Origin of the sequence: Nocardia sp. NPDC051030, from assembly GCF_040683015.1 — a bacterium.
Classification (GTDB): domain Bacteria; phylum Actinomycetota; class Actinomycetes; order Mycobacteriales; family Mycobacteriaceae; genus Nocardia.
This window is the reverse complement of the sequence record NZ_JBFBCD010000004.1, coordinates 467,025-523,712: the sequence shown is the minus strand read 5'-3', so window position 1 is coordinate 523,712 and position 56,688 is coordinate 467,025. Positions and strand designations below refer to the sequence as shown.

Annotated in this window: 54 protein-coding genes, 1 tRNA gene and 1 pseudogene (1 of these 56 cut by a window edge); 29 read left to right on the top strand and 27 right to left on the bottom strand. The window is 65.0% G+C overall.

Features of this window, described 5'->3' with window-relative positions; translation table 11 throughout:
* Window positions 1-946 precede the first annotated feature (946 nt).
* On the top strand, window positions 947-2,062 hold the full coding sequence (locus tag AB0N05_RS16040) for an esterase-like activity of phytase family protein (RefSeq protein ID WP_364693640.1): 1,116 nt from the start codon (window positions 947-949) through the stop codon (window positions 2,060-2,062).
* Window positions 2,063-2,082: 20 nt separating this feature from the next.
* Here the strand turns inward: AB0N05_RS16040 and AB0N05_RS16035 are convergent, their stop codons facing one another.
* Complete coding sequence (locus AB0N05_RS16035; protein WP_364693637.1) at window positions 2,083-2,433, bottom strand: ribosomal subunit interface protein; 351 nt, start codon at window positions 2,431-2,433, stop codon at window positions 2,083-2,085.
* A 150-nt stretch (window positions 2,434-2,583) separates the two neighbouring features.
* Window positions 2,584-3,792, bottom strand: a complete 1,209-nt coding sequence (locus tag AB0N05_RS16030; RefSeq protein WP_364693634.1) for a UDP-N-acetylglucosamine--N-acetylmuramyl-(pentapeptide) pyrophosphoryl-undecaprenol N-acetylglucosamine transferase — start codon at window positions 3,790-3,792, stop codon at window positions 2,584-2,586.
* Between the two features lie 546 nt (window positions 3,793-4,338).
* On the opposite strand from AB0N05_RS16030, the gene AB0N05_RS16025 reads away from it, so the two are divergent.
* The 3 genes from AB0N05_RS16025 (at window position 4,339) to AB0N05_RS16015 (ending at window position 6,874) form a co-directional block, all read left to right on the top strand.
* Window positions 4,339-5,418 carry a polyprenyl synthetase family protein gene (locus AB0N05_RS16025; RefSeq protein WP_364693631.1) on the top strand — a complete coding sequence of 360 codons (1,080 nt, stop codon included), beginning with the start codon at window positions 4,339-4,341 and terminating at the stop codon, window positions 5,416-5,418.
* 197 nt (window positions 5,419-5,615) lie between these two features.
* A complete protein-coding gene (locus AB0N05_RS16020; RefSeq protein WP_364693628.1) occupies window positions 5,616-6,437 on the top strand; it encodes a hypothetical protein in 822 nt (273 codons plus the stop codon).
* Between the two features lie 32 nt (window positions 6,438-6,469).
* Window positions 6,470-6,874 carry a hypothetical protein gene (locus tag AB0N05_RS16015; protein WP_364693626.1) on the top strand — a complete coding sequence of 135 codons (405 nt, stop codon included), beginning with the start codon at window positions 6,470-6,472 and terminating at the stop codon, window positions 6,872-6,874.
* 15 nt (window positions 6,875-6,889) lie between these two features.
* Here the strand turns inward: AB0N05_RS16015 and AB0N05_RS16010 are convergent, their stop codons facing one another.
* Entirely contained in the window at window positions 6,890-7,702 is an 813-nt protein-coding gene (locus tag AB0N05_RS16010) for an SAM-dependent methyltransferase (protein WP_364693623.1), read from the bottom strand.
* A gap of 113 nt (window positions 7,703-7,815) precedes the next feature.
* Between AB0N05_RS16010 and AB0N05_RS16005 the strand changes: the two genes are divergently transcribed.
* The 3 genes from AB0N05_RS16005 to AB0N05_RS15995 all read left to right on the top strand — a co-directional run bounded on the left by AB0N05_RS16005 (window position 7,816) and on the right by AB0N05_RS15995 (window position 11,817).
* Window positions 7,816-8,994, top strand: coding sequence for a cytochrome P450 (locus AB0N05_RS16005; RefSeq protein ID WP_364693620.1), 1,179 nt, complete (start codon window positions 7,816-7,818; stop codon window positions 8,992-8,994).
* Between the two features lie 230 nt (window positions 8,995-9,224).
* Window positions 9,225-10,718, top strand: a complete 1,494-nt coding sequence (locus AB0N05_RS16000; protein ID WP_364693618.1) for a condensation domain-containing protein — start codon at window positions 9,225-9,227, stop codon at window positions 10,716-10,718.
* 460 nt (window positions 10,719-11,178) lie between these two features.
* On the top strand, window positions 11,179-11,817 hold the full coding sequence (locus AB0N05_RS15995) for a phosphatase PAP2 family protein (RefSeq protein ID WP_364693615.1): 639 nt from the start codon (window positions 11,179-11,181) through the stop codon (window positions 11,815-11,817).
* Window positions 11,818-11,821: 4 nt separating this feature from the next.
* Here the strand turns inward: AB0N05_RS15995 and AB0N05_RS15990 are convergent, their stop codons facing one another.
* The 4 genes from AB0N05_RS15990 to AB0N05_RS15975 form a co-directional block, all read right to left on the bottom strand.
* Window positions 11,822-12,904, bottom strand: coding sequence for an amidohydrolase family protein (locus AB0N05_RS15990; protein WP_364693612.1), 1,083 nt, complete (start codon window positions 12,902-12,904; stop codon window positions 11,822-11,824).
* A gap of 63 nt (window positions 12,905-12,967) precedes the next feature.
* Entirely contained in the window at window positions 12,968-14,413 is a 1,446-nt protein-coding gene (locus tag AB0N05_RS15985) for an FtsW/RodA/SpoVE family cell cycle protein (protein WP_364693609.1), read from the bottom strand.
* Window positions 14,414-14,652: 239 nt separating this feature from the next.
* A complete protein-coding gene (locus AB0N05_RS15980) occupies window positions 14,653-16,119 on the bottom strand; it encodes an MFS transporter (RefSeq protein ID WP_364693606.1) in 1,467 nt (488 codons plus the stop codon).
* Window positions 16,120-16,164: 45 nt separating this feature from the next.
* A complete protein-coding gene (locus tag AB0N05_RS15975) occupies window positions 16,165-17,289 on the bottom strand; it encodes a hypothetical protein (protein ID WP_364693603.1) in 1,125 nt (374 codons plus the stop codon).
* 123 nt (window positions 17,290-17,412) lie between these two features.
* Between AB0N05_RS15975 and AB0N05_RS15970 the strand changes: the two genes are divergently transcribed.
* Window positions 17,413-18,354, top strand: a complete 942-nt coding sequence (locus AB0N05_RS15970; RefSeq protein WP_364693600.1) for a Rieske (2Fe-2S) protein — start codon at window positions 17,413-17,415, stop codon at window positions 18,352-18,354.
* A 130-nt stretch (window positions 18,355-18,484) separates the two neighbouring features.
* Here the strand turns inward: AB0N05_RS15970 and AB0N05_RS15965 are convergent, their stop codons facing one another.
* From AB0N05_RS15965 to AB0N05_RS15950, 4 genes are read right to left on the bottom strand one after another with little or no spacing between them, the layout of a single operon-like run.
* Window positions 18,485-20,704, bottom strand: a complete 2,220-nt coding sequence (locus AB0N05_RS15965) for a hypothetical protein (protein WP_364693597.1) — start codon at window positions 20,702-20,704, stop codon at window positions 18,485-18,487.
* The gene (locus tag AB0N05_RS15960) at window positions 20,701-21,918 is read right to left on the bottom strand and encodes a hypothetical protein (RefSeq protein WP_364693594.1); all 1,218 of its coding nucleotides are present in this window, start codon (window positions 21,916-21,918) and stop codon (window positions 20,701-20,703) included. The genes AB0N05_RS15965 and AB0N05_RS15960 overlap by 4 nt, the downstream gene beginning before the upstream one ends.
* Window positions 21,919-21,940: 22 nt before the next feature.
* A complete protein-coding gene (locus AB0N05_RS15955; protein WP_364693591.1) occupies window positions 21,941-22,087 on the bottom strand; it encodes a hypothetical protein in 147 nt (48 codons plus the stop codon).
* Window positions 22,088-22,096: 9 nt separating this feature from the next.
* On the bottom strand, window positions 22,097-23,197 hold the full coding sequence (locus AB0N05_RS15950; protein ID WP_364693588.1) for a serine/threonine-protein kinase: 1,101 nt from the start codon (window positions 23,195-23,197) through the stop codon (window positions 22,097-22,099).
* Window positions 23,198-23,609: 412 nt separating this feature from the next.
* Here AB0N05_RS15950 and AB0N05_RS15945 point away from each other — a divergent pair.
* Window positions 23,610-23,685 (top strand) — tRNA-Ala (locus AB0N05_RS15945).
* A 449-nt stretch (window positions 23,686-24,134) separates the two neighbouring features.
* On the opposite strand, the gene AB0N05_RS15940 is transcribed toward AB0N05_RS15945, so the two are convergent.
* From AB0N05_RS15940 to AB0N05_RS15930, 3 genes are all read right to left on the bottom strand, one after another.
* Window positions 24,135-24,404 carry a hypothetical protein gene (locus tag AB0N05_RS15940; RefSeq protein ID WP_364693585.1) on the bottom strand — a complete coding sequence of 90 codons (270 nt, stop codon included), beginning with the start codon at window positions 24,402-24,404 and terminating at the stop codon, window positions 24,135-24,137.
* A 161-nt stretch (window positions 24,405-24,565) separates the two neighbouring features.
* Entirely contained in the window at window positions 24,566-25,006 is a 441-nt protein-coding gene (locus tag AB0N05_RS15935) for a prevent-host-death protein (protein ID WP_364693582.1), read from the bottom strand.
* Between the two features lie 244 nt (window positions 25,007-25,250).
* Entirely contained in the window at window positions 25,251-25,730 is a 480-nt protein-coding gene (locus AB0N05_RS15930; protein ID WP_364693580.1) for a hypothetical protein, read from the bottom strand.
* A 163-nt stretch (window positions 25,731-25,893) separates the two neighbouring features.
* Here AB0N05_RS15930 and AB0N05_RS15925 point away from each other — a divergent pair, with 163 nt between their 5' ends.
* Entirely contained in the window at window positions 25,894-26,496 is a 603-nt protein-coding gene (locus AB0N05_RS15925) for a hypothetical protein (RefSeq protein WP_364693577.1), read from the top strand.
* Window positions 26,497-26,550: 54 nt separating this feature from the next.
* Here the strand turns inward: AB0N05_RS15925 and AB0N05_RS15920 are convergent, their stop codons facing one another.
* Together AB0N05_RS15920 and AB0N05_RS15915 are read right to left on the bottom strand one after the other, a co-directional pair.
* Window positions 26,551-26,811, bottom strand: coding sequence for a hypothetical protein (locus AB0N05_RS15920; protein ID WP_364693574.1), 261 nt, complete (start codon window positions 26,809-26,811; stop codon window positions 26,551-26,553).
* A 65-nt stretch (window positions 26,812-26,876) separates the two neighbouring features.
* On the bottom strand, window positions 26,877-27,026 hold the full coding sequence (locus tag AB0N05_RS15915; RefSeq protein ID WP_364693571.1) for a hypothetical protein: 150 nt from the start codon (window positions 27,024-27,026) through the stop codon (window positions 26,877-26,879).
* 848 nt (window positions 27,027-27,874) lie between these two features.
* Here AB0N05_RS15915 and AB0N05_RS15910 point away from each other — a divergent pair.
* Together AB0N05_RS15910 and AB0N05_RS15905 are read left to right on the top strand one after the other, a co-directional pair.
* Window positions 27,875-28,765: a LysR family transcriptional regulator gene (locus tag AB0N05_RS15910; RefSeq protein WP_364694616.1), complete on the top strand. Its 891-nt coding sequence runs from the start codon at window positions 27,875-27,877 to the stop codon at window positions 28,763-28,765.
* A 115-nt stretch (window positions 28,766-28,880) separates the two neighbouring features.
* Window positions 28,881-29,762 (top strand): hypothetical protein, encoded by an 882-nt coding sequence (locus AB0N05_RS15905; RefSeq protein WP_364693568.1) that lies wholly within the window; start codon window positions 28,881-28,883, stop codon window positions 29,760-29,762.
* 21 nt (window positions 29,763-29,783) lie between these two features.
* Here the strand turns inward: AB0N05_RS15905 and AB0N05_RS15900 are convergent, their stop codons facing one another.
* From AB0N05_RS15900 to AB0N05_RS15890, 3 genes are read right to left on the bottom strand one after another with little or no spacing between them, the layout of a single operon-like run.
* Window positions 29,784-30,197, bottom strand: coding sequence for a hypothetical protein (locus AB0N05_RS15900; RefSeq protein WP_364693565.1), 414 nt, complete (start codon window positions 30,195-30,197; stop codon window positions 29,784-29,786).
* Entirely contained in the window at window positions 30,194-30,451 is a 258-nt protein-coding gene (locus AB0N05_RS15895; protein ID WP_364693562.1) for a hypothetical protein, read from the bottom strand. The genes AB0N05_RS15900 and AB0N05_RS15895 overlap by 4 nt, the downstream gene beginning before the upstream one ends.
* A 58-nt stretch (window positions 30,452-30,509) precedes the next feature.
* Window positions 30,510-30,731, bottom strand: a complete 222-nt coding sequence (locus tag AB0N05_RS15890) for a hypothetical protein (protein WP_364693559.1) — start codon at window positions 30,729-30,731, stop codon at window positions 30,510-30,512.
* Between the two features lie 205 nt (window positions 30,732-30,936).
* On the opposite strand from AB0N05_RS15890, the gene AB0N05_RS15885 reads away from it, so the two are divergent.
* On the top strand, window positions 30,937-31,839 hold the full coding sequence (locus AB0N05_RS15885; protein WP_364693556.1) for a DUF5753 domain-containing protein: 903 nt from the start codon (window positions 30,937-30,939) through the stop codon (window positions 31,837-31,839).
* A complete protein-coding gene (locus AB0N05_RS15880; protein WP_364693553.1) occupies window positions 31,836-32,027 on the top strand; it encodes a DUF397 domain-containing protein in 192 nt (63 codons plus the stop codon). The genes AB0N05_RS15885 and AB0N05_RS15880 overlap by 4 nt, the downstream gene beginning before the upstream one ends.
* A gap of 78 nt (window positions 32,028-32,105) precedes the next feature.
* Here the strand turns inward: AB0N05_RS15880 and AB0N05_RS15875 are convergent, their stop codons facing one another.
* On the bottom strand, window positions 32,106-32,222 hold the full coding sequence (locus AB0N05_RS15875) for an NUDIX domain-containing protein (RefSeq protein WP_364694613.1): 117 nt from the start codon (window positions 32,220-32,222) through the stop codon (window positions 32,106-32,108).
* Window positions 32,223-32,300: 78 nt separating this feature from the next.
* Between AB0N05_RS15875 and AB0N05_RS15870 the strand changes: the two genes are divergently transcribed.
* The 3 genes from AB0N05_RS15870 (at window position 32,301) to AB0N05_RS15860 (ending at window position 34,577) form a co-directional block, all read left to right on the top strand.
* Entirely contained in the window at window positions 32,301-32,546 is a 246-nt protein-coding gene (locus AB0N05_RS15870) for a hypothetical protein (protein WP_364693550.1), read from the top strand.
* Window positions 32,547-32,619: 73 nt separating this feature from the next.
* Window positions 32,620-32,940, top strand: a complete 321-nt coding sequence (locus AB0N05_RS15865) for a hypothetical protein (protein WP_364693547.1) — start codon at window positions 32,620-32,622, stop codon at window positions 32,938-32,940.
* Between the two features lie 242 nt (window positions 32,941-33,182).
* On the top strand, window positions 33,183-34,577 hold the full coding sequence (locus AB0N05_RS15860; RefSeq protein WP_364693544.1) for an ammonium transporter: 1,395 nt from the start codon (window positions 33,183-33,185) through the stop codon (window positions 34,575-34,577).
* 19 nt (window positions 34,578-34,596) lie between these two features.
* Here AB0N05_RS15860 and AB0N05_RS15855 read toward each other — a convergent pair whose 3' ends face one another.
* Window positions 34,597-34,953, bottom strand: coding sequence for a hypothetical protein (locus tag AB0N05_RS15855; protein WP_364693540.1), 357 nt, complete (start codon window positions 34,951-34,953; stop codon window positions 34,597-34,599).
* A 94-nt stretch (window positions 34,954-35,047) separates the two neighbouring features.
* Entirely contained in the window at window positions 35,048-36,637 is a 1,590-nt protein-coding gene (locus tag AB0N05_RS15850) for a glycosyltransferase family 39 protein (protein ID WP_364693537.1), read from the bottom strand.
* Between the two features lie 766 nt (window positions 36,638-37,403).
* Between AB0N05_RS15850 and AB0N05_RS15845 the strand changes: the two are divergent.
* The 5 genes and pseudogenes from AB0N05_RS15845 to AB0N05_RS15825 form a co-directional block, all read left to right on the top strand.
* Window positions 37,404-39,563, top strand: a pseudogene (locus AB0N05_RS15845) (MMPL family transporter); the annotation flags it as partial.
* Between the two features lie 218 nt (window positions 39,564-39,781).
* Complete coding sequence (locus AB0N05_RS15840) at window positions 39,782-41,020, top strand: acyltransferase (RefSeq protein WP_364693534.1); 1,239 nt, start codon at window positions 39,782-39,784, stop codon at window positions 41,018-41,020.
* Window positions 41,021-41,175: 155 nt separating this feature from the next.
* Complete coding sequence (locus AB0N05_RS15835) at window positions 41,176-41,655, top strand: PPOX class F420-dependent oxidoreductase (RefSeq protein WP_364693531.1); 480 nt, start codon at window positions 41,176-41,178, stop codon at window positions 41,653-41,655.
* Between the two features lie 175 nt (window positions 41,656-41,830).
* Window positions 41,831-42,163, top strand: coding sequence for a hypothetical protein (locus AB0N05_RS15830; protein WP_364693528.1), 333 nt, complete (start codon window positions 41,831-41,833; stop codon window positions 42,161-42,163).
* A 104-nt stretch (window positions 42,164-42,267) separates the two neighbouring features.
* Window positions 42,268-43,029 (top strand): MIP/aquaporin family protein, encoded by a 762-nt coding sequence (locus AB0N05_RS15825; protein WP_364693525.1) that lies wholly within the window; start codon window positions 42,268-42,270, stop codon window positions 43,027-43,029.
* 133 nt (window positions 43,030-43,162) lie between these two features.
* Here AB0N05_RS15825 and AB0N05_RS15820 read toward each other — a convergent pair whose 3' ends face one another.
* Window positions 43,163-43,450 (bottom strand): hypothetical protein, encoded by a 288-nt coding sequence (locus AB0N05_RS15820; RefSeq protein ID WP_364693522.1) that lies wholly within the window; start codon window positions 43,448-43,450, stop codon window positions 43,163-43,165.
* Window positions 43,451-43,599: 149 nt separating this feature from the next.
* The gene (locus AB0N05_RS15815; RefSeq protein ID WP_364693519.1) at window positions 43,600-44,037 is read right to left on the bottom strand and encodes a DUF6463 family protein; all 438 of its coding nucleotides are present in this window, start codon (window positions 44,035-44,037) and stop codon (window positions 43,600-43,602) included.
* Here AB0N05_RS15815 and AB0N05_RS15810 point away from each other — a divergent pair.
* Together AB0N05_RS15810 and AB0N05_RS15805 are read left to right on the top strand one after the other, a co-directional pair.
* Window positions 44,036-45,400 carry a histidine kinase gene (locus tag AB0N05_RS15810; RefSeq protein WP_364693516.1) on the top strand — a complete coding sequence of 455 codons (1,365 nt, stop codon included), beginning with the start codon at window positions 44,036-44,038 and terminating at the stop codon, window positions 45,398-45,400. The genes AB0N05_RS15815 and AB0N05_RS15810 overlap by 2 nt on opposite strands.
* Window positions 45,385-46,047: a response regulator transcription factor gene (locus AB0N05_RS15805; protein WP_364693513.1), complete on the top strand. Its 663-nt coding sequence runs from the start codon at window positions 45,385-45,387 to the stop codon at window positions 46,045-46,047. Before AB0N05_RS15810 ends, AB0N05_RS15805 begins: the two co-directional genes overlap by 16 nt.
* An 18-nt stretch (window positions 46,048-46,065) precedes the next feature.
* Here the strand turns inward: AB0N05_RS15805 and AB0N05_RS15800 are convergent, their stop codons facing one another.
* Genes AB0N05_RS15800 through AB0N05_RS15790 form a run of 3 tightly spaced genes read right to left on the bottom strand, consistent with a single transcriptional unit; the run spans window position 46,066 to window position 49,007 of the window.
* Window positions 46,066-46,932: a PaaX family transcriptional regulator C-terminal domain-containing protein gene (locus tag AB0N05_RS15800; RefSeq protein WP_364693510.1), complete on the bottom strand. Its 867-nt coding sequence runs from the start codon at window positions 46,930-46,932 to the stop codon at window positions 46,066-46,068.
* Entirely contained in the window at window positions 46,913-48,148 is a 1,236-nt protein-coding gene (locus tag AB0N05_RS15795; protein WP_364693507.1) for an aminotransferase class V-fold PLP-dependent enzyme, read from the bottom strand. Before AB0N05_RS15795 ends, AB0N05_RS15800 begins: the two co-directional genes overlap by 20 nt.
* 4 nt (window positions 48,149-48,152) lie before the next feature.
* Window positions 48,153-49,007, bottom strand: coding sequence for a tryptophan 2,3-dioxygenase family protein (locus AB0N05_RS15790; protein ID WP_364693504.1), 855 nt, complete (start codon window positions 49,005-49,007; stop codon window positions 48,153-48,155).
* A gap of 140 nt (window positions 49,008-49,147) precedes the next feature.
* Between AB0N05_RS15790 and AB0N05_RS15785 the strand changes: the two genes are divergently transcribed.
* The 5 genes from AB0N05_RS15785 to AB0N05_RS15765 form a co-directional block, all read left to right on the top strand.
* Complete coding sequence (locus AB0N05_RS15785) at window positions 49,148-51,451, top strand: molybdopterin guanine dinucleotide-containing S/N-oxide reductase (protein ID WP_364693501.1); 2,304 nt, start codon at window positions 49,148-49,150, stop codon at window positions 51,449-51,451.
* Window positions 51,452-51,531: 80 nt separating this feature from the next.
* Window positions 51,532-52,503, top strand: a complete 972-nt coding sequence (locus AB0N05_RS15780) for a hypothetical protein (protein ID WP_364693498.1) — start codon at window positions 51,532-51,534, stop codon at window positions 52,501-52,503.
* A 126-nt stretch (window positions 52,504-52,629) separates the two neighbouring features.
* On the top strand, window positions 52,630-53,874 hold the full coding sequence (locus tag AB0N05_RS15775) for a glycosyltransferase 87 family protein (RefSeq protein WP_364693495.1): 1,245 nt from the start codon (window positions 52,630-52,632) through the stop codon (window positions 53,872-53,874).
* Between the two features lie 223 nt (window positions 53,875-54,097).
* Window positions 54,098-55,873: an ABC transporter ATP-binding protein gene (locus AB0N05_RS15770; protein ID WP_364693492.1), complete on the top strand. Its 1,776-nt coding sequence runs from the start codon at window positions 54,098-54,100 to the stop codon at window positions 55,871-55,873.
* Window positions 55,870-56,688 carry the 5' end (the start) of an ABC transporter ATP-binding protein gene (locus AB0N05_RS15765; protein WP_364693489.1) on the top strand. 897 nt of this gene lie beyond the right edge of the window, so only the first 819 of its 1,716 coding nucleotides appear in the window; the start codon lies at window positions 55,870-55,872; its stop codon lies beyond the right edge, outside the window. The genes AB0N05_RS15770 and AB0N05_RS15765 overlap by 4 nt, the downstream gene beginning before the upstream one ends.

The following is a 56,688-nucleotide window of genomic DNA, read 5'->3' as shown; positions in this document are numbered from 1 at the left end:
GCTGCGCGTCTCGGGGGTAGAACACGTTCAGGAGGGACATGAGGCTGGGGTAAACGGACAAAACCCCGGCTCATGTCCCCTCTCGGCGAAAAGGTCAGCGCGACACGCCGTCACGCGGCCCGGCCCGCGCGTGCTCTTGCCCGGTTCGCCGGATTTCGTTGCCGGGCAGGCCCTCTGGGGGCTTCCATACCGGCTTCCCGGCGTGTCGCCAGCGGGGAGGCCCGCCGCTGCGCCTCCCCTGGGGGTGGAACACGTTCAGTGGGACATGAGGCTGGTCGATCCGGACAAAACCCCGGCTCATGTCCCACTCGATGAACCAGCGACCCCGGCACCGGCGTGGCGCGGCTCGACACGCCGGTCGGCGGGGTGAGGGAGCTGTGGTGGTGGGGACACGCCGGAATTCCCACCACCAGAGCTCCCTCACCATCCGCCACCCGAAACTTGACGCCCGCCACCCGAAACTTGACGTCCGCCACCGAAACTCGACTCCCGCCACCGAAACTTGACTCCCGCCACCCGCAACTCGACGCACCCGCAGGTCCCCCTTGGAGAATGAGCCGGTGGAGTCGAAGTGCAGCGAGGTCCGGGACGCGAAGCGCAGCGAGCCAGGGGGAGGCATCCACGGAGGGTGTCTCGAGTCTTGTTCTTGAGGTTTTGTCCCTTCTTGTCCGGGCGTCTTTGGGTTTTGTTCTTATATCTCTTGTTCTTTGGGGTTTGGTCCCGGAACGGGACCACAGCCTTTCAGCCAGGCTGGGACGAGAGGTGACGGCTCCGGGCTGGGGAGCCAAAGTCGGGTACGGCAGGCGAGGCGACCACGCTATATCCGTACTGCCGTGCGCTTTGGGCACGAGCTATCCGAGTCGTGTTTCTGACCGGTGCGGTTAATGAAAGCGATGGCCGAAGGCCGAGCCGGGTTCCGGGGTGTGGCATCTGGTAGGAACGACCGATGAGTGGAATGCGTGCCATGGTCGTGGTGCTGACGGTGGTGGCGGGTGCAGTCGGAGTGTCCGGGGCGGCGGGGGCCGAGGATCGGCTGGCGGCGGAGGGGTTGACTGTTCGGCACCTTGATCAGGTGACGGTGGGGGATGACTTCGAGTTCGGCGGGTATCGGGTTGGTGGGTTGTCGGGGGTCGACTATTGGGCGGGCGGGGACAGCTATCTCGCTATCAGTGACAACCGGGGAGAGGAGGGGCCTGCTCGGGCTTACACTTTGAGCCTGCCGATCGGGGCGGATGGGAAGCTGGGGTTCCCTGAATTCCACAGCCTCGTTGAGCTTTTCGATAAGGACGGCGCGCAATACGCAGCGAGATCCATCGACCCGGAATCGATTCGGTGGACGCCGGATCATCGAGGCTTCCTCTACACCAGCGAGGGTGAGGCGAAGGTTGGGCAGCCCGGGTTCATTCGGGAGGCCCGGCTGGATGGGCGATTCGTCAGAGAGCTTCCGGTCCCGGATGCCTTCACGCCACGGCTCGATGATGCCGGGCAGGGGGTTTCGGGGATTCGGGACAATCTTGGTTTCGAGAGCATGGATCTGGTGGACGGCGGCTCGACCGTCGTTGCCGTCAGCGAGAATGCCCTGGTGCAGGATGGTCCGGCGGCCGGTCCGACCACGGAGAGCCGCGCACGAATGGTGCAGGTCCGGCGCGATAGCGGAGTCGACGCGGCCGAGTACATCTACCCCGTGAGCCGCTCCGCCCTAGGCGAAATGCCGTCAGCCTCAGGCGTTTCCGAGATTCTGTCGCTCGGCGGAGATCGGTATCTGACCCTGGAGCGCAGTGTAATACCGGTGCTGGGCTTCACCGGCCGGATCTACGAAACCTCCACTGCCGGAGCGGATGAGGTGACCGGCATGGCGTCCGCACCCGAGTCCGCGAAGCCGATGACCAAGAAGCTCTTGTTCGACTTCCGCGCCGCCGGGATCGACCCGCAATGCGTGGAGGGCCTGACCTGGGGTCCGAGGCTGGCGGATGGCTCGCGATCGCTGATCGTGGTGTCGGACAATAACTTCGGGCGGGCGGGCCGCACCACATTTCACCTGTTGTCGGTGAGCGGAAGCTGAGGGACGGCCCGCGCGGCGGATCAGTCGGCGTGCAGGTAGCGGATGGATTCGCCACCCTTGGCGTGGTGGAGTTTGCCGAAGCGGCTGTCGAGCAGGTGGGCCATGCTTTCGGCGGCGCCGATGTAAGCCTCTTCCGCGGTCGGGGCCTTGTGGCTGGTGGCGACCGGTGGCTGGCCCTTGGGTCGGGCCTCCAGGTTGCATTGCTTGTCTTCCGACCCGCCCTTGTGGCCGTTCACATCGGTGATGTGGGCCTCGACGCGGGTGAGGTGTTCGGCGAAGCGATCGAGGATCGATTCGATGGTGTCCTGTGCCTGTTCGATGAGCGCCGCACCACCGCCGATGTGCTTGTCGGCGAAAACCTGGATTTGCATGGCATCTCCACTCTCTCGGATTGCCGAGAACTTGCTGACAAATCCGACACTACCCGTTTTCGCGGCGGCGGGCAGGTCGGAAACGTCACCTCGTCGTGGCGGCGCGGAAAGGGTATGTGGCCGCTCGGCGCTCTATGCCCGGCGGTGCGGTCAGCGCAGCGCCTGCTCGAGGACCGTGAGGGCGAGGTGGTCCGCGGCCTCGGGATGTCCCATGGCGCGCGCCGCATCGGAAACCGTTGCGCGAGTGGACGGGTCGGTGAGGAGTTCGGTCAGCGCCGCGCTCAGGTTGGAGGCGGTGGCATCCTCGCCGACCAGTGCCCGGGCGGCATTGCGGTCGGCCAGGATTCGCGCATTGCGGATCTGCTCGCCGCCGACCGAATGCGGGTAGGGGATCAGGACGGCGGGCTTGCCGAGGGTGGTGAGTTCGGCGAGAGTGCCTGCGCCGGAACGGGATATGACCACATCGGCGAGGGCGAGCACATCCGGCAATTCCGGGCCGAGGAACTCGCGCACCAGGTAGCGGCCGCTCAGCTCGGCAGGTAGGTTCGCGGCCTGCTCGCGGACACGGTCATAGGACAACCGCCCGCATTGGTGAATCACATTGGCGGACTGGAGCAGCTCCGGCAGCAATTCCAGCACGAGGTCATTGATCTGCACCGCCCCCTGCGCCCCACCGGTGACGTACACGGTCGGCAGCTCAGGTGCGTACCCGTCCCACTCCAGCGCCTTCACCGCCGCACCGGCGTCACCACCGGCCAGCGTGGGCCGAATCGGATTCCCGGTGACGATCGCCCGCCCCCGCACCCCCTCCGGCAGCAATTCCACCGAAGCCTCGGAACTGAGCGCGATCCGGTCCGCCATCCGAGCCAGCAGCAGATTGGCCTTCCCGATCCCCGTCGTCTGCTCGTGGATCACCAGCGGCCGCCGCCGCAATGCCGCCGCCATCCCGATGGGCGCACACACATACCCACCCGTGCACAACACCGCATCAGGCCGGAACCGCCGCACGACGCCCTGTGCCTTCATCACGCTGCCGGGTATCCGCAAGGCGTCCCGCGCATTCTGCGCATTCACCATCCGCAACGGATTTCGATCGCGCCGCAACTTCCCTGCCTTGATCCCAGCGAACTCGATGTCATTCTCTCCTGCGACCCGCTGCTCGAGACTGTCCGGCACCCCCACCCACAACACCTCGGCCGTAGCCCCGACCCCCGCCGCCAGATCCCGCAAAGCCCGCACCGCAGCCACCGCCGGATACGTATGCCCACCGGTCCCGCCGCCCGCGACGATCACCCGAACCGACCCACGCTCCCCAACTCGTCGCAGAATCGAAGTGCGGTCAATCGCGGAACCTGACATGAACAAGCCTCCTGAAGTGCGAGTAGATGCATTCCGGCGCGCCCACGCGGCGCCCCACAACGCACGGCAAGGCTATCGCGCCCCACGCCCACACTGCCGGTGACAAAGCACCGCGCCGAATGCTGGAGTCGCCTGGCCGGGCGCAGCATCGGTGGCCAATCGATCCCTGAGACGGCCGGGGGCTACGGCGACTGCGCATCTGTGGAGTCGGAGGGCGGGGTGCACTGTCTGCGGCAATACGTCTCCCGCGATGGCCGGTGATGACGGCGGCATTGCCGTCGGCGGCAACGTTGTTCGGTGCGTGTCGGCCGCTTGTCACGCCATCCATCCGTATGTCCGGCCCGCGCGGTGGACGGCGGCGAGTTAGGTGGATGGCGGGGCGGGGCGGGGACTGGTCGGTTGGTGGGGGTTGCGGGGTGTTGGCGTGGCGCTAACTGGGCTTTACCATTGGTGTGACGCTGATCACGTCGCTGCGTGGATTTCTTTGTTCGGCCTGGCTCCCTCATTGCGTCTGGTTATCGCCGGTTGCTGTCACTGGAGGTTGGCATGAGTTCTTCGACGGCGGCTGGGTTCGGCACCGGGATGTCTTGGGAAGACCGGCGGGACATGGGGTTTGGCGGGTTGCCCGGGTTTCGGGCGGCGGGAATTCTGGCTCGGGCGCAGCGGCTGGTCGGGCCGTTGTTGCGGGAGGCGGTCGAGAGTGTGCCCGATGAGATCCGGGTGCCGATCGGATATCACTTCGGGTGGTGGGATGCCGATGGGGTTGCGGCGCTGGGGGAAACGGGAAAGGGGTTACGTCCGGCCCTGGTGCTGGCCGCGGCCGAGGCGGCGGGCGGTGAGGTGCCGGGGGCGGTGCATGCGGCGGCCGCGGTCGAGTTGGTGCACAACTTCACGCTGATTCATGACGACATCATGGATGGGGCGCAGGTGCGGCGGGGTCGGCCTACGGTGTGGTCGCTCTGGGGTGTCGATGATGCCGTGCTCGCGGGGGATGTGCTGCACAGCTTGGCCATTTGGACATTGGCGGGTGCGCCCGTGGCGGCCTTGGCCGGGATCGCCCGGCTGGAGGATTCCGTCATCGAGCTGTGCCTCGGGCAGCAGTACGACTGCGCCTTCGAGACGACCGCCGATGTGACGGTGGATGAGTGCCTGAAAGCGTTGCGGCACAAGGGCAGTGCATTGATGGGTTGTGCGTGCGCGCTGGGCGCGCTGTGCGCCGAGGCCCCGCCGGATGTGGTGGAGGAGCTGGACCACTTCGGCCGCGAGATCGGGGCGGCCTTCCAATTGATGGATGACGTGATGGGGATCTGGGGTGATCCGGCGCGCACCGGCAAGCCGGTCGGTAGTGATCTCTTGCAGCACAAGCGATCTCTGCCGATAGTGGCGGCCTTGCACTCGGCCACTCCGGAGGGCCGGGAGTTCGCGGAGCTGTACGAGTCGAATCAGCCCTTGGATGGCCCGGCCGTCGCGCATGCCGCCGACCTCATCGAGCGCGCGGGCGGAAAGGGCTGGGCGCAAGCCGAATCCGTGCGTCATGTGCGCGCCGCGAAATCCTGTCTTGCCGAATACGACGATGCCGGTGATCTTTTGGAGCTGGCGGACAGCGTCATTCACCGCGATCGCTGAGGTCATTCGTATCGCTCACTTCACTTTCCCATTCGGAATTAGCTGTAGACCTCCGAAATTAGCTGCCGCCGAAATGATTTCGACCGGCCGGTACCGCAAAGGGACTTTAGTAACCAATTCACCGGACGCCATTGCTCCAAATCAACTGGGCTGTCAGGATATCCCTGCATTCACGCCCAATTCCCAGGAGTTCGAGCATGACGACGGAGTTCATCGCCGAACCGGGTCGATTGCTGGCGCTCGGCCGGGAATCCGCCCGGGAATTGGTGCAGGAATTGGCGGAGGCCGCGGCCACCACCCGCACCGGCGTCCTGCGCGTGACCGGAGAACCGGGCGGCGATCTGCATATCGTGCACGGCCGCATAGTCACCGTCGACTCACCCGGCGCACCCGGTGTGCGCGGCCTGCTTTCGCGCCCCGGCCGCACTTCCACCGGCGCCGCCGATCTGCGCGTGGTCGCCATGATGGCGGCCCTCGACGGCCTGTTCGCCATCACCGTGGGCTGGATCGGCAGCTGCTTCTGGCAAGACCCACTCTCGGATAACACCGGCGAACCCGCACCGCAGGTCCCCGGCATCGATCCCGCCTGGCTACTGCTCGAAACCGAACGACGACTGCGCGCACTGGCCCACGGCCGGGTCTCCCCGCATCGAAATCACCTGGTGCTCACCGAAACCGGTCTCGCGCAGCTGGGCGTCTGCGGCACCGGGCTGCAGCAGGAGATCGCGCTGTGGGTGAACGGCCGTCGCAGCTGCCGCGATATCGCAATGCTGTTGAGCCGCAGCCTGTATGCGATCACCGTGGAGGTGGTCCGCATGCTGGACAACGATCTTCTGACCATCGCACCGCCCGAACCGGATCGCCCCCGCGAGCACGGCACCTCCACCCGCTCGATGCTGCCGCGTCGCCGTCGCGGCGCCAGCGGCATCAATGACACCATCCCGCCGCGTCCCGCGCAGCCGGTTTCTCGTGGATCTCAACGGACCGCCATTGTACGGAAATCAGAAAGGACACAATGAATTCAACCAGTCCGGCGGGGCCAGGTGGCAGCTTGACCGACCGAATCGGGGTGCTGGTCAAGGCGCTCCGATCCGAGGTGCCGGAATGCCTGGCGTCCGGCGCGATCGATATGTCCACCGGAATGCTGCTGGCGGTGGAAACCGTCGACAATCATCCGCAGGAGGTGCTCGACCTGCTGGCCGCGGCGACCCTCGACCTGTTCCAGGGCCGCAATGTCGTGATGATCGAAGACATTTGGAAGGAGCGGCGTGGAATCCGCTTGGACCGCCACTATTTCCAGGAAATTCTGGTCAATAGCGATAACCTGACACACCTTTTCATTCGCACCGAGAGCCGCGACGATGTAGTCATCGTGGTGGTGTGCCGGAAAACAGTGAATATCGGCATGCTTTTCGCGCAGGCCCGCCGAGTCTTGAAGGATATCGGCAGGCTCTGAGCGTCCAGAAATCGTCTACGGAATGCGCGCCACCGCGCCGAGCATGGATACGGCCTCCGCGCGGGGGTGCGGTCGCCACACGTCCGGCCGCCACGCGGTGACCGAGGTGACGCCCGGCGCCACCATGGTCAGTCCACTGAAGAACTTCGAGAATTCGGCGGTTGAGCGGAGCTGGAAGGGGACTCCGCTGCGCTGATTGGCCTCGCGGGTGCGGGCCACATCCTCATCTTCCAGATGGTCGTTGGTGGCATGGCTCATCACCAGGTAGCTGCCCGACGGCAGCGCGTCGCAGAGCGTGCGGACCAGCTCGTATGGGTGCTTGTCGTCGGTGATGAAATGCATGACCGCGACCAGCATGAGCGCCACCGGCTTGGTCAGGTCGAGGGTGGCGAGCAGGTCCGGGTGGGTGAGGATGCGCTCGGGTTCCAGCAGGTCGGCATCCAGGTAGGCGGTCTTGCCCTCGGGTGAGCTATTGAGCAGGTCGCGGGCGTGGACCAGCACGATGGGGTCATTGTCGACATAGACGATCCGCGATTCCGGGGCGATATCCTGCGCGATCTCGTGCACATTGCCCGCGGTCGGCAGGCCGGTGCCGATATCCAGGAATTGCCGGATGCCCGCCTCGGCGGCCAGATACGCGGTGACCCGGCGCAGAAAGTTCCGGTTCTCGACCGCGGCCATGCGCACCGTGGGGAAGGCCTCGGCCACCGCGTCCGCCGATTCGCGATCGGCGGGGAAATTGTCCTTGCCGCCCAGCCAATAGTCGTATCGGCGGGCCGGATGCGGTTTCGTGGTGTCCACACGCTCCGCCGCGGAATCCGAGTTCACAACGCCCCCAATCCTTCTCGACTAGTGTTTCACTATGTCAGCTCGAGTTGCGATTCGGTAGCGGCGCGGGGTCGCGGCCTGAACCAGCAACGTAACGCTTGGAAGGCTCTGTCATGCAGTTGCGCTATAGCCCGTTCGATTTCGACGTGCATGCCGATCCGTACGCCCACTATGCCAGGCTGCGCACGGAGGCTCCGGTCTACCGCAATGACACCGACGATTTCTACGCGCTGTCCCGGCATGCCGATGTGCTGGCCGCCCTGCGTGATTCCGAGCGTTTCTCCAGCGTGAACGGCATTCGCATGGAACCGGCATTCTGGGGGCCGCAGGCCGAGCGGTTCTTCTCCTTCGTCGCCATGGATCCGCCCAAGCACACCCGGCTGCGCGGGCTGGTCATGCGCGCGTTCACCGCGCACCGCGTGCAAGCCCTCGAACCGCGCCTGCGGGAAATCGCCCGCGGCCTGCTGGAGCCGCTGCTGGCCAAGGGCAGCTTCGACCTCATGGCCGATTTCGCGGGCCCGTTCCCGACCGAGGTGATCTCCGAACTGGTCGGCGTGCCCGAGGGCGATCGGGAAATGCTCCGCAAGCTCGGCATGGAGATCATGTACACCGAGGAGGAGTCCACCGATCTGCGGCCCGAGGCCATGCAGGCCATCGGTGCGCTGGTCGGCTACTACACCGAACTCACCATCGCGAAGGCCAAGAGCCCGCAGGAGGATCTGCTGTCCGGGCTGCTCGGCGCGGCCGACGGCGAGGACCGGCTCAGTCCCGAGGAGATCGTGGGCGTGCTGATTCTGCTGGTCGGCGCGGGCATCGAAACCAGCATGCTGACCTTCGGCAATGCGTGGCATGCGGCGTGGCTGCACCCGGAGCAGCGCAAGCAGGCCCTCGATGGGCGGATCGACGAGTGGATCGCCGAGGCCATGCGGTGGGATCCGTCCACGCAGACGCAGTTGCGCACCACCACCGAAGCGGTTGAACTGCATGGGGTGACGATTCCCTCCGGTGCGCGGATGCTGCTGCTGACCGGATCGGCCAATCGCGATCCGGAGGTGTTCGAGGATCCGGATACGTTCTCGCTGGACCGCGACACCGGTGCCTCGCTGACCTTCGGCAGCGGTCGTCATCACTGCCTGGGCTCGAATCTGGCGCTGCTGGAACTGCGAATCGCCTTGCAGGAGATCGCCGCCAAGGTCGCCGACTATGACATCGACCCCGCCGGGGCGAAGCGGATCCACTCCTCCAACAATCGCGGTTTCGCGAGTCTGCCCACCACCGTCACGCTGCGCTGAGTCGCCGCATCGCATCGTCAGGCCCCCGGCGCCGCCCATCTTTCGTAAGGAAGATTCGCCTGCGCGCCGGGGGCCTGCATTGTTCAAACAATGAGTGACAGCTGTCTCTTTTCTAGCCGCCCTGCATTGCCATAGCTTTGCTACGGTTGCCGCACTGTCGCTCCGCAATGCTGCCGGATCGTTGGGCGGCAGCTCTTTTGCGGTGCGCGGCAGCTGAAAGGACGGCGACAATGCTCGTGCCGGTTGCTGCCTGGGCGAGCCTGGTAGACCGTCGCCGGACCGCTGACGTGGACGAATTCATGCAGATAGTCGCGGAGCCACTGCCTTTGCGGCGCATGCCGCGCTCCCCGCGAATTCCACTGGCCCCCGCGCAGGAACGACTGTGGCATGCGGCGGCCGCCGGTTACTCAGCTGACTGGAATGTTGCTCGCGCGTTTCGAATTCGTGGCGCGGTGGTGAATATCGCCGCACTGCTGACCGCTTTGGATGATGTCGTGCGGCGGCACGCGCCGCTGCGCACCTGCTATCCGGCGACCTCGGACGGGCCGATCCAAGTGGTGCTCGATGCCGATGTGGCGCGGGTGGATGTGCGCGTGGTCGACAGCTTCGCGGGTGAACTCACCGACCGCATTGCCGAATTCAGCGCCGCCGCCTTCGATCTCGCGGTCGATATGCCGATCCGCGCGCGGGTGTACCGGCTCGGCGCCCGCGATGTGGTGCTGGCGCTGGTGGTGCATCACATCTCCCTCGACGGGCAATCCCTCGGCCCGCTCATGCGAGATCTGATGAGCGCGTACATGTCTCGCATTGCCGGGCGCGCGCCCGCCTTCGCCCCGCTGCCGGTCGACTACATCGACTACACGCTGTGGAAGCACGAATACCTGGGCCGATACGACGACCCGTGCAGCCGCGCCACCACTCAGCTCCGCTATTGGGCGAACAACCTGGTCGGCCGCCCCGCCCCCCTCGAACTTCCTTACGACAGAACGCCTTCCGCCGACACCACCGGCGACACCATCCCGCTGAACCTGACCCCCGCCCTGCACCGCGACCTGCTGGCCCGAGCCCGCCAGTCCAACACCAGCCTGTTCATGCTCCTGCAAACCGCCTTCGCGGTGAGCGTCGCCGCCTTCTCGAATTCCCCCGACGTCACGGTGGCCACCGCCGTCTCCGGCCGCGACGACCCCCACCTCGCCGACCTCGTAGGCAACCTCGCCGACGACGTCCTCATGCGCATCCGCCTCGACCGCGCCACGGACATGACCGACCTCCTCGACCAGGTCCGCCGAGTAGCCCTGGCCGCCTTCGCCAACCCCGACACCTCCAATCCCCGCCTGCAACGCTGCCTCCCCGCAGACCCCTGCCACCCCCTCTTCCAAGCAACCCTCATCCTCCAACGAGCCGACACCCCACCCCCAACCAATCCCTCGGCCGCCCTAGACATATCCGAAATCCCCACCGGCGTAATCCGAGCCAAGCACGACCTCGAATTCGGCCTCACCGAGCACTACGACCACACCGGCACCCCCACCGGCATAACCGGCCCCTTCCTCTACCCCACCTCCCGCTTCGACCGCCAAACCGCCGCCCGCTTCGTCGAAAACTTCACCACCACAGTCAAACTCATAGCCTCCGGCTACACCGGCCCCCTCGCGCCTCTCCTAACCCCCACCCCCCGCCGCCGCTCCCGCCGCCCCAGCCGTCCCCGCCCCACCACCTGCTAACCAAGATCAGGGAGCTCTCACGGCGGAATTCGGCCCCCAATCACGCCACCACAGCTCCTTGATCTTGAAAGCATCGCTGCCCCGGCGTCTGAGGCTCATGGCCACGACCCCCAGCTGAATGCTCATTACTTCGTGCAGCCATCAGGTGCCGCGCGACCGTCGGCCGGGGCGGATTCGAGTGCGTGGGCGTGTCCGCCGCGTGCATCAAGATCAGGGAGCGCTGGTGGCGGAATTCTGGCCCGGATCACGCCATGGCAGCTCCCTGATCTTGAAGCGCTGCGGGCTCGGGCTGGGTTGCTGGAGTCGAATGCGCGGGGCGCTGAGCTCGGTTCTCAACATCCTCTCAGCGTGGTTGTGCCAGGGTCAGAGTATGTTGTCCACTCCATCGCCGGCTGCCCATGAAGGGGACGAGCTGTCGGCTGACCTGCGGCCGGGGCCACCTGATCTTGCTATTACGGGGGTGTTGATCGCTCTGGTGCTGGCTGCCGCGGCGCTGGTGCTGACCAGTGTCGTGGTCTGGCATGGCGGGCCGATCGGGCCGGATGCAGGGTGGTTGCAGGCGTTTATCGATCGGCGCAGTGCGGGGTGGACTACTGCGGCGAAGACCGTCAGTGCGCTGGGGGATACGGGCACCATGGCGGGGGTTGCGAGCGTGGCTTGCGTGGTGCTGGTTTGGCGGCGGTTGTGGGAGCGGGCCGCGTTGGTGGCCATTGCCTCGGGTGGGGCGGGGGTGATTGTGGCTGTCGGGAAGCCGTTGACCGGGCGGGATCGGCCGCCGGTGGTCGATCATCTGGTGACCGAGACCAATCTGTCGTACCCGTCCGGGCATGCACTTGGTTCGACTGTCGTCATCGGAGTTCTGGTGGCGTTGATTGTGCCGCTATTGCGCATGGCCGCTCGGGTGGCGCTGGTTCTGGTGGCCGCGCTGTTCGTGGTCGCGGTCGGGGTGTCCCGTCTCTACCTGGGTGTGCATTGGCCCACCGATGTTCTTGCCGGATGGCTTATCGGCTGCTGTTGGCTGACCTTATGTCTCACCTTCCGGCCGTACCTGCGCTCGCTGCTCGCGCGGGTGACCGGCGGGCGAGCAGCGGGCGTCTAGGCGATCAGTTCGCGACCGCGTGTTCGATTCCGGCGCACCAGACTCGGGTGATCGCACGGGTGGCGGTGATGTCGGTGGTCGGGTCGGCGTCGAGTAGGACCAGGTCGGCGCGGAGGCCGGGGGCTATCGCACCGCGGTCGGTCAGGGCGAAGTGCCGGGCGGGGAGCGTCGTGGCCGCGTTGAGGGCTTCGACGGGCGAAAGTCCGGCTTGGACCAGGAGTTCCAGTTCGTGGTGCAGGCTTGCGCCGAATCGGGGCTGGAACGGGATGCCGGGGGTGGAATTGGCGTCGGTGCCCGCGAGGAGGGGGACACCGGCGGCGTGCAGGGCCCGAGCGGATGCCAGGGCGGCGTCGAAGGCCGGGGAATTCCCGGTGGCCTCGGCAATGCCTTCCATCATGGTCAGGGTGGGGATGGCGATGCGGGCCTCGGAAGCCACGCGGTCGATATCGTGCTGCGGCAGTGGGATTCCCAGCGGGACGTGGGTGATGAAGTCGACGCCCGCGTCCAGGGCCGTCGCGTATGCGCCGGGGGAGGCCGCATGTGCGATCACCACGAGATTGTGTGCATGTGCTTCGGCCACAACGGCTTTGGCGGTGGCCTCGTCGGGGCCGCCTTCGCCGGGGGCTTCCAGGACCAGTTTGAGGTAGTCCGAGCCGGAGGTGATCCGCTGTGCGACTGCGGCTTCGGCCTGCTCGGGGCCTCGGATGATCGCGATCTCGCCGAGTACCTGGGCGTGCAATCCGCCCGGTCCGATCACCGGCAGTCCGGCGCTGTGAATATCGGTGGTGCCGGACAGGTTTCGGAGCGAGGCCGCCAGCACGGGGGAGGAGGCCATATCGAAGGCGGTGGTCACGCCGTGCGCCGCCAGGAGGTCCGGCGTGTCCGAATCGTGCAGGTGCAGGTGGGAGTCGATGAGGCCGGGCAGCAGTATCGCGCCGCCGGTATCGACGCGCTGGGCTCCGGAGGCGTCGCTGCCGATGATCGAGCCGTCGATCACCACGGTGGTGGGTGAGGTGAGCTGTCGTCCGTCGAACACTCGGACATTGGTCAGGGCGGTCCGCGTGGAATCTGTGGTTGATGAGGTCACCCTCTCAGCTTCCTCGCATTCGCAAGCGAGGGTGAGCCTTTACCGCTGCCCGAGTCGATGGGTTCACTGGCCCCGGCGCGGCAGCAGTTTGCGCGAGACATGTTGGGTCATGGCGTCCGCGATGGGTGCGGCCGGGCGCGGCGGTGGCGGCGGCGCGCTGCGGGCATCGTGCGAAATGCGCATGAGCAGCGCCAGAATCATGTAGTTGGCCAGTAGCGAGGACCCGCCGTAGGACATGAACGGCGTGGTCAATCCGGTCAGCGGAATGAGTTTGGTGACGCCGCCGACCACCACGAACAGTTGCCAGCCGATGGAGAACGAGAGCCCGCCGCCGAGCAGTTTGCCGAATGCGTCGCGGGTGGTCATGGCGGCGCTGAATCCGCGCACGGTGAGGATCAGGAACAGCACCAGCACCCCGGCCAGGCCGATCAGCCCCATCTCCTCGCCGATGGTGGAAATAATGAAGTCGGTCTTGGCGAACGGCACATCCTGCGGGCGCCCGCTGCCTATGCCGGTGCCGACGATCCCGCCGGTGCCCATGCCGAACAGCGCCTGCGAAATCTGGTAGCCGGTCGTGTAATACGTGGCGAGCGGGTCCCGCCACACCTCCACGCGCACCCGGACGTGATCGAACAGTTGATAGGCGATGATCGCGCCCACACTGAACATGGCGAGGCCGATGAACAGCCAGGTCGCGCGACCCGTGGCGATGTACATCATGGCCAGCACGGTGCCGAACACCAGCAGTGAGAAGCCGAGGTTCTTCTCGTACACCAGCACCAGTACGGCGACGAAGGTGACCAGCAGCAGCGGTGCGAGATCGCGCAGCCGCGGGAAGGTCATGCCGAGCACCCGCTGGCCCGCACTGGTGAACAGTTCCCGATTGGCGACCAGGAAGGCCGCCACGAAGATAATCAGCAGCACCTTGGCGAACTCGCCGGGCTGAATCGAGAAGCCGCTGAGCAGAATCCAGCTTTTACCGCCATTGACCTCACTGAATCGCGAGGGCAGCAACGCCGGAATCAGCAGCGCCACCACCCCGGCCAATCCGCAGGTGTACCCGTAGTTCGCGGGCCGCGTGTGATCGCGCACCACCACCAGCACCGCGATGAAGAGCGCGAATCCCAGTCCCGTCCAGACCAGTTGGTGTGCGGCATCCGAAGACGGCACAGCCGCCCCCGAATTCGCCGCAATTGCCGCCTCCGCCCGATCCAGCCGATCGATGATCACCAGCCCGAGCCCGTTCAACAGCACCACACACGGCAGCAACACCGGATCGGCCGCAGCCGCCCACCGCCGCACCGCAAGATGCGTGACCAACACGAAGACCGCGAACACGCCCAATGCCCGAACCGCCCGGCCATCGAACCCACCACCAATCCCGGTGGTCATGGCCAAATAAGCGAAAGCCGTCAACCCCAACGCGCCCACGCACAAAAGCAATTCGGCATTACGCGGAACCCGGCCACCGGACCTGGCCTGGGGAGGAGGATGCCGAAATCCGCTCACACCGAACAGTATCCCGTGCAATAGCGGAGTGGGGGCCGGAAGCGCCCCTGTGATCCCAGTCGGCCGCACCGCCCCCGGTGACCAGACCCACACCCGCCACCACTCGCACTCAGACTCAGCCGAGCCCTCCGCCGATTTCCCGCCCGCCGCCCGTCAAAATCAGCCGAGCCTCCAGTGGATCCCCGCCCAGCATGCGGTGGCACAACAAGCTCGCCGACGAGCATGCAATGGCGGAGGGGCTACCTGGGGGTTTGCCTCCGCCATTGCATGCTCGTCTCTGGCCGGGATACAGGTGCCCATGGCGCACTGCCGGCGGGGCGAACGGTGGTGCAGGCGACGATGAATGCTGCGATACCCAGGCCGGTGATTGTGAACCAGGCGATCTGCGCCGGGGCGTGGAAGGCGGCTGCGGAGGACAGGGCGTCGTGGTGGGCTGCGATGATCGAGCCGATCACGGCGACGCCGAGGGCCTGGCCGATTTGGCGCGAGGTGGTCGCGATGGCGGAGGCTACGCCGGATTGGGCGGGCGGGAGGCCGGCAACGGCAATGGTGGTGATGGGTGTGTTGAGGAGTCCGACGCCCGCGCCGAGTAGTGCGTAACCGGTCAGCAGGAGGGGCTGGCCGCCGCTGTCGAAGGTGAAAGCGAGTAGCAGGGCCGCCGCGGTGACGATGATCGCTCCGAGCGTGAGGGCGCGGCGCGCGCCGTGCCGGGTGACGAGCCTGCCGGAGATCGGGCCGGAAACCACCAGGGCGAGCGCCATCGGCAGCAATTCCAGACCGGCCAGGGCGGGTCGGTCGCCGCGAACCTCTTGCAGGAAGAAGGTATTCAGGAACAGGAATCCGCCCATACCCGCGAACGCGCACACAGCGATCACGACCGCGCCGGTGAACTGGCTGGACCGGAAGGCCCGCAATTCGATCGCGGGATCAGTCCGGCGCGGTTCATACCAAGCCAGTCCGAGCGCACACGCCGCCGCGCCCACGAAGCAGCCCACCGTCACCACCGATCCCCAACCCCGGTGCGGCCCTTCGATAATGGCGAACACCAGCACACCGAGGAACCCGGCCAGCAGCAGCTGCCCGATCGGATCCATGCGTCGCGCCCGCGCCGCCTTCGATTCCGGCACATACCGAATGGTGAGGGCGAGCGCGATCATCGCGATCGGCACATTGATCCAGAACACGGATTCCCAGCCGAGCGAATCGACGAGCACCCCGCCCGCCACCGGCCCCGCCGCCATGCTGATTCCGGTGGTACCACTCCATACTCCGATGGCCCGCGTGCGTGCGGCCGTTTCGGTGAATACCGCCGCGATGATCGCCATGGCCACCGGATTGAGCATCGACCCGCCCACGGCCTGCATTATGCGAAACGCCACCAGCCACCCCAGCGAAGGCGCGAGACTGCAAGCCAGCGACCCAGCAGCGAACACTCCCAGCCCGATCTGGAACACCAGCTTGCGCCCCACCCGATCGGCAAGCGCCCCGGAGAACATCAGTAGACAAGCCAGCGTGACGCTGTAAGCAGCGACCGTCCACTGCGCTCCCGCAACGGAAGTGTGCAGTTCGCGGCCGATGGACGGCAGTGCCACATTGAGCGCGGTGGAGTCGAGATTCGACATGAGCACCGCGGTGCAGCAGATCGCAAGCACCAACCCGCGCCGGACGTCCGGAGCGGTACTGGCATCGCGCTGCGTGACAGGCATGATTTTCCGGAGCGTAGCAGCGCGATCAGCGGATTTCCGGCTATCTCAGCTCGGAGTGTTCTCCGCGAGACCTTCGGCGGGCATGAAGGGCGGGGTCGTGCGAATGCGCGAGTTGGCTGAGAGGTGAAAGCGGGTGCGGTAGCGAAGTAGGAGCCAGAGCAGGATCGCTTCGGCGAGGGCGGTGAAGACGGTCAGGAATTGGCTGAAGTAGCTGGCGAAGACATTGACCACGGTGAGGGAGACGATGTTCGACCAGATGCCCAGGCGGACACCGATTTCGGTGCGACCGCGCAGCCAGAGGACCGCACCTACCGCGCAGCCAATGCCTACCGCGACTTCGGCTACGGCGGCAATTCCCAAACCCACCAGGGCTTTCCAGCCGTGGTTCTGGGTGACGTCGAGGAAATGGGTCAGTTCCTCCCAAGGGGCGTGCCAGCCGGCCAAGACGATGACGGCCAGCACCAGCCGCAGCAGCGTCCAGACGGCATGGCCCAGCAGGACCACGATCAGAATCATGGCCAGCAGATGCTTTGGGAGCAGGGCGTTTTCGATTCGCGCACTCGTGCGGCGGAGGCGGCCGGAGATCGAGGGTTCGGCGTCTTCGTGGGTGGTTCGCACGTACTCGGTCAGGGCCTCGCACAGCTGGACGGCATCAGGGGTAAATGTGCTCCGATCTATTCGGCCGAGCTTGTCCAGCAAGGTGTTTCGCCGCTCCATGCTGATCGGCCCGCCGATACTCATGCCGACCTGCTCGGTGATATCGGCCAAGTTCAGCACCGGTGTCCGGCATCGGCTTCGGCGGCTCGCGGCATAGCGCGCCGTCAGCACGATCAGCAGGAATGCCAGGTAGATGATGGGCGCGGCGAGGGGGAAGAAGTAGTTATTGTCCGCCGTGATGAACTTGCCGACCTCGTCTATGAACAGCCCCAACCCGATGCCCGACAGCACCGCGGCGACGGTCGGCGCGGCTCGCCCCGCGAACAGGAACATGACCAGAATGGCGATCACCAGCAGCAACCCGCCGAACAGCGCATGCGCGATGTGATAGGTGCTGCCGCCGATCTTGGGATATCCGGCGGCCATGAGATACAGCCTGGTGATCACCACCGTCAATCCGAAGCAGACGGCCATGACCGTCACCAATCGCCCCGCACCGGGACGCCACCTCATCCCTGCCACCTGCGCGCCGAACACGTTTTCCACCGTGGCATAGAACCGGTGCCGCCGCCCACCGAACCGAGTGAGCGGCTGCCTCGTGGAACGGGGACAGCGTGCCGAGGAGTCGAGGTCACGATGAGTGCCGAACATGTTGGACGCCGGGAGGTCGTTGTCACGGCGGGGGTGGTGATGGTCGCCGCGGCCTGCACGAATTCGCAGCGGACCGCCGCGCCCACCACCGGTGTCACGTCGACCGGCGGGTCGTCCACGACAAGCGCGGCACCGACCACCACGAGCGAATCCCCGCCTCCCACCACGGAAGCGCCGCCTCCCGAAGCGGGCCCCGCGCCGATCAATGGCACCGTGCTCGGCCAGGCCTCGGCCATCCCGGTCGGTTCCGGAGCGATTCTCGGGGACACGGTGGTCACTCAGCCGAGCGCGGGCACCTACCTGGCCTTCTCCTCGGTGTGCACCCATCAGGGGTGTGCGGTGAACTCCCTGTCCGGCGGGACGATCAATTGCCCGTGTCACGGCAGTCGTTTCGCTCTCGACGGGTCCGTGGTGTCGGGTCCGGCGACCCGTTCCCTGGTGGCGCGGGAGGTGAGCGTGCAGGACGGTCAGTTGGTGGCCGGTCCGCCGCCCGCCGTTCCGGTCGCACCCGCGTCCGAGGAGCCGCAGGCGGAAGCTCCCGCGCCGCAGATCACCGAGCAGGGAGCCCCCGAGAACGCGCTTGCCCGCACTTCCGATGTCCCGGTCGGCTCGGGGCTGATTGTCGGCAATACCGTTGTCACTCAGCCCAACTCGGGAAACTTCGTCGGGCTATCGGTGGTCTGCACACACCTGGGCTGCGCCGTGAATGACATCTCGGGCGGGACGATCAACTGCCCGTGTCACGGCAGTAAGTTCAATCTCGATGGTTCGGTCGCGGCAGGCCCCGCCACCCGCTCTCTCGATTCTCGTGAGGTGACCGTCCAGGGCGATTGGGTCGTGTCCGGTGCGGGCAGCCCCGATGAACCCATTCCCGCACCGAAACCGTGGTGGTGCGAGATCGTCCCGGCCGGATGTTTTGGCTGCTGAGAGATTTCACGACAGTTTGAAGACGCGCGGCGATCCCAGCGAAGGTGTGGGGATCGGCGATCGGGCGGGCGGGGAGTCCGGGGCGGCGGATGCTGGCACGACGGTATGGGCCTTCCGGTGCGAGGGTCGATCAACGCCAGAACTGCCAGCGGGGCTGCGGCTTCCGGGCGGCGGATCGCAGTGGCTTCAGGCGGGGTGCGGCCGCCGCGAGTGGGTCCAGGACCAGCAGGACGGCCACCCGCTCGGGTAGGTCGAGGCGGGTGCGCAGCCACGGCCAGCCGCCGCCGAGCACGGTGGCCAGCTCCTCATGGCTGAGGCCCAGTGCCGCCACCGCGCGCAGCAGGACCAGCGGCTCGGTATCGGGGTGTTGCGCGCACGCGGTGACGAGGGCGGGTACCCGATCGCGCGGTGCATTGCCGAACACTCGCAGCATCACCGAAGCGCCGCCGGGCGATTGCGAGGTGTCGGCCATGCAGGCTGCGACGAACTCGATATCGGAAGCGATTGCCGCGCTGAGTATTTCGTGCGTCTCCTCGATGACGCCGGGATCGTCGAAGGCGACCCGCAGGATGCCGGATATCTCGCCGCGAACCTGGTTTTCCTTGCGCTTGAGCCGGGGTAGGCGGAATCCGCGTCGTTCCGCGTCCGTGGGGAGCTGATCCGCCCCTGCGGCGCTCAGCACCACCATGGCTTCGACCGGTTCCGGCAGGCCCAGGAAGCCGCGCAGTGTGGACCATGCGGGATGCAGGGCGGCGGCGAGTTCGGCCGGTTCGGAGCGGGTGATGGTGACGGCCCGGACCAGCTCGGCTGCGCCGACCGCCGGATAGCGCGCGCATTCCAGAATGAGATTGGGCAGCCGGTCATTCGGCGTGCAGGCCATGAGTTGTTCGAGGACATAGCGGTCCCGGCTGGTGCAGGACACATTCACGATGAGCTGCGCGACGATCGGCAGATTGGTGTACATGGCGGTGTGCAGCACGTGACTGCTGCCGGGGTGCACGGCCGGGTCATTGACCTCGGCCAGGATGGTTTCGTACACGAGCTGCCGATCCCGCGATTGGATCGCGAAGTCACGCAGCGTGCGATGGCGGGTCAAGCGGGCGACGACATGTTCGCGCTTATCGGGATCGGCTGTCTCCCATTCTTTTTGGATGCGCGGCCAAACGGCCTTCGCATCGCTCACCGACAATGGCCCGGAATCGATGCGCTGCCAGGCCGAGGCCGATACGACTTCGCTGAGGTCGAAGCCCAGCTGTCCCGCTACCTGGCTGGCGCGGGCCTGGCCTCTATCGCCGGACTTGACGTGCTCGATGAGCGCCTGCTCGAAGGCCGCGCGAATATCCGGACTGTGGTTGATCCTGGCCAGTGCCTTTGTCACGCTCGGCTTTTCGAGCGCGAGCCCGATGGCGCGGCGGGCCACCACGCCGTCGGCGAACCATTCCGGGCTCAGCTCCGGATCGGTGAGCACCCGTGCGAGCTGGGTGTCGTCCAGCAGTGCGGGTTCCATGGTGCGCAGATGCCGCTGGTAGAGCCAGTCCCGAATCTCCTGCACGCTGCTGAGGGATTCCGGCAGCGCCACACCGGCTTTGCGATTGCCGACAATGGCGCGGCCCAGGCTCAGCGTGCCGTCCGCCGGATCGTCGGCGGTGCCTGCGGGGGTGATGACGCGGCGGTCGCCGGGCGGTTCGGCATTCGCGCCGAGCACGGCGGCAATGGCGGGTATATCCGGCGTCTGCTGGGCGTAGGTGGAGAAGGTCAACTGCCGCAGAACATTCCGGGGCAGGATGCCGTAGAGCGCGCGCAGCATGGTGACGGCATCATCGGCATTGTGGACGTGCAGTGCGAGGGCCGGGCCCTGGCCGGTGAGAAAGGCGAGGGTGCCGCCGATCAGCTCGGGGAGCCACGGTTCGTCGAGCAGCGCGGTGGCGTAGACGTCATGGTCGACGTCGGGTGTGGGTGCGGCGGGTTCCCACTGGTCGGTCGGCGTCGTCGAGCCGTTCAGCGTGGTGCGGAAGCCACCGGAGGCATAGAGCCCCAAGGTCGTTGCGCCATCCAGGACGCCCGGATCGCCCGCGATCAGATGGGTGATGCAGGTGCCCGGGCGCGCGCTGGACGGGGTCTTGAGGCTCGCGATGGCCACACCCCGGGCATGGGTGAACTCCAGCGCGTACACCTCACCGGTGGCGGGCAGCCCATCTCCCGGCATGGTGACCAGCGGCCCCAGCTCGCGCGCCGTGGAACCCACTGCGGCAGGCCAGTTTCCGGAGCGCGCGACCACTCCGACACCGGTGCCGGAGTCCTCGAGATTGACCATGGCCCAGCCGCACAGCAGCTGTGGGAACTCGGTCATCGGTCGACCCATAGTTCTTCGATCTGATTCAGCATGTACAGCATCGGATCCACCGCGCCATACGGTTTGAACACGGGATAGGAGTTGTCGCCGCGCTTGCTGCACCCGACCGCCGACACCGGGAAGTAGCGATTGCGCGGGAACTGGATGAGCATGGTGTTGTCGATGCCCGGAAAGAGCTGGCGCACCAGGCTTCTCGTGGCATCGGAGCGGTAGTCGATCTGGCCCCGGTGGTACAGGTTGCCGGAGCCATTGGTGGGCAGCGGGTTCTCCGCCCAATTCGCCGGGGGCGCAACGATACTCACCTCGGGCATATTGAGCAGCGAGAGCAGATCGGACTTGGCGATGATGGTCGAGACATTCAGGCGCGGCGGTTCGATCGGCAGGTCGATCGGGTAGTTATTGGCGGCCCGCCACAGCTTGGCGATCTGATCGATCATGGTGTTGGTGCGGCCGATGGTCTGCGAATGCTCGACATCATTGCGCAGGCTTTCGGCATCGGCGGCGTTCGCGTGGTCGCGCATGACCGCGAGGTACTGCTTGTTCAGTGTGGAAGGCACCACGAACCACAGGAAGTCGGCCACCGCGAGATGCGGGCTGACCTGCGCGGCGGTCTTGCCGTCCGCCACATCCTCGCCCGCCACGTCGACGAAGGCGAGGTTCACCGTGCGCCGGGTGTAGATCGAGGACACCTTCACCAGGAGCGGCGTGCGCTGCTCGAGGCCGCTCCACGGATGGGTCGGCTTGGGCGGTTGCGGCCGCCGCTGCGTCTGGTTCTGCGTGACTCCAGGGCTGATGGCATCCATCTTCTGCAACTGCCCGCCGGTGAACTGGCGCTTCTCGGTGGCGCCGATGGCCTGCCGGTTGATGAGCTGATTCTCCAGTGCCGCCCACTGTTTCACCGATTTGCGGGACGGGATAATGGACCAGTCCTGGCACATGACCGGATCATTCATCATGGAGTAGATCATCGAGACGATGAGATGGGTTTTGGACGAGGCGGATTCGCCGACGAAGCCGATCACCTTGGTCGGGTAGTCGAGGGTCTCCTCATCCAATTCGCAGCCGTTCGGGCAGCGCTGATTCAGTCGCGCGCTGTAGCCGCCGATATTGGAGGCGACATCGCCATTGGACTGGCGGACCACCCAGATCCAGGATTTGCTGGCGCGGTCGAATTTGCATTCGGACAGGCAGTTCAGGCAGATGGTACGCAATGCGGGAAACCTCGGGTCAGTCTCAGGTGAGTACGGCGACGGCGAGCAGCAAGACGGTCAGGACGAAGCAGATCTGTCCGACCCGGAATGCCCGGAGCAGCCATTTCGATGCCCGCGACCGCGGATACACGTATTGCTGCCAGGCCTTGCTGAGCTGTTGGTCACTCATCTGTTCACCTCACACATATTGCGAGACCTCCACGATCAGCCAAGTGAGTAGCAGGAAAACCAATCCGCCCAAGGCGATTCCGAGTGCCGCGGTAGTGACGAGCAGGGCTGCGACATAACGTGGATCATTGCGGTTCAACCCGGCCAGCAGGCGCTGGCGGGACTCGATGATCGGCTCCAGATAGAACTTCTTCAGGGTCTCGGGCTGCTGGGTTTTCGGGAACTGCTCCAGCGGCGGCCGGGGCTGCGGGCCCGGGGTCTGCACGGCGGTCCCGTGCTGTCCGGCGTCGGGACGCGCACGCCTGGGCTCGAACTGCCGGGTGGAATGCACAGCGCCCGCGAGCGCGCCGCGGAAGTAGTGGCGCAACTCCGCCGCGGATTGGAAGCGCAGCGCCGGATCGGGTGAAAGGGTCTGATCCAGCACGGATTTGAGCTGCGGCGGGATCGGCGCGGGCTCGAAGGCGATGCCGAGCACCTCGGTGCACACCACCGCGAAGGAGTACACATCGCTGAGGTGGGTGATCACGCCGTGGTGCAGGTACTCCGGCGCGGAATACTGCTGCGTGCCGACCACGTGATGATCCCGGGTGAGCCGCCGGAAGTTCTCGCGCAGTTCGATGGCGATGCCGAAGTCGGTCAGCTTGGCGGTGCCGCCGTCGGCGCAGATCATGATGTTCTCGGGTTTGATATCGCGGTGCACGATGTTCTTCGAATGCGCGTAGACGAGTCCGTCGAGCGCGTCGGTGAGGATTCGAGCCAGGTCCGGGATCGACCAGTTGTCCGGGTTGCGCATGTGTTCACGCAGATTCTCACCCAGTATGAATTCCATTACCAGAAACGGTGACCGCCGCCCGTTCTCCACGAAAACCCCGGCGTCATGGACCATCACAATATTGGGGCAGTACATCTGCGCCGCGATCCGCGCTTCCTCGGTGAACCGCTGTTGCTGCTGCAACCGCGCCTCATTCTCCTGCGCCAGCAAACTCCCCGAGTCCAGCAGCTTAACCGCAACCTGCCGCCCGAGCTGCCGATCCCAGGCATCCCAGACCTCGGCCATTCCCCCCTTGCCGATCAGCTTTCCCAGCTCATATCGGCCATTGATCAGCCTCAACCGCGTGCGATCCCTTCCAGCCGTGACATCACTACGATCCCACCCCGCGAACGCTCTTGAATCATTGCCGAGTGTACGCGCGCCCCACCCACCCCAGCCCGTATATTTCCGCCCCCCGCAACGAATCTCACGCCTATTCATAGGACGTTAACGCCGAAACCGCGTTCGCCGATTAGTGGCCCATTCCCGAAAAACCAGTTACCCCGCTCTGATTCACCCCGACCCCCCGAAACGTGACCCCGCACATCCACTTCCGAGCTCACTGCTTCCCGCCGAGGGCACCCTGCCCGCCCCTCCCGGGCGCCCCTCCGCCGGAGCCGATCCCGTAGTGCCCCTCGTCACCCGATTTGTAGTCGAACCACCCCCATGGTGTAACTTCCTCCAAGCGCTCGGGAAACCGTCCGCAACCTCCGGGGCTATGGCGCAGCTGGTAGCGCACCTCACTGGCAGTGAGGGGGTCAGGGGTTCGAATCCCCTTAGCTCCACCAAACGTGTCACTGCACGAACCGACTCCATTGGGACTGGTACCGCACAAGCGGTACCAGTCCCAATGTCGTTTCCGGGTTGAGGGATGCGGAAGGTGGGGGCGGTAGCGGTCGGATCAGGTCGGATAGCGCGAGGGTGGCGAGGTTCAAGGCTCCGCGACTCCACCGTTCCGAATCGAATGGCGCTGCCGGGCAAGGGAAGTCGTTCTCCATGGACCGACGGATTCGCGGAAGGCGAAGGTTCTGCCTACTCGCGGAGTTTGCGCAGCCGGTCCCGCACGAGACGGGCAGGGACGAATTCGAGTGCTGTGATCTGGTTGGTGGTGAGCACTTTGCGCTCTGCACGGAAGGAGGGGAGGCGTCGGTCGCGGTCGAGGAGGCGGACCCAGGGACCGGCGTCCGGACGTCCGCCGCGGTGCACGCAGCTCATACACGCGAGGAGTGGGCGGCACTCACTGTTCAGCCCAGAATTGGTTGAGCCGGGCTACCGCCTGATCTTTGGTCATCTCCTCGATTTCCTCTGGGGTCAGGTGAACCAGGCGTATGAGCTTCTCGACGACACCGAGAGGGATTGGCTCCTTGTCGGGGATCGTGACAGACCCTGGGGTGCGTGCCGGACGAACTTGATCGTTGACGCATGCCCAGAACTGGGCTTCGCTGACCTCGAGTTGGTCCTTCAGGATCTGGCACCACAGCTTGGATCCGTAGTCGGTGTTGTCCATGGGCCGCGAGATTCGGGTACGCAAGACGCGACCGTCCGAAAGCGGCAATTCCCATGTGCTGTGGTGCCTGACCACACCACCTGTGGCGTTGCGGACGCGCACCCATTCATCGTGGTGGCAGAACGTTTCGTGAGCCTTCTTGTTACCCGGAGGGTATCGGGTCATTGTTCGGCCGCCGTCAACCACTCTCTCAGCTGCTCGTCCGTGGATAGTTCCACGAACTGCACGAAGTCGACGTTCTTCTGATGGTTGAGCGCGGCATGGAGATGGTCCTGCCAGTCAGCGGTGTACTCGCGCATAGCTTCGATCAAGGCGGTGATCGCCGTATCGAGGTCGGACTCCTCCACGGCCAGTGGAAGACCTGGCAGGTATGCGACCCAGTTGTTGTTTTCTCGCACCACTTGCGGTTCGTGGACACGGATGATGTGGGAAAGCAGCCACCGGAGCCGCCCGACCTCCACCAGCGCGGAATCCTTGCCCTTACGAGATACCACGGCGACGTTGCCCTTTTCGGCGGCCGTCAGCATTTGGGCGAAGTGTTCTCTAGCGCTGTTCATGGAGTTGTATCGCTCGACGGATGTGATTCGCTCTGTGGTCGTCATCGGTCCCTCGATCTCTTCCGCTGCGGCCAGATGTACATCATGTACATGATGTACATCTGGCCGCCGACGCGCTAGGTGCGACATGCCACTTGGCGTGATCGTGATCTACCAGCGGGCGATGTGCCGCGCGCGCACGAGACCCAAACCGACGAAACCGTCGGCGATCGCTGCCCAGCTCCGGAGGATCGAAACCGCGGACCCTTCTCAGGGACATCGCCGGTACTGACAATCTAGGAGCGCGCGGTCAGAGCTGTAGCTCGGCGAGGGCAGGGTTGACCGCGAGCTGTGGATATTCCTCACAGAGTTCGGTCAGGACGGCGTCTCGAAAGGCCACCCATGCGTCCCTGAGTTCGGCGATGTCGCAGACCGCCTCGACCGTGGAGTACGTGCACGAGATACGGATCTTGCTGGCCTCGGGCGTGAACACGATCAGGTCGTCATTCTCGGTGAACCCGAGTCTGAACCGCTCGCCCCGCTCCATGTAGTCCGGTACCGCCTTTATCGACCAGACGAAGTCGAGCACTGGTGTCCACGCCCACGGCGGGGCCAGCTCGACCCCGTCGACTGTGAAAGACAGATCCGACATGAAGTAGTACCAGCGCAGATCAACTCGGCTCACGGTCGCGAGGTCAACCCCCTCCTGGCGCTCTCGGCCATGCTCCACGTACATGCCGGAACGGAGGTACTGCATCTTCACCATTGGATCCCCGGCGTTCGATCTCACCGTGCGTCCGCACCTCGTCGAGTTTCATGCGTCATCCAGGCAGCGTGCCAGACCAAACTCCGTGAGGCGACCCGGAACCTCGCGCACTCGCTAGCTGTTCAGCGGCAGTGTGTTTCGGCCACACTGGTAGCTTCGATTTGGATTGCGCTGATGGGGAGGGATGATGACTGGCGAACCTGTGACAACGCTGTATGACTTCCAGTTGTCGATGCTCCACGCGATGTCCAGGCGGATCCCTTCCCCCGGGGCGGATCTACTCGATCGGATCGGTGCGACTCGTGCCGAAACCGAGATCGCCGAGAAGCGGTGGTGGTATGCCGACGCGACCAACAACGTCAACTCCATCGCCGAGTACGTCACTGCTTGGGGTGCACCGGACTCTGACCGGATCGAACATCACGGCGACCGCCAGATCCGCTATGCGGGATGGGATCTGCCGTTCTGGCCTGGTCTTCGAATCGAGTGGATGGAGCTATCGCACCACCCCAAGTTGTTCAGACACCTTCTCCGGCACCCTGATTGCCCGCGGCCGCAGTTCGAATCTGTCGCTGACCTGACACCCTGGTCATGCACGTGGACCGAAATCCATGATGGGACTCTGGGACCAACCGACCTCATCGATGGCTGGGGCGGGCCCGGGGACATCGCGGTCTTCAAAGCAATCGACCCCGACAACGGGCGTGACCGTGTCTATTGGGCCCATTTCGATTGGTGTCTGCTGCAGTACGTCGAACCCGCTCCGGATACCTACGTGTGGACACTCTGAAGCGATGTCACGACCGGCCCGACGGCCGCTCGGACTCTGAATTCCGGTGTAGATCTAGGGTTGGGGTAGCCCACTGAGGATCGTCCGCCAGTGCTCGTTGATCAGGTTGGTGTCGACCGTCGGGGTCATGTCGGGTTCGAAATAGCCGAAGAGCTCCCTGGTTTCGGCGAACGAGATGCCGCACTCCTGCTGAAGGATCCACAGAACTCGCATGGGTCTCAGCGGTTCGGGATGCTCTTGCTGGGCCAAGCGCTTCAGAACCTCCATGAACGTCGCGCCGCCGAAGACCAGAGCTCGCCCTTCGTTATCGCTCAACTTAACGTCCTTGGTCGGCCGCGTCCTGACCAAGCGGTTCGCGGAAAGCAGAACATTTCACGGCTTCAGCGTTCCATCGGGCGCTGGTGACCGCATTCGAGTTCGGTGCCCGACCGATCCTGAACGGCAACCTCGGTGCGGGAGGCCGCCCAAGGCTCGACCCACACGGCAAACCTCTTGTCCGAGTGCGGGTTCGTGAACATGATCTTGGGCATGTCCGCAGGGTAGGACAACAGGGTCGATATCGCCTGTTCAGCCAGTCAGCCGAGCCGATCGACGTCAGTCGTCATCCGGTAGTGGGATTTCGATCAGGGTGTCGTCCTCGTGGGCCGGATCGGGTTGCTCGTCTGAGTATCGGGTCGGGGCAGGTGTCGGCGGCTGGGGGTTTGCAGGGGTGGAAGCGGTCAGAGATTTCCGGGTCGTGGAGGGTGGTGAACGCGGCATGCGCGCGATAGACCACAATCCCGTAGTACTGGGCATTCATATGGTCATTGATGTCGATCCATGTTGCATCGACCTCACATTCGAGGGTTCTCACCGCGATACCTCCCTGGTCTTCTCGATGTGGCTGGAGCCAGTTGGCCAAAAGTGGGTCGGCGGAGAACTTTGTTCATGGCGGGTACTAGCAAGTAGACGACTATCGGAACCACGATGACGGTGAGTAGCAGTGTGCGAAGGGCAAGCGGCATGCCTGCTGTCGTAGACCCAATCAACGCGAGTGTGAGCGTGATGGTCGGGTAGACCGCGAGCCAGGTGACGAGGGCTCGCCTATGGAGCGATGTTTCGGGTGCGGTCATATGCGGCTCGGTAAGGCACTGTTGCAGTCCATCGGAATTCATCGTTCCCCTCCCAGCCGGTGATGAGTCTTTCGGTGTTCGGGTCGGCACCCGCCCCGGTTCCTCCGCCTCGATCCGGACGAGATGGAGAAGTTGGGGCGGGTTGCCGCCCTGGGCCCGTTAACGATCATCAGTGACACGCGAGTGGCCGGTCAATCCTCGGTTTCCCTTGGTGATCCCCAAGATTCGGCTTTGACCATCCACGAATTACCGTGGCAATCGTGCGCATGACCTTCGATGACCTTCGAGTATTTGTGGCGGTTTGTCAGACCGGGAACCTCAGCGCTGTCGCCCGTGAACTTGCCTGCACCCAACCTGCGGTAAGCCAGCACGTCAAACGGCTCGAACAAGCTACCGGAGTACGTCTGCTCGAACGCGGGCCCGATGGGGTGACCCCCACCCTGGAAGGGCGCGTGCTGTATGCGGCCGCTCGCGACGGGATTCTCGGAGTGGACTCGGCCCTGCGCCAACTCAGCGAGATGTCCCGCGGCCAAACTGGTTCCGTCCGAGTCACTACGGGTGCGACCACCATTCGCAACTTCATGTCGGACGCCGTCGTCAAGTTTCGACAGCGCCATCCCTGCGCGACACTCGAATTCCATACGATGATTTCCAGTCGTCGCTGCTTCGAGTCGCTCACCGAAGGCGCGGTCGACCTGGCATGGGTCACCATCGGCGACACGAATCCTGGTATTGAACAACGGCCTGTGATGGACCTGCCATGGGTGCTGGCCGTCCGAGATGACGACCCCCTGGCTCATCGTGCCTCGATAGCGCCTACCGACCTGACCGAGATCCGGCATATACGCCTCCCCGACAATGCCGTCTCCCGCATCCACCTCGATATCGCACTCAACCGACTGGGAATCCAACTGGCGCCCGAAACCGGTGTAGCAGACTGGAACACCGCAGTGCTCCTCGCAGAGCTCGGTGTCGGTCACGCGATAGTTCCCGCACTCCCATACAGTTCGGCCGCCCCAGACCGGCCACTTCGATTCCATCCCTTGCCCTTCCTGCCACCCCTCACGGTTGGCTGGGCTGTGAGGGGTTGGGAAACGCTGAGTCCATTGGCGCGAAGCTTCGCAAACTTGGTCGAACAACAATGTCAAAGTCGTTGATTCGTCGCGTTGGGTGCGGTTGATTCGTCGCCGCAACGCCGTTCCGGGCTGGGGACGAAAATGAGGCTGGAGCGACCTGATCAGTTGGGGGACAATCGAATACCGAGGGGGCACGATGCGGGTGGTCAACACGACGCGATCGGATATCGAGAGCGCTGAACGGCGGGTGATCGAGGCGCTTCGGGTTTGGGATGTTCCGGGTGTAGCTGTGTGTCGCCCAGTGGGAAGCGGTGGGAGCGGCGAGGCGAGCCTGTTGATGATCCTGCCGCAAGTGGCGGTGGTGCTCGACGTCATAGGCATGAAGCGGGCGGGTGACCGGCTGCGCTGCCCGGTGCAGGGCAATTGGTCCGTGTTCGGTACCGATGGCGACGGTGGGGTGTACTCCCAGCGGGTCGAGAACCCCATTGCTCGGCTGCGCCGGGCGATGAACGAACTGAAGGACACGGCGGAGAGCGCCACTGGCGCACGTCTGTTCGTCAACGGTCGAGTCATCGTCGTTCCCTGGGAGGGATATCGGATCACTCTGGACAAAGGCGTTGACCCGATGGGAGACGGGTTGGATGTAGTGCTGTTCGATCCGGACTTGTCCGAGTTGCGGAGTTGGGCCGACACACACGCGCATAACGACGTGGTGTGGACCGACCAGCGGGTGACTGCGGTACGCCGAGCGCTCGGGCTTGCCGAGAACAGCCGTGACGAGGGCGAGGGCGAGCGTGTCCCTGATCCAGGCCCGATCATCACACGATCTCCCACGCTCCCCGCGACGAACCCGCCATGGTGGCGGCGTATGAAGGCACGACACCGGCCGAGCGGGCGACAGCCGGTTCGAGCAGTCGTGGCGGCCTCGATATTGCTGGGCTCCATGGCGGTGGCGGGCCTCGTGCTCACCCCGGACCACGTCACTCCACCGGGATCCGGGGTGACCATGACTGAGAAGGCCGTCCCTTCGAGCATGGCGGCTAATCCCACAGAGCCACCGGCCTTCGCCACCAACTAGCGTCAGAACCTCGCCGCCGTGCTATCCGCCGCAACCTGGTTGTTGATCCGGTTCGACAGCGACCCGTATGGCAATTCGAGAGTCTGGCCCCCTGACCAGTTCGACGATCGGATCGTCGGACTCCTCTCTGGCGGCGGGGATGGTGTACCGGGTGCCGGTGTCTGCACAGATGACATCTGCGATCTTGGCCAGGGCCGATAGGTCGCCGGGCTCGAAATGGTTGGTGTTCGGGGCGATCACCTCGTTCACGCCTTCGGTGTAGGCAAGATTCATCAGGCGATTGATCACAGCGCCAGGGCGCTTCGGGTCGCCGAAGTAGATCAGGACCACCGACCATCCGCGTTGCTCGGCCAGAGCGTGGATGCGCGCCTGGTCTTGCTGCCACCGCTCGCCGGACACGTCGGGGCGGAGGAATCCGATCACGTAGTTGGTCATGGTCGTGTCGCGGCGTAGTCGCGGTACACGGGTCGGGTGATTGCCAGTCGGCCCCGATCGGTGCAGCGCCAGCGTGCAGGCCCTTGCAGGGTGCCGATCGCCAATCCGGTGCGCGAGAGCCGCAACAGCGCCCGGTGGATCGAGGTCTCGGGCAGCCTGGTCGCACGGCAGAGCTGCCGCACTGTCAGCGCCTGGGTCGCATCCAGGTTCGATAGTGCACCAAGGACTTTCGCCTCCGATTCGGTGAACGCCATTACCAACTCCAGCTGATCAGAGAGTCGGCCTCTGAAGGCTCAGCGGATGGTGCGTCGGTCATGCCCGTCTCGCCTTCCTGTGGCTGGTGGCGTGGTCGGTGACGAACGGAACTTCGAAGTAACCGCCGTCCACGGTCCGTAACGTCAGCACCTCGCGAGCGGAGGTGGGGTGATGCACGTCGAGGCGGCGGGTTCCGCGCCAGTCCTCGATGAGGGCCCCGCCGATCACAACCATTCCGACGGTGAGGAGTGATACCAAAAGCCAAGTCTCCCAAGTCATAACGACTCCCATGATGCGTTCTGTATGGTCTTCGGCTGATGTACGGGCGACGGCTGGGCCCCTTGTCGTCGCCGGGTCTGTACGTGTTCAGTAGACACCTGAATCGTGGTTTGATCGGCACAAAATGGCCCGGCCAATGAATTAGGCTGTAGGTCCAAAATGGCCCGGCCCAAAATGATGCAACCCGAATAGTGAGGCTAAAGAAATGGCTGGATCTACGGTCTCTCGCAGGGCATTTGGAAAGTTCCTTCGCCAGATCCGGCTCGACGCGGCAAAGGCCGCTCTGGCGGCAGGACTGCGGATCGAGGTGTCCAAGCAAACCCTGTTGCGTCTCGAAGATGGAATCCCAACCAAGATCGCCACGTCCCAGCTGCGAGATCTCCTGGCGTTCTACGGGGTCAGTCCTCAAGTCGAAGCCGAAGCGTTGAGCTTGTGGGAGGAGGTTCGAGAACAGGCGAAAGCCCAACAGCAGCAAGGTAATTCGAAGGGATTCTGGCGACCGTACTCCGACCAATACGAAGCCCACTTTCCGCACTATTTGCGCTTGGAGTCGGCTGCCGACCGGGCCACCACCCACCAACTCGTCCTGGTACCCGGATTGCTCCAAACGGCCGACTACCGGCGCGGGGTGATACGCACCGAAGAGCCCGACATCTCAGCTGTTGATCTCGAACGTCGAATCGAGTTGACCGCCCGCCGACAAGCGCGTCTCGACGATCCGCGGTTTCGGCTCGATGTGCTGTTGTCGGAGGCCGTACTGCGTCATCAGCCCGCAGCTCCGGCCGCGATGGCGAATCAGCTCCGATCGCTGGCCGAGATGGGGGAACACGACAACGTGAGCGTTCGTGCGATTCCCTTTGCGGTGGGGCCGCACCCGGGCTTGACTACTCGTTCGTTCACGTTGCTGGAGTTCCCCCGGTTGGACAGCGGCCTGGTCGAGCCGTCGGTGGTGTACGTCGAGGGCGGCAACAGCGTGGGTGTCTACCACGAGCGCGGGGACATCGTGGACAAATATGGGCGGACCATTTCGGCCCTCGCGGCGGTAGCGTTGACAGAGGAAGGCACGAGAGATCTGCTGCTGCACTGTGCGAAGGAGTTTGGCGCGTGAAGAGACCAGCATTCGGCGTGTGGTTCAAGTCGAGCAGGTCGGAAGGCGCGAAGGCGTGTGTAGAGATCCGCCACGATCGTGATCTCACGCAGATTCGCGACAGCCAGGACAACGGTATCGGCCCAGTCCTCAGCTTCGCCCCGGAGGTGTGGGAAGGCTTTCTCGTAAGTCGCATCTGGGAGCGCTGAAGCTGCATCAGTCGGCGAGGCTGAGTGCCAGGTAGATCGCGACCACCGTTGCTGCGCCGACGATCTCACCCCGCTAGATCATGGCCGCCGCCTCCATAGTGCGCGGGCGCCAGCCGGTTCCTCTTCCACTTCCCGCGCTGCTGCCGTCGAGACGTCCTTGGCGTGGTCGACGTAGCCGCCCGGCAGCTCCCACACTCGTGACCGCGCATCGCGTTGACCTCCGAGCCTGCCGCAGCCATGGCGGGAGAAAGGTGGTCGTGCCACGATGATCACGTGGCAGGCGACGACGATATTCCGACGGTCAATGTCCGGCTTTGGCGTGCGGACGCCATCGTGTTGTACGACTGGCTCGCATCAACGGATTTGAACACGGTGCCGATCACGCATCCGGCGCAGAAACAAGCGCTGACGGACTTGTGGAGCCGTTTCGAGTGGGCCGCGGATGACGACGTCATGGGGTGCAGTCCGGAGGAAATCGCGGCCGCTCGAGAGGAAGTGGCGAAGGACATGGGGTGGTAATGACCGGACCACCGCCCACGCCTGCCGATCAGGACTTTGCCGCAACAGCATTCGTGCCCGGCCTGATGAGAAGATGCTTCATACGATGACGTATTTGAGGGCAGAAGCGGTCCGATGGGCAGACGATCATTTTCCAGGGTTTGTCGAGATCAAGTTTCAACAGGCTGACGGCAGCACCGCGAGTCTGATCGAGAAGGTCCCGGTCGTCCAGGCTCCCGGCATTGCGGGGGAAACCGAGTTGACCTGCGATGCCACGTACCCAATCACTCTGGAACTCGGTTGCGACCTCATGGGCATCGACCCTGACCGGCGGGTCGCCACGATCGAACTTTATTGGGGCAACGGCATATTCGAGGTACCGGTCGACCTACTCGGCGATCTCCCTGCCACCTGAGATGGCTCGTCGCTGAAGGTGACTCGCCCCCATCCTGCTCACCCGCGGACGCACCGCCTACGCCGATTTAGGGCGGATGGAGGTCGCCGTGCGGGGCGGCGATCTTGACGATCTCCACCATCCGATTCACCGGCGATTCGTGCTGTGCGGTGAATTCATCACCTCGAAACGTCACCGGATGGCCGGGCGAAACACCGGTTCTCGATGCTGTGCCGAATTCCCGTTGGATATGAGGTGCGAGTGTGAATTCGGGAGATACCGCATGGGTGCTGGCCAGTGCGGCGCTGGTCATGTTGATGACGCCGGGGCTGGCCTTCTTCTACGGCGGCATGGTGGGCGGCAAGAGTGTGCTGAACATGCTGATGATGAATTTCATCTGCCTGGGCGTGGTCTCGACGCTCTGGCTGCTGTACGGGTACAGCGAGGCATTCGACAACGACGTCTTCCAGGGGCTGGTGGGCGGGGTGTCGCACACGCTGCTGCGGATGACGCAAGGCACGGTGTCCGGGCCTGCGGGGCATCAGATTCCGACCATGGCGTTCGTGATGTTCCAGTTGATGTTCGCGGTCATCACGACGGCGCTGATCAGCGGTGCTATCGCGGGGCGGACGCGATTCTGGGCGTGGCTGACGTTCACGGTGTTGTGGGTGACCGTCGTGTATTTCCCGGTCGCGCACTGGGTTTTCAGTGCCACTGGATTCACCAACACCGACGCGGCGGGGAACTCCTCGGATGTCGGCGGCTGGATTGTCAACCGGCTCAAGGCATTCGACTTCGCGGGTGGTACCGCGGTGCACATCAACGCTGGCGCGGCGGCGCTGGCGGTGGTACTGGTGATCGGCAAGCGGCACGGCTGGCCGCGCACCGTCCCGCGTCCGCACAATGTGCCGTTCACGCTGCTGGGCGCGTCGCTGCTGTGGTTCGGGTGGTACGGGTTCAATGCCGGATCAGCTTTGACGGCAGGGGATCTCGCTGCTCTGGCGTTCACCAACACCACCATCGCGACGGGGGCGGCCTCGCTGGCGTGGATCATTGTCGAGCAGGTGCGTGACGGTAAGCCGACCACGCTCGGGGCGTCGTCGGGGGCGGTCGCCGGTCTGGTGGCCATCACGCCCGCCTGCGGCTTCGTGGGGACCGTCGGCGCGCTGGCCATCGGAATCGCGGCGGGGGTGTGCTGCGCGCTGGCGGTGAGTCTGAAATTCGGCTTGGGCTATGACGATTCGCTCGACGTGGTCGGTGTGCACCTGGTCGGCGGTCTGGTCGGGACGCTGCTGATCGGCCTGTTCGCCGATGCCTCGGTGAATCCGGCGGGGGGCAACGGCCTGCTCTACGGCGGCGGATTCACCCAGCTGAAGCGGCAGGCCATCGCGGCGCTGGCCGTAATGGGGTATTCGTTCCTGGCCACCCTGCTGCTGGCATGGATCGTCCACAAGCTGATCGGATTCCGCATCGACCATGACGCCGAGGTGAATGGCATCGACGAGTCCGAACACGCCGAATCCGCCTACGACGGCGCGTTCGCGGTGACCGGCCCGCCCGCCACGCCCGCGCCCCAGCGTGTCCCGGCACCCCCGCAGCGCCGCCAGCCCACCCCACAAACCCGCCCCGTGCCCCGACCCCGCGACCAGTACTGGTGATCGAGGATCCCGGCGGACGTCACAGCCTCCGCGAATCGGCGGCCGCCAGCGGGTAGTACTTGGGGCACAACATGTTTCGCGCGGCCAATGAGCGTGGTTTGTCAAGCTGAAGGAAGGCCCTCGGCGGTCCGATTGCCTTGTGCTCCTTCGTAAGTACCAGCGCGCCATCGGTCATCGCGACGGGCCGCACCGGTCCCTTCCAGCCGCACCAGCCCTCGCATTCGGCGACATCCTGGCTCTCGACGTGAGAGTCATCGAACTTCGCCGTGATGTGCCAGGCGCGGGCGGGGTGAGCGCAGATCGGGCATTTTCCGAAGTAGTTCAGGATCTCCTGGACCTCGGAGTCGACAACTGCCCGATTGTGACCGACTGCCATGACCACCTCCCTGCCCCGAGGTTATTCGACCAGTGGGGGAGGGGTCGGCGGAATAGGCATGGCTCCGATCACATCTCGCCGTGGGGCGGTGTGGTCAGTGGGTGGGGCGGGTGGTGGCTCGGGGGTCGCGCCAGTGGCCGAGGTCGAAGTAGAGGGTGGTCATGGAGTCCCAGAGGGTTGACCAGGGTTGCTTTGGGGTTTTGCATTTCCAGACGGCGACCATGCGGTCGATGCCGGGGATGCCCATGGGGTCGTCGAGTTGCACTACGCGTTCTACTTCGGCGAAGTGGGATCGTAGGTTGGGCTCGGCGGTGTCCAGGCCGACGAAGATCACGGTGGTGACGGAATCCGGTGGGGGGCCGAAGAATCCGAAGCCTCGGCTTGGACTGTAGGTGGCGGGGAGATTATACTCGCCGCCGAACTCCTCGACTGCGCCACCCTGCCAATAGCCTTGGGTGATGATGGCGGAGTGCGCCTTTTCTGCGGGCGTGAGGGTTTCGTAGCCGGAGTCTACGGCCGAAACCATGCGTGGCCAATTGGTGGTTCCCCAGAACGCCGAGCGGATGCCGAGGTCGATGGCGTCCTCGGTTTGGCTGCGCCAGCTGGGCGGGAGGGGTAGGAGGGTGAGGGTGCCGATGTACGTCACCACCGTGATCATGATGACCGGAATGACGGCGAGGTTCATCCACCGTTTGCGGGGGAACTGCCAGAAGCCGACGGCTCCGATGGCGAACATGGCGGGGAAGAAGCCCGTCGGGTAGTACGGGCGGCCGTGCGTGATGACGACGAACGCGGTCATGAGCAGCAGAGCGGCCGGGATGAAGCGATACGGGCGCAGTGACTCCTGCTTGATCACCGCCCAGAATCCGATCAGGATCAGCGGTACGCCAAGGAATCCCGCGAATCCGAGCCACTGCGGGAAGAATCCCGGCGGACCGTAACCGGTGGCGTCCTGCTCCGCGCCGATGATCGTGCCCATGGCCAGCTGCGGCCAGTTGTGCTGCGACTGCCAGTACAGAATCGGAACCAGGGATAGGGCAAGGATGCCGTTTGCCCACCACAGTGCGGGGCGACGCAGGATTTCCCGGGGACCACACACGATGACGGCTATGCCGAGGCACGCCCAGACGAGTGGGATCATCCACTTCACCTGCATGTCAAGGGCCGCAACGAGTCCCGCGACGACGATCAGCCAGTCCTGCCGGGTGCGAACCCAGCGGATGAGCAGCCAGGTGATCACGGCCGTCAGAGTGGCATCGAAGGAGAACGTGCTCAACGCGCACTGGGTGACCAGCAGGTAGGACGTCGCATAGCAGCCCGCGGCGAGCAGTTGGATCCGGCGGTTGGCGCGGAGCTCGTAGGCGATGAGCGCCGACACCACGATCGCGCCCACGCTCATCACAACGGCCGGGAACCGCACCGCCGTCACCGATCCCGGTGCGAGCATGTCCGCGAGGTGGGCGAAGAAGGCCACCACGACGCCCTGATCGGCGAAGGTGTAGTCGAGTCGCCGTCCGGCGGAAAGGAAATAGAGCTCGTCGCCGAAGAACTCGTAGCGTCCCGCCGTCACCGTCAGCACTATCAACGAGAGCGTCGCCATGAGCGCGACGCCACGGAAAGCGAACTGTGGGTGGGTATTCGGAAGGTCTTCCGGTTCGGTACGAACCGCAACGACCGCTGTCATGCACTGCCCCTGATACTTTCAGACAGACGCGTCCGACGCCGCCATTCCTCCATTGGCAGCGTCGCATCTGTTCGCTGGTGAACTGATTCCTCCCCGGCAGCGAACTTGATGAGCGCGAAGGCCCGCAATCCTGCTCGGATAATGCAGTTTCGGCAGACGTTAATACCTGCCATAAGACTTAGCAAACGCACTACATGCGATAGTCGCCTGCTCTAGGCCCTTAAGCCTTGGCCTGCGAAACGGAAACAGCACGTCGCCTCTTTGTTTTCCCTTAATGAAATGTGCCTGTTTCGCAATTAATCCGCTAGTGCGCTTGCCGATAATGATCAAGTTCGCCCGATTGGAGCAGTCGAAGTGAGGCTTTCATGATGGCCATTCAAAGAATGTGACGAGCGTCGCATAAGGCCTGGTCGTCGGCGTATGCGCTGCTCTGCCTTCGAATTCGGCCACTGTTCCGCCGTTGTTTACTTATGACGCAATCCCGGGCGATGTGATATTGGTTGTCATCGTGGCGAATGCCCATCAACCCATTTGGCAGTCAGGAGTACAGGTCGACATGGAAATTCTTGGGGTCATCGGAAATATGCTCGCCGCAGCCATGCAGGTAGCGAACACGGGATCCGCATTGGCGCAAAATCACCGCTGACGGGGGAACTGGTGCGCCGGCCCACGTCGGGGGCAGGGGCCGGTCGCACCTAATCGTCACCGGTGATGCACACTAACGTCCCACAAAGATGAACAGTCTGATGATCGGCGGGGGAGAAAAGTGTTCGCGCGGTGGGGCAACCTGGTGAACCGACTGCGATTCGCCGTGCTCGGCATCGTGATAGCCGGATTGCTTGCGTTGGGCGCGTACGGTTTCGGTCTGGGGGACCATCTCAGTTCCGGGGGCCTCGACGATCCCGGGTCGGAATCCGCATACGCCGCACTACTGCTCGGTGTGTCGTTCCCGCAGGGCCATGATGCCGATGTCGTCGTGCTCTACACCGCACCGCCCGGAAAGACCGTCGACGATCCCGAGTTCAGTCGCACGATCGTCGAACACCTCGATAGCCTGCCGCGCCTGTACCCCTATCAGATCGCCGGAATCAACGGTGCCTACTGGCCCACCGAAACCGGCAGGGCCAGCGCATCGCAACTCGCCACACCCGACAAGAAGTCGGGCCTGGCGTCGATCGCACTCCGCGGTGACAACGAAAACGACTTGCTCCGCCATTACCGCGAGGCCAAGGACGCCTTCGATATCGCCGGTGTGGATGTGCAAGTCGGTGGCCTGAAGCCGGTGGCGGTGACGATCAACGACACCATGGCCAACGACATCCGGCGCATGGAAGTCCTCGCCTTCCCGGTGGTGGCGTTGCTGCTGTTCTTCATTTTCGGCGGCGTGGTCGCTGCCGCGCTGCCCTTGATCGTGGGCGGGCTGACCATGGTCGGCGCGGCCGGGATCATCCGCATCCTGACCAACTACATCGAGGTCAATTCGTTTGTCCAGCCGGTAGTTTCGATGATCGGCCTGGGCTTGGCCATCGACTACGGCCTGTTCATCGTCAGTCGTTTCCGGGAGGAACTCGCCGAAGGGTATGACACCCCGGCGGCGGTACGGCGCACGGTGATGACCGCCGGGCGCACGGTCGTGTTCTCCGCGACGATGATCATCGCGAGCGCCGGCGGCATGCTGCTCTTCCCGCAGGGTTTCCTCGAATCGATTGCCTACGGCGCTATTTCGGCTGTATCGCTGGCGGCGCTGACCGCGATCACGGTCCTGCCCGCGCTACTGGCCGTCCTCGGCCCGCGCGTGGACATGCTGGGTATCAAGCGGTTACGCAAGACCAAGACCGCGGAGGAGATCGAGAACGGCTTCTGGGGCAGGTCCACGCGCTGGGTGATGCAGCGTCCACTGAAGGTCGGTGGCACCCTGTGCATCATCCTGCTGCTGTTGATCCTGCCCGTGCGCGATCTGGCCTTCGGTGGCTTCAGCGAGCGATACCTGCCCCCGGACAATAAGGTTCGCGTCGCGCAGCAGAAGATCGATACGGCCTTCCCCGGGTACCGGTCCGACCCGCTCGCACTGGTCTTCGTCGCCGCCGACAGCAAGAAGGTCGGTGCCGTCTGGCAACAGGCGAACGACGCACCGGGACTATCCGGGAAGTTCGGCCTGCCGCAACGGTCCACCACCCAACCGGACGTCTATCAGAGCAGTGCGGTGCTGATCGACTCGAGCAGCGCCGATGCCACCATCGACTATTTGCGGTCGATGGAAACCCCGGACGGGGTGAGCGTGTTCGTCGGCGGGCTTCCGGCCATTCAGAAGGACAGTATCGACGCACTGCTGGGCCGGATGCCGCTGATGATCGCACTGGTCCTGCTCATCACGACACTGCTGATGTTCCTGACCTTCGGCTCGCTCATCCTGCCGATCAAGGCGGCGATCATGAGCGCGCTCGGGCTCGGCTCGACCCTGGGCATCCTGACCTGGATCTTCATCGACGGTCACGGCGCGGGCCTGATGAACTTCACCCCGCAGCCCATCCAGGCGAATGTGCTGGTGTTGATCATCGCTCTCGTCTACGGCCTGTCCACCGACTATGAAGTCTTCCTGCTTTCGCGGATGGTCGAAGCCCGCGCCAGGGGAGCCTCCACCACCGAGTCGGTCCGCATCGGGACCGCGCATACGGGGCGGATCATCACCGCGGCCGCGCTGATCCTGCTCGTCGTCACCGGCGCGTTCGCGTTCTCGGATCTGGTGTTGATGCAGTACATCGCGTACGGCATGATCGCGGCGCTGCTCATCGACGCCACCGTGATCCGCATGCTTCTCGTCCCGGCGGTCATGAAACTGCTCGGTGACGACTGCTGGTGGGCGCCCGGCTGGATGAAGAAGATCCAGCGCAAGATCGGCTTGGGTGAACTCATCCTCGACGATGAACGGCCCGGCGGTGGCGACATGATCGACCTCGTCGAGACGACGCCGATCACCGATCCGGTGACCATGCAGATCCCGGTATTCAACGCGCCGATCACCGATCCGGTGACCGTGGAAATTCCGGTATTCAACGATGTGAACACGAAGTTTCGAGGTAGGGGGCAACTGTGACGACTTCTGTAGAGGCCGTTGCGAATCCGATCACGCGGGTTGCGGGAGCAGTGCGCGGACGTGGCGGCCGGTTCGAGTTTCTCGATGCGATTCGCGGCTTGGCGGCCTTGGCGGTGGTGATTCAACACTCGTCGGAGCGACTCTGGCCGGCGTATTTCCGGTTCTCGCAAGCACATTTCGGGCTCGGACAGTTCGGAGTCTTCGTCTTCTTCCTCGTCAGCGGCTTCATCATCCCCGCGTCGCTGGAGCGCGGGCGGTCGCTCGGCGCGTTTTGGGTGGGCCGGTTTTTCCGGCTGTACCCGTTGTTCTGGGCCTGCCTGACCGCGGCGATCGTCCTGCACTCGATAGACCGGTTCGGCTTGCCGGCGGGCTTTCTGGACAATCCCGTGCAAAATTTCGTGACCAACCTGACCATGGCGCAGTTCTTCCTCGGCGGCATGGACACCCAGGTGGTCGGCGCCTCCTGGACGCTGTCCTACGAACTGGCCTTCTACCTGTTTCTGTCACTGCTGCTGCTCGCTGGGCTCAATCGTCGATCGGTACCCCTGGCGGTGCTAGCGATCGGTTTGATCGCTCCCGCGGTGATCGTGCCGACCGCGATGATCAACGGCACTCAGTCGAACATGCTCACGCGTTCGATCGTCGTGGTGGCGACGATACTGATCGCGATCGTGTTCGCCCGCTGGACGACCGACCGGCGCTCGGCTGTCGTCGCGGTCCTGCTCGCATTCGTCACCGTCCCATTGGTTCTCAATCAACCTGCGTCGATGACGTACTCCGTCGGGATCTTCGCCACCATGTTCGTCGGCACGGTGATGTATCGGATGACGGCGGGTGAGATCACCGCGAGGCGAGGGTGGGCGGTATTCGGGCTCGCCGTCGCCGTGATCTTCGGGCTCAGCCTCTTCAACACGCCCTACGTGGACCCGACGACCGGCGCCTGGGTCACCTGGCTGAAGCAGCCCGTCACCATCGCCGCCGCCTACCTCCTGTTCGCCGTGGCCCTGTTGCTGCGCCGCCATTCCTTCCCACGCCCGCTGTTGTACTTGGGACGAATCAGCTACTCGCTCTACCTCGCCCACGCCCTCGTGCTCGATGCCCTGCCCCGCTGGACCAAGCCCGTCGCCGGAATTCCCGCGAGCTGGCTCACCTTCTGCACGTGGGTGATCGGCGCACTCGTGATCGCGGCCATGACCTACCGCATGATCGAAAAGCCCTGCCACAACCTCGGTCACCGTCTGATCGCCAAGCTGGACGCACGGACACAACCGGAGGCACAGCCGGCCTGAGCGATCGGGATATAAGACTGAGCTCTCGAGCCATCAACTTCCTACCGATTGCCGAATCCAATACCGAAGGTACATAGCACTTTTCCGTCGGTAGCCGCGCGAGGTTGCGTATCGTGGTGCGGAGCCACGACGTGCGATGTCGGAGGGTGGTAGTCATGGGGATTTTGGCTAGGTTCGGTAGCGGGATGAATCTGGTGTATGACCGATTGCGGGATCGGCGCGCGTTTTCGATCAGCGAATCAAACGGGGTGGCAGGGGATTTCGAGGGTCTGCGCGGGCACCGTCATGCCGTGTTGGTGACGTTCCGGCGTAGTGGTGAGGCGGTGCCGTCGCCGGTTTGGTTCGGGATCGATGAGAAGGGGCTTGTCTACGTCTTCACCGAGCGGGGGTCGGGGAAGGTCAGGCGCATTCGGAACAATCCGCAGGCGTTGATCGCGCCGTGCAATGTGCGTGGGAAGCCGCTCGGGCCAGCGGTGCGGGCTACGGCGCGGGTGCTGGACGAATCCGAGTGGGCGCACGCGGAGGAGGCGCGCAATTCGATATATCGGCTGGTGCCTCGACTGTATGACCGCGTGTTCTTCGGTGGGGTGCCGGAGGAGACGGTGTATCTGGAGCTCAGCCCGCGGATTTCCTGACCGGGGCGGCCTCGAATTCGAGTCGGAAGGCAAGGGCGCCTGCGTATTCTGAGACTTTGGCGACCGTGTTCGGGACGCTCGGACGGCCGCTCACGTCGATAGGAAGGGGCCGTCGATGCCCGCCCTGCCCTGGTCCGCCGGAGTCTGCAGACCCGCCGACGGAGTTCAGTTACATGTGCTGACTACCAATCTGCCGTTGAACCGCTATCGAGACATTCCCCGATTCCTGCGCTGGACCGCGAAGATTCATACCCAGTTGAAGTCCGCTCCGGGCTGTGTTGGTTACACGATGGATGCCAAGCCGTTCACCAAGACCTTCTGGACTCTGTCCGCCTGGTCCGACAAGGAGGCCATGGAAGTGTTCGTGCACAGCGGCAACCACGCGGACATGTTGAAGGACATGGCCGGTCGTCTCGGTGACCCCCACTTCGCCGACTCCACCGCGACTTCCGCCGACCTTCCGCTGTCCTGGGCCGATGCTCGCGCCCGCATAAAACAAGCTCCCTGACCTTCAGGGAATGCTGTCGCCATGAGGCAAGCCGGGCACCCAAGTATTTGATATATCTTCCCGCTACCACTGGTTTCTCGGCGATGTTCTGGCAGTGTGGCCAGGTGCTTAATCAGGAATTCCTGCTGGTTGCCTCCGCTGACCGCCCGCAGTGGTCGGCCGAGCATGCGCGCGTCGAGCAGGGCATGCCCTTGGCGCGGCGTCTGGTTTCGGAGTTTCTCGGTACCGGTCTGCTGGCGATTGCCGTGATCGGGTCCGGGATGGCCGCCGAGCAATTCTCGCCGTCGGACACCGGCCTGCAACTGCTGGAGAACTCCACCGCCAGCGCGCTCGGCCTGGCGGTCCTGATCCTGGTTTTCGGGCCCGTCTCGGGTGCGCATTTCAATCCGATTGTGTCGCTGGCCGATTGGCTGCGTGACGGTCGTCGTCGCATGGGGCTGACCACGGCACACCTGGGCGCGTACATTGCGGCGCAGACCGCCGGTGCGGTGGTCGGTGCGGTGGTGAGTAACGCCATGTTCGATCACCCGGCGTTGCAGATCTCCACTCGCCACCGTGTCACCGGCGGACACCTGATCGGTGAAATCGTCGCCGCGGCAGGCCTGATCGCGGTGGGATTCGTGGTGGCCCGGCACGGCCGCGTGGTCACCGCGGCCGCGGTGGCGACCTATCTCGGCTCAGCGATCTGGTTCACCAGTTCCGGATCGTTCGCCAATCCGGCGCTCACGGTGGGCCGCATGCTCTCCGATTCGTTCACCGGAATCGCCCCGGCCTCCGCCCCCGCTTTCGTCATCGCCCAGATCGTGGGTGGCCTGGCCGGTCTCATTGTGGTGGCCCTGCTCTATCGACCGACCCGGGGCAGCTGAGCTGGTCCGTCAGGTCCACGGATAACGAAGCCGCAGGTCAACTCCTGCGGCGTCGTCTCGTTTGTGGCGTTGGTCGAACCCTGTTCGCGTTCATAGTCATTGCCTGAGTCGCTGGCCGGGTAGGACTTGCAGCCTATGAGGGGTTGTAGTCGCAGTCGATGTAGATCTCGTCGGCGTCGGTGGAGACGAGGTCGTAGCCGGGGATGATCGGGCAGGACCAGTTGCCCGGGTTACCGGCGGCGTGACCGGCGCATGCTTCGCCCGGGGTCTTGACGTGCTCGTCGCCGGTAACCGGGTCGTACAGGCAGATCTGGTCGGGTACGTCGGCGACGGCCGAAGTGGCCGTGGGAACTGTGAAACCGGCGATGCCGGCTGTGGCCGCCAGGAAGAGGGCGGCGCGGGTGCGTGCGGTGAACTGCAATCGTGCTCCTTGGCTGATGGGTTCGGGGCGCAAGCACACTAGCTCGGCCGCACACCCAAAGCGACTGGACTCTCGACCAGATTGGTCACGCCGCCGGAGACCGCTGAGACCATTCGGTGGTTGAGCGGTCTCAGCGTGATGACCCTGGTCTATCGCCCGACCGGGGCTGCTGTGCCAGCCAGTTGACGTGGTTGGCGGTGGGCGGCGATCAAGAGGGTTGCGACGGAGATGAAGGCGAGGGGTAGGGGGCTTAGGCCGCCTAGTGCTACGCAGATGGTGATCCAGGCTGCGAGGGCCCACGCGACATATGGCGGCGGGATCAGGCCTTGGTGGCCGATCCAGCTGATTGCCAGGCCGAATAGGAGCAGGGGGATGCCGAAGCTGAGGATTGAGACGAAGAATGCGCCGAGGATTGGTTGGGGGGAGTGGAGGTCCAGGGAGGAGTCCCATAGGTCGCCGGAGGCCCAGTCGTTGAAGTAGTGACGGGTCAGGATGAGGGCGCCGATGGTGTGGCCGGTGCCGAGGAGGGTGACCAGGCGGCCGGACCAGACTACTGAGCGGGCGCTGTTGGAGGCTTTGGTTGTCATGGATTCGATAGTCGGGGAAGGGGTGTCGTGGGGCTTCCCGCTGTCGGGGGAATCGGGATCCCTCGTGCGAGGGAATCGCTGGTATCCGGCGTTCTGGGATGATCGGCGGGTGCGATTCTCTGGGATGGTGCGGTGGGCGGTGGGGCCGCTGGTGCGTTCGTCGACGTACTTGCGCGGCGTCTATCTGCTGTTCGGCGGGGTCGCCTCGATTCCCTATGTCGCACTTGCGGTCGTGTTCGTGATCGGACTGCGGCGTGAGGAGGCGAGTGCGGGCGGACTGGCTCTCATTGGCGCGCTTGCCATCGGTTCGGCCGTTGTCGCGGTTGGGGTAACGTTGCTTCCCGGGGTTAGGGTGCTCGAAATCGTTGCTGTCCGAGCACTTTTGGGTGTGACGCTGCCGGATCCGGAGCCATTGTCGCGCCATAACCGGGAAGCCCGGATACGCGGCATGTACTGGTATTTCTTGACTTTGGCGGTCGGTGGCTTCGCGTCGAGTGTGTTCATCTGGGCCGTGCCGACGGCGGCCACCATGTTGGTCGTGCCGTTCGTCGGGTCGCACGAGATGACATTGCATCTGACCGAGCGGTTTGCCCCGGCGGCCCACAGCATGCCGACGGCCATCCTGATTGGCTGTGCGGGTGTGGGGCTACTGCTCGCGGCGGTGTACCTGGTGGCGGGGGCGGGGGCGCTTCTGGTGCGGCTGGCACCGGTATTGCTCGGTCCGACACCGGCGGATCGCCTGGCCGCCTTGCGCCGCCGCGAGCGCAAGCTTGCCGAGGGAAATCGGCTCGCTCGCGAATTGCACGATTCGGTCGGTCATGCGCTGACGGCCATGACGATGCAGGCGGCCGCGGCGGGGCGGGTGCTCGACGGCGATCCGGAATTCGCCCGGCAGGCGCTGCACCGGATCGAGGAAACCGGGCGGGCCGCGCTCGACGAACTCGATCAGGCGCTCGGAATGCTGCGCCGCGGCATCGACGAGGAGCTATCCGGCTCGACACTGACGGATATGGATCGCCTGCTGGCCACCTACACCGGGGCCCGAGTGGCCACGACGGTGACCGGCGACCTGAATGCCGTGCCTCCTTCGGTCTCTCGCGAGGCATTCCGGGTATTGCAGGAAGCGCTGACGAATGCCGTGCGGCACGGCGATGGCGGGACGATCGATCTCGTCGTGCGCGCCGCACCACCCCTGGTCCGGCTCGCGGTGACCAATGGCGTCACCGCTCCGGAAACCGCGGGAAACGGGCGAGGCTTGATCGGCATGCGCGAACGAATTCTCGTGCTCGGCGGCGAATTGCGGGCCGGTCCGGTGCGTGATCGTTGGTCGGTGCACGCCACCTTGCCGTGGGCGACGCCGTGATCGCGGTGCTCGTCGTCGACGACGATCCCTTGGTGCGCACCGGTTTGCGAGCGATCCTGGGCGCCGAGCGCGATATCGAGGTGGTCGGCGATGCGCAAGACGGCAGCGAGGTGCTCGACCGAGTCCGGGAATGGCATCCGGACGTCGTACTGATGGACGTCCGGATGCCGACGCTGGACGGCATCGCCGCCACGCGGCAGCTCCTGACCGCACTGTCCGACCCGCCGAAGGTCGTGGTGATCACGACCTTCGAGAACGACTCGTACGTCTACGACGCATTGCGCGTCGGAGCCGCCGGTTTCCTGCTCAAACGCGCGCGCCCCGACGAAATCGTGCAGGCCGTGCGCACCGTCGCCACGGGCGACTCGGTCCTGTTCCCCACCGCCATCCGTTCGCTCGTCGCGGCACGCGCCGGAGATTTCACGAATTCCGGTCTGTCACAGGCGAACCTCACCGACCGCGAGGCAGAAGTGCTGCGCGCCATGGCGAATGGTCTGACCAATGCCGAGATCGCGGCCTCGATGTTCCTCGGTGTCGAAACCATCAAAACCCATGTGCGCAATGTCCTGATGAAGCTGGGTGCAAGAGACCGCACGCAGGCCGTCATCACCGCCTACGAATCCGGATTCATCGCACCCGGCCGCTAGCCCGATCGCGGGGGCGATTCAGACGTGGGTCCGGGACAGGACCCAGCGGCGGCTGGGCTCGAGGCAGCGGCCACGGGCCTCGGTGAACAGTCGGAGGCTGGTGGGGCCGGGCCAGGATGGAGGGAGCATGGAGTTGGGGAGGCCGGGGTCCAGGTAGGGGATTGTGCGCCATTCGTCGAGGAGGGGGATGAAGAGGCGGAAGGCTTGTTCGTCATCGAGGTTGCGCGCGTCGTGGAGGGCGCGGTGATTGTCGATGAATGAGCGGTGCCGGTCTGCGAGGGCGGGTAAATCCCACCAGCGTGCTGCGGCCATTGCTGGTGGGTCTGGAGATGTGAAATTTGTTGCGCGGAAGGAGGTTACGTATTCGTCCAAGTTCAGGGCGGTGACGATGGCTGCGGCTTCTTCTGCCAGGTAGTGGGGGCAGATCCATAGGCCGGGGGATACGTTGCCGCAGCCGATGGAGGCTAGGCGGCGGCGTAGTTGGTGGCGGGTGGTTCGGGCTGATTCGGGGATGGTGAAGGAGATCAGTTGCCATGGGTCGTCTTCGGACATTTGGCGGAAGCCGAAGATGCGAGGGTCGCCTCGGGAGTACATGGCTTCGGCGGCTTTGGTGAGTTGGTATCCGCTTCGGCCGCTTCGGGTTTGGGCGTCGAGGACGCCTTTGCTTTTCAGGCGGGCTACGGCTGTGCGGGTGCTTTGCTCGGGTACTCCGAGTCCGGACAGCAGGGTGCTGAAGTCGGCTATCGCGATCCAGCCGCCGAGATCGCGGACGTATGCGCCCAGGACGGTGCGGGCCAGGGAGGTGACGCTGCCGGGCCGGGCGTCGATGTCGTCGAGGATTGCTTCCGCGGTCGCGGGGGGCGCGTCAGTTCGCGTCGAGTTCATCGCGGATGGCGGTCACACCGGCGAGGGCCTCGCGGAAGGTGGTGCTCAACGGGCTCATACCGATACGGATACCATGCGGCAGGCGGAAATCGGGGATTACGCCACGTTGCCACAGTCGTGTGGTGATCTCCCGGAACCGTGGATGATCGATGGTCACATGCCCGCCCCGGCGGGCCGGATTCAGGGGTGAGGAGATGGTCACGCCCCTCGGCGCCAGCCACTGCTGGACGAGGTCGAGCGCGAATCCGGTGAGCGCCAAGGACTTTGCCCGTATCGCGGGCATACCGGCTTCCTCGATGAGGTCGAGGGTGTCCTGGATCGGGATCATCCCGGCGATGCCTGGGCTTGCGCTGATGAGCCGCCGGATACCGGGTGCGGGGACGTAACCCTGAGCCATCTCGAAGGGGTCCTCCCGGCCCATCCACCCCCAGATCGGCTGCTGAAACCGAGGGAGATGTGCGGCATTGACGTAGCCGAAGGCGGGAGCGCCGGGACCGCCATTGAGGTACTTGTAGGTGCACCCCGCCGCGAAATCTACTCCCCACGAATCGAGTTCGATCTCCACCGCACCGACGGAGTGGCAGACGTCGAGCAGAAGTAGCGCGCCCGCATCATGGGTGGCGTCGACGATCGCGGGGGCATCGAGCAGAAAGCCGGAACGGTAGGCGACATGGCTCAGCACCACCAGGGCGGTGCGCTCGGAAACCGCCTCCGTCAGCTCCTGGACGGTGACGCCGCCGGAGAAGTCGGCATCGATCCAGCGCAGCGTCATCCCCGATTCCTCGGCAATGGATTCCATCAGATAGCGGTCGGTGGGGAAGTTGTCCCGGTCGAGCACGATTTCGGTGCGCCCGGGCCGCAGCGCGAGCGCGCCGCGCGCCAGTTTGTACAGCAGCACGCTGGTGGAGTCGCCGATCGCGGTCTGTCCGGCCGCCGCGCCGAGCAGTGACGCGCCGATTCGGTCACCGAGGGTCAGCGGCAAATCGAACCATCCCTCATCCCACCCGCGAATCAGACGTCCGCCCCAGGCCTCGGTGACGAAAGCGGCCATCCGCCCGGCGGTTTCGCGGGTCGGGCGGCCGAGCGAATTGCCGTCCAGGTAGGCGACGATCGCCGGATCATCGCTGCCGACGAAGCGGCCCGGGAAATCGCCCAGCGGATCGTTGGCATCGAGAATGCTTGCACGGGCGGCGAAGTCGTGAGACAAGGCGGTCATCGCGTCAGATATCCGTTTCGGTGCGAACGGCGAACAATTCCGGGAAGAAGGTGAGATCCAGTGCACGCTGAAGAAATCCGGCTCCACTGGAGCCGCCGGTGCCGCGGGTGCTTCCGATGGTGCGCAGCACCGTGCGCAGGTGCCGGAACCGCCACAGCTGGAAGTTCTCCTCGAGGTCGACCAGCTCTTCGAATGCCTCATAGACGGGCCAATTGTCTTGCGGGGCCGCATAAATCGATTTGACCAGCGGAATCAGGTCCGGGTTCAGAACATAGGCGGCAGTGATGTCACGCTCCAGCACCGAGCGCGGCACCGCCAGTCCGGTCCGCGCCAGGTGACGCCAGAACGCGTCATACAGCGTCGGCTCGCGCAAGAGCGTTTCCAACTCCGACCGAGCCGCCGGATCCGCCTCGAAGACGCGCAGAATCTCCGGATTCTTATTACCGAGCAGGAATTCGACGGCCCGGTACTGATGGGATTGGAATCCGGAGGAGTGTCCGAGGAACTTGCGGAACCGGGCGTACTCGGTGGGTGTCAGTGTCGCCAGTACCGACCACTGTTCGGTCAGCGTGCGCTGGATGTGCTTGACCCGGGCGATGGCCTTGAGTGCGACACCCGGCTCATCGGCATCGAAAGCCGCACGCGCCGCACGCAATTCGTGCAGCACCAACTTGAGCCATAACTCGGTGGTCTGGTGCTGAATGATGAACAGCAGCTCATCGTGCTGCGGCGGCCTGCTGACCGGATGCTGCGCACCGAGCAGGTCGGGCAGCGCGAGATAAGCGCTGTATCCGGGACCCGCCCCGAACTCGGTGACGATCTCCGGTTCGAGCGCACGGGTATTGGTTTCGCGGCTCATCGCGGTCCCCATTCGTTCTATGACTTCCCCCAACAGTAGTACACATTCGTGACGGCGGTCAGGAAAGTGTCACATTCGCCGGATTCTCAACCTTCGAAACCCCTTAGCTCGACTCATGTATTCGGGCGTATGTTGGGTTGATGGCAACGCATCTCACCCACTGGGGCGCGTTCGAGGCGCGCAGCGACGGCACTCGCCTGACCGAGGTGCGACCTTGGCGCAACGATCCGGAACCCACTCCGCTCATAACCAATGTCGCCTCGGCCCAGCATCATGCGACTCGCATCGATCAGCCGTACGTGCGTAAGGGCTGGTTGGAACACGGTCCCGGCCCCGGCGCGCGCGGGGATGACGAGTTCGTGCCGGTGTCCTGGGAGCGGGCGCTCGATCTGCTGGCCGGTGAGCTGGGCCGGGTGTATCGGGAGTACGGGCCCGAGGCGGTGTACGGCGGCTCCTACGGATGGGCCAGCGCGGGGCGATTCCATCACGCGCAGAGTCAGGTGCATCGCTTCCTGAACTGTCTCGGCGGGTATGTCTCGCATCGCAACAGCTACAGCCTCGGCGCGTCGACGGTGCTGTTGCCGCATGTGCTCGCCGATATGGGCACGATCATGGCGCGAGCCACCACCAAGTCGGTGCTGGCCGAACATTCCCGGCTGATCGTCGCTTTCGGCGGGTTGTCGCCGAAGAATTCGGCGGTATCGCCCGGTGGGGTATCGCGCCACAATGGCCGCGGCTGGATCGAGACTGCGCAGGCCAATGGCTGCCGATTCGTCACCGTCAGCCCGCTGCGCGACGATATTCCGGGCGAGGCACAGGCGGAGTGGATCGCGGCGCGGCCCGGCAGCGATGCCGCGCTGATGCTCGCGCTGGCCCAGGTCCTGGACGCGGAAGGGTTGGCGGACACCGAGTTTCTCGACAAGTACGCGGTGGGCTACGACCGTTTCGCCGACTATCTGCGCGGCGGTGCGGACGGCATTGTGAAGAATCCGGAATGGGCCGAACCCCTCACCGGTGTTCCCGCACAGCGGATTCGGCTGTTGGCCCGAGAAATGGCAAGCACCCGAACGCTGATCTCGGTCAGCTGGTCGCTGCAGCGCGCGCAGTACGGCGAGCAGCCACTGTGGCTCGGCGTCGTCCTCGCCGCCATGCTCGGCCAGATCGGCCTGCCGGGTGGAGGATTCGGGCACGGCTACGGTTCGGCGGCGAATGTCGGCCTGGCCGTACGGGTTACGTCACCGCCGAAACTGCCGCAGGGCATCAATGGCGTGAGCGAGTACATCCCCGTCGCCCGGATCGCCGACATGCTGCTGAATCCCGGTGCGCCATATGAGTACAACGGCGAGCACCGCTCCTATCCGAATATCCGCCTGGTCTACTGGGCGGGCGGCAATCCCTTCCACCACCACCAGAATCTGGCCCGCCTGCGCGGCGCGTTCGCCCGCCCGGACACCGTGGTGGTGCACGATCCGTTCTGGTCGGCCACCGCCCGGCACGCCGATATCGTGCTGCCGTCGACCATGACCATCGAACGCGACGACTACGGCTCGGGGGAGGGCGACCGATTCTTCTTCCCGATGCAGGCCCTCACCTCCCCGCACGGCCAGGCCCGCGACGACTACTGGATGTTCGGCGAGCTCGCCGAAAGGCTCGGTATCGGAAAGGAATTCACCGAAGGCCGGACCACGCAGGAGTGGCTGCGTCACCTCTACGAGGAGTGGCGCGAACGCCTGACCGGCAAGGGCTACGAACTCCCGGACTTCGACGCGTTCTGGTCGGGCGAACCCCTCGAACTGCCGATCGAGGACGAGGAGCACATCGCCTTCGCGGACTTCCGCGCCGATCCGGCCGCGCATCCGCTGCACACCCCGAGCGGGCGCATCGAGATCTTCTCCGAGACCATCGCGGGCTTCGGCTACGACGACTGCCCGGGCCACCCGGTATGGCTCGAACCCGAGGAATGGCTGGGCAGTCCCGCGGCGGCCCGCTTCCCGATCCAGTTGGTGGCCAATCAGCCCCGCACCAAACTGCACAGTCAGCTGGATGTCGGCGACCACAGCCAGTCCACGAAGATTTCCGGCCGCGAACCGGTCCGGCTGCACCCGGACGATGCCGAGGCCCGCAGCCTGAGTAACGGCGATATCGTCCGCATCCACAATGACCGCGGCAGCTGCCTGGCGGGCTTGCACATCGACGACGGCGTGCGACCCGGCGTAGCGCAATTGTCGACCGGTGCCTGGTATGACCCCGACCCGTCGGACCCGACCTTCTGCCGCCACGGCAATCCGAACGCCGTGACCAATGACCGCGGCACCTCACGCCTGAGTCAGGGCTGCACCGGTCAGCTATCCCTGGTCGAGATCGAGCGCTACACCGGCGAGATCCCGGCACTGACCGTCAGCGGACCGCCTCCGACCACTCGGCCGGATCCGAACGTCGAATGATGGAATACTGGGCGCTTGTTTGACGACCGTCCAGGAGGAATGTGGTGGGGGGCGATTGGCTGCTGGGTGTCGCGTTCGGCATGACAGCGACAGCCGCGACAAGTCTGGATCCGTCCGTGCGGCAGGTGACACCGATCGCGCTGCCGAGCAGCGTGACCGCGATCCCGCCCGACCCGGAAGCCGTGATCTGGGCACTGCGCGCGGCGCTGAACGCAGCGCAGTTCGTCCGGAGCGGGCAGCCGCCGTCGGGATTGGCACTGGCGCATCCGGATCAGTGGTTGCCGGACCAGGTCGGGATGCTCACGCAAGCGGCGGCGGCCGTGGGATACCCCGTGAATCTGGTACGGCTGATACCGATTTCGACCGCCACCGCCCACAATTCGGCGATCTACCCCGACGACGGCCCAGCCTCGGCGGCCGCCCGCGGCGCACTACTCGCCGCGACCGGCCCTGCCTCCCAACAGATTCCGCAGCAATCGGCTCCGCAGTGGAATCCACCGCCGGTCGGCCCGACACCACCCGCACGGCGAGCGGCCTGGATCTGGGCGGCCGTCGTCCTCGCCCTGCTCGTCGTAATCGCCGGTGGGATAACAACAGCCGTCATAGTGGTCAACCGCGGTGACGACACCGTCTTCGCGACGGACACCACCATGGCATCCGCGCCACCGCGCCCGAACACCTCGCCGACCACCACCTCAGCCCCCGTACCAGGTGCCGGGAACCCGTCCCCACCGGAAACCCTGAAACCGGACGTCCCGGCCGAGACCGCACCTCCACCGGAAACCACCACGCCCCCCGCCGAGACGCCGCCGACCACATCGAAACCCAGCGAGCCCGAGCCCACGCAACCCAGCACCTCCGAGAAGCCGCCACCGCCGAAGGACACCCGCGACGCCATGATCCGCGGGTACTGCCAAGGACTCCTCAAACAGGTGGACAGGTATCCGGGTGGTCTCCCGGCAATGCGGGCACAGGTGCCGCCGCCGTTCACCGCGTCTCCCTCCGATTGGGCCGAAGCCTTCGACCGCGCGGCCACTGGATCGTGTGAGTAGGACCGTCCCGCACACGGCACCCGCGAGACATCCGCCCGCGCCTCTGACCAGCCGTCGATCCCTCCTCGGCGGGCAGTGCCGGTACGGGTGCGCGCCGGTGGGAGGGCGCGGATAAAGTGGTAGCGGATGAGTCGTTCTACCGCTGTTGCTACGCCGAAGTCGCTGGACCGCCGTTTCGGGCGGGTGATGTGGCTGGTTCCGGCGATCTCTGTGGCCTTTACCGCACTGTGTCTGATGTTGCCGGTGTGGCCGTTCAAACAGATCACGGGCGGGTTCATCGACCTCCAGGTGTATCGGCTGGGTGTGCAGACGCTGTGGCACGGCGGGGATATGTACGGGGAGCTGCCGCAGACCACGATCGGGATCGGGCTGCCGTTCATCTATCCGCCGTTCTCCGCTCTGCTGCTGTCGCCGTTCGCGTGGCTGCCGTGGGATGCGGCTCGCCTCGGATTCTTCGTGACCTCGGTGGCCGCGCTCGCCATCTCCTTCTATCTGGTAGCGCGGCGGGTATGGCCGGGGGAGAGTCGCAAGCAGCTCGCGCTGTGGGTGACCGCCTGTGCGACGCCGCTGGGCCTGTTGCTGGAACCGACCCACTCGACGCTCGACTTCGGGCAGGTCAACCTGCTGCTCATGGTGCTGGTGGTGGCCGACTGCCTGACGGAGAAGCCGAAGTGGCGGCGCGGCATGCTGCTCGGTATCGCGGCCGCGGTGAAGCTGACACCGGCCGCGTTCGTCCTCTACTTCCTGATCCGGCGTGACTACAAGGCCGCCCTGACGGCCGCGATCACCGGTGCCGCGGCGACCGCGATCACCTTCGCCGTGCTGCCGCACGCGTCGATGACGTACTGGTTCGGCGGCATGGGCAATGTGTCGGGGCTCAGCGGTTCGGCATTCCACACCAATCAGTCGATTCAGGCCGTGCTGGCCCGGTTCGAAGTCCACAAACCACTACTCACCATCCTCTGGCTGATCCTGAGCGCCGCACTGCTGGCGCTGGTCGTGCCCGCCATGCGCCGCGCGGCCGACTTCCCGCCACTGGCTCTCGGGATCAATGCCGTCTTCACCCTGCTGGTCTCCCCGATCTCCTGGTCGCACCACTGGATCTGGATCGCCCCGGCCCTGCTGGCGATGCTCGGCTACGCGACCCGGCTGCCCTGGCGGGACGCCGTGGGCTGGTACGTGGTCACCGCGATCACCGCCGCGGTCTTCGTGATCGGCCCGCAGAATTGGCTCCCGGACGGCGAACATCGCGAATCCCATTGGACGCCTTGGCAGCACTTCATCGGCAATACCTACGTCTGGTTCAGCGTGCTGCTGGTGGCGCTGTTCCTGTTCAGTCGCAGAAACCGACCGGCCTCGACCGGCGATTGACCTCATCGGGTCACATCTGATCTGTTCGAGCGCAACACCTCTGGTAAGTGCGCTCCTCCCCGAATTCGGCAACTGACGACAGTGTTCGTGGCCTCGAGGTACCTTTAACGTACGCGTACGGAAAAGGGATCGGAGAGCGATGAATGCCATCGAGCTAGCCGAGGTGCGGGGGAGGGCCGCGGCACCATCGACACCGTCATCGGAACCGCAATCGGATGCTGACGTGGCGGCCGGACTCAGTGTCCGGGGATTACTGCGGCCGTTCTGGTGGGGGTTCGCGGGGGTCGTGATATTGCAGGTCATCGGGGCGGTGGCGGGGCTTGCACCGCTCTTGGCCGTGGTCGAGTTGGGGCGGACTCTGTTGTCGCCCAAGCCGATTGATCACGGGCATGTGTGGGCCGTGGTGATCGTGGGGGCGGCCGGGCTGTTCGTGCGGCTGGTGTTCACGGCGGGGTCTTCGGGGCTCGGGCATCTGCTGGATGGGCGGGTGCAGTTGTCGTTTCGGCGGCAGTTGGCGGCTCGGCTGGGGAGTGCGCCGATCGGGTGGTTCTCGCGGCGGCGCACGGGGGAGTTGGCAAAAGTGGTGGGGCAGGACGTGAGTGCGGTGCATCCGCTGATCGCGCATACGCCGGGCGAGCTGGTTTCCGCGTTCGCGGTGCCATTGGCATCGCTGGTGTACCTGTTCACCGTGGACTGGCGGCTCTCGCTGATCACCATGATTCCGGTGGTGCTGGCGCTCGCGCTGGTTCCGCTCATGATGACGCCGAAGCGGCAGCGTGAGCAGGTGGATCTGGATGCGGCCATGGAGCGGATCTCCAGTTCGGCCGTGGAGTTCGTGCAGGGCATCGCGGTGGTCAAGGCGTTCGGCGGCGGGGAGCGCGCGCATCGCAAATTCCGCACGGCCGCAGATGATTTCACCGACAACTTTCTTCGGTGGGTGGGAGGCCTGTCCGCGCCCGCCGCCGGAATGCAGCTGATGTTGTCGCCGCCGTTCGTGCTGCTGGTCGTGCTGATCGGTGGGACGTCGCTGATCACGAGCGGGTCCATGGCCCCGGCCGACCTGCTGCCCTTCCTGCTGCTGGGGCTTGGCATCACCGCTCCGGTTGCTGCGCTCGGGCACGGCTTCGACGACGTCCAGGCGGCCCGGCGCGCGGTCGGCCGGATTCGGGATGTGCTTGCGGTGCAGCCGCTTCCGGAACCCGCGCGGCCGCAGCAGCCGCGGGGACACCGGGTGGAACTGCGTGATGTGCGATTCGGTTATGAGGCCGGACACGAGGTGCTGCGCGGGATCGACCTGGTGCTCGAGCCGGGGACAGTGACCGCTCTTGTGGGGCCCTCGGGCAGCGGAAAGTCCACGCTGGTACAGCTTTTGCCGCGATTCTTCGATCCGGATCACGGTGCGGTCCTGCTCGGTGGCGTCGATCTGCGCGAGCTCGGCAGCCGGGAGCTCTACCGCAATGTCTCGTTCGTCTTCCAGGATGTGCGGCTATTACGCGCATCGGTCGCGGACAATATCGCGCTGGCAGTGCCTCGGGCCGAGCTCGAAGAGGTCGTCCGGGTCGCCCGGCTGGCGAATATTCACGATCGAATCCTGGAGTTGCCGCGCGGCTACGAGTCGGTAGTCGGCGTGGACGTCGAACTGTCCGGTGGTGAGGCGCAACGACTCTCGATCGCCCGCGCACTGCTCTCCGACGCGCCCGTGCTGGTGCTCGACGAGGCGACCGCCTTCGCCGATCCGCGGACCGAACAGGCGGTGCGCCGCGCTCTGGCGACACTGACGGCCGATCGGACGATCCTGCTCATAGCGCACCGCATGGAGACCATTGCCGATGCCGACACCGTCGTCATGCTGGAGCACGGCGAGATCGTCGAGCGCGGCAGGCCCGCGGAGCTCTTGGCACACGACGGAAAGTTCGCCGAATTCTGGCGAACCCACCGAACCGCGACCACCGACGGGGTCGAAATCCCCAGTGGCACACGAGGAGACGAACTCCGATGATCCGAATGCTGCTACAGGTGCTTGGCCACGAATACGCCCGGCCCATCCGCCGCACCGTGACCCTCATGACCATTACCGCGATCGCGGAAGGCCTCTCCTACGCACTGCTCGTGCCCGTCCTGCGGGCATTGTTCGGAAGCACCCCCGACGACGCCTGGCCCGCACTGATCGGATTCGGCGCGGCATTCGCGGTCTACGCGGTGCTCCGCTACCGCAGCGATCTCGCCGGATTCCGTGATGCCGGTGCGGGGTTGCGCGGCCTGTACCACCGCTTCGGCGACCACCTGGCCCGGCTACCCCTGGGCTGGTACACCTCCGGGCGCGTCGGCGAGGTGTCGGTGCTGGGCAGCCAAGGCATTCTGCAAGCCATGAGCATTTCGGCGCATCTGATGGCACCGCTCATCTTCGCCAGCGTGACGCCGTTGACGATCGTCGTCGTAATGCTCGCCTACAACTGGCAATTGGGCTTGGCCGCCCTGGTAGCCGTGCCGATTGTGGCGGCAATCCAGATCTGGACCGGCCGCGCCATGGCCGCCACCGACGCCGAGCACGGCGCACGCAGCGACGAGGCCTCCGCGCGAGTCATCGAATATCTTCAGGTGCAGCCGGTATTGCGGGTCGGCGGCCGCACCGCCGAACGCTTCCGGCTGCTCGATGATGCCCTCTCCGGACTTCAGCGGGCGGCCCGCCGCTCCACACTGTCGGCCCTGCCCGGCGTGCTGGGTCTGACGCTCACCGTGCAAGCCGTGTTCACGGCGCTGCTGGCTCTCGGCACATATCTGGCGTTGGGCGGAAGCATCGGTGCGGCAGAGGTT

Excerpts from the sequence above, each read along its gene's own strand:
- AB0N05_RS16040 (WP_364693640.1), top strand. The coding sequence starts at position 947 with ATGAGTGGAATGCGTGCCATGGTCGTGGTGCTGACGGTGGTGGCGGGT.
- AB0N05_RS16035 (WP_364693637.1), bottom strand. The coding sequence starts at position 2,433 with ATGCAAATCCAGGTTTTCGCCGACAAGCACATCGGCGGTGGTGCGGCG.
- AB0N05_RS16030 (WP_364693634.1), bottom strand. The coding sequence starts at position 3,792 with ATGTCAGGTTCCGCGATTGACCGCACTTCGATTCTGCGACGAGTTGGG.
- AB0N05_RS16025 (WP_364693631.1), top strand. The coding sequence starts at position 4,339 with ATGAGTTCTTCGACGGCGGCTGGGTTCGGCACCGGGATGTCTTGGGAA.
- AB0N05_RS16020 (WP_364693628.1), top strand. The coding sequence starts at position 5,616 with ATGACGACGGAGTTCATCGCCGAACCGGGTCGATTGCTGGCGCTCGGC.
- AB0N05_RS16005 (WP_364693620.1), top strand. The coding sequence starts at position 7,816 with ATGCAGTTGCGCTATAGCCCGTTCGATTTCGACGTGCATGCCGATCCG.
- AB0N05_RS16000 (WP_364693618.1), top strand. The coding sequence starts at position 9,225 with ATGCTCGTGCCGGTTGCTGCCTGGGCGAGCCTGGTAGACCGTCGCCGG.
- AB0N05_RS15980 (WP_364693606.1), bottom strand. The coding sequence starts at position 16,119 with ATGCCTGTCACGCAGCGCGATGCCAGTACCGCTCCGGACGTCCGGCGC.
- AB0N05_RS15975 (WP_364693603.1), bottom strand. The coding sequence starts at position 17,289 with ATGAGGTGGCGTCCCGGTGCGGGGCGATTGGTGACGGTCATGGCCGTC.
- AB0N05_RS15970 (WP_364693600.1), top strand. The coding sequence starts at position 17,413 with ATGAGTGCCGAACATGTTGGACGCCGGGAGGTCGTTGTCACGGCGGGG.
- AB0N05_RS15965 (WP_364693597.1), bottom strand. The coding sequence starts at position 20,704 with ATGACCGAGTTCCCACAGCTGCTGTGCGGCTGGGCCATGGTCAATCTC.
- AB0N05_RS15955 (WP_364693591.1), bottom strand. The coding sequence starts at position 22,087 with ATGAGTGACCAACAGCTCAGCAAGGCCTGGCAGCAATACGTGTATCCG.
- AB0N05_RS15940 (WP_364693585.1), bottom strand. The coding sequence starts at position 24,404 with ATGGACAACACCGACTACGGATCCAAGCTGTGGTGCCAGATCCTGAAG.
- AB0N05_RS15935 (WP_364693582.1), bottom strand. The coding sequence starts at position 25,006 with ATGACGACCACAGAGCGAATCACATCCGTCGAGCGATACAACTCCATG.
- AB0N05_RS15925 (WP_364693577.1), top strand. The coding sequence starts at position 25,894 with ATGACTGGCGAACCTGTGACAACGCTGTATGACTTCCAGTTGTCGATG.
- AB0N05_RS15915 (WP_364693571.1), bottom strand. The coding sequence starts at position 27,026 with ATGCCCAAGATCATGTTCACGAACCCGCACTCGGACAAGAGGTTTGCC.
- AB0N05_RS15910 (WP_364694616.1), top strand. The coding sequence starts at position 27,875 with ATGACCTTCGATGACCTTCGAGTATTTGTGGCGGTTTGTCAGACCGGG.
- AB0N05_RS15905 (WP_364693568.1), top strand. The coding sequence starts at position 28,881 with ATGCGGGTGGTCAACACGACGCGATCGGATATCGAGAGCGCTGAACGG.
- AB0N05_RS15900 (WP_364693565.1), bottom strand. The coding sequence starts at position 30,197 with ATGACCAACTACGTGATCGGATTCCTCCGCCCCGACGTGTCCGGCGAG.
- AB0N05_RS15895 (WP_364693562.1), bottom strand. The coding sequence starts at position 30,451 with ATGGCGTTCACCGAATCGGAGGCGAAAGTCCTTGGTGCACTATCGAAC.
- AB0N05_RS15890 (WP_364693559.1), bottom strand. The coding sequence starts at position 30,731 with ATGACTTGGGAGACTTGGCTTTTGGTATCACTCCTCACCGTCGGAATG.
- AB0N05_RS15885 (WP_364693556.1), top strand. The coding sequence starts at position 30,937 with ATGGCTGGATCTACGGTCTCTCGCAGGGCATTTGGAAAGTTCCTTCGC.
- AB0N05_RS15865 (WP_364693547.1), top strand. The coding sequence starts at position 32,620 with ATGCTTCATACGATGACGTATTTGAGGGCAGAAGCGGTCCGATGGGCA.
- AB0N05_RS15855 (WP_364693540.1), bottom strand. The coding sequence starts at position 34,953 with ATGGCAGTCGGTCACAATCGGGCAGTTGTCGACTCCGAGGTCCAGGAG.
- AB0N05_RS15850 (WP_364693537.1), bottom strand. The coding sequence starts at position 36,637 with ATGACAGCGGTCGTTGCGGTTCGTACCGAACCGGAAGACCTTCCGAAT.
- AB0N05_RS15835 (WP_364693531.1), top strand. The coding sequence starts at position 41,176 with ATGGGGATTTTGGCTAGGTTCGGTAGCGGGATGAATCTGGTGTATGAC.
- AB0N05_RS15810 (WP_364693516.1), top strand. The coding sequence starts at position 44,036 with ATGGATTCGATAGTCGGGGAAGGGGTGTCGTGGGGCTTCCCGCTGTCG.
- AB0N05_RS15815 (WP_364693519.1), bottom strand. The coding sequence starts at position 44,037 with ATGACAACCAAAGCCTCCAACAGCGCCCGCTCAGTAGTCTGGTCCGGC.
- AB0N05_RS15800 (WP_364693510.1), bottom strand. The coding sequence starts at position 46,932 with ATGAACTCGACGCGAACTGACGCGCCCCCCGCGACCGCGGAAGCAATC.
- AB0N05_RS15795 (WP_364693507.1), bottom strand. The coding sequence starts at position 48,148 with ATGACCGCCTTGTCTCACGACTTCGCCGCCCGTGCAAGCATTCTCGAT.
- AB0N05_RS15790 (WP_364693504.1), bottom strand. The coding sequence starts at position 49,007 with ATGAGCCGCGAAACCAATACCCGTGCGCTCGAACCGGAGATCGTCACC.
- AB0N05_RS15785 (WP_364693501.1), top strand. The coding sequence starts at position 49,148 with ATGGCAACGCATCTCACCCACTGGGGCGCGTTCGAGGCGCGCAGCGAC.
- AB0N05_RS15780 (WP_364693498.1), top strand. The coding sequence starts at position 51,532 with ATGACAGCGACAGCCGCGACAAGTCTGGATCCGTCCGTGCGGCAGGTG.
- AB0N05_RS15775 (WP_364693495.1), top strand. The coding sequence starts at position 52,630 with ATGAGTCGTTCTACCGCTGTTGCTACGCCGAAGTCGCTGGACCGCCGT.